The sequence below is a fragment of the Longibaculum muris genome, assembly GCF_004343035.1.
GTDB classification, from domain to species: Bacteria; Bacillota_I; Bacilli_A; order Erysipelotrichales; family Coprobacillaceae; genus Longibaculum; species Longibaculum muris.
The window spans coordinates 57,672-115,342 of the sequence record NZ_SMCQ01000002.1 but is presented as its reverse complement, the minus strand read 5'-3'; the positions used below and the strand labels follow the sequence as shown (position 1 = coordinate 115,342).

At 29.8% G+C, this 57,671-nt stretch carries 66 protein-coding genes and 2 tRNA genes (2 of these 68 cut by a window edge); 53 read left to right on the top strand and 15 right to left on the bottom strand.

What is annotated here, in order from left to right:
* Window positions 1-1,317 carry the 3' portion of a family 16 glycosylhydrolase gene (locus EDD60_RS02730; RefSeq protein WP_082787365.1) on the top strand. The gene continues 1,047 nt to the left of window position 1, outside the view, so 1,317 of the gene's 2,364 nt are visible here — the last part of the coding sequence; its start codon lies beyond the left edge, outside the window; the stop codon is at window positions 1,315-1,317.
* A 288-nt stretch (window positions 1,318-1,605) separates the two neighbouring features.
* Here the strand turns inward: EDD60_RS02730 and EDD60_RS02725 are convergent, their stop codons facing one another.
* Window positions 1,606-2,580 carry an NERD domain-containing protein gene (locus tag EDD60_RS02725; RefSeq protein ID WP_066446365.1) on the bottom strand — a complete coding sequence of 325 codons (975 nt, stop codon included), beginning with the start codon at window positions 2,578-2,580 and terminating at the stop codon, window positions 1,606-1,608.
* Between the two features lie 88 nt (window positions 2,581-2,668).
* Window positions 2,669-3,592, bottom strand: coding sequence for a hypothetical protein (locus tag EDD60_RS02720; protein ID WP_066446361.1), 924 nt, complete (start codon window positions 3,590-3,592; stop codon window positions 2,669-2,671).
* 235 nt (window positions 3,593-3,827) lie between these two features.
* On the opposite strand from EDD60_RS02720, the gene EDD60_RS02715 reads away from it, so the two are divergent.
* From EDD60_RS02715 to EDD60_RS16285, 3 genes are all read left to right on the top strand, one after another.
* On the top strand, window positions 3,828-5,258 hold the full coding sequence (locus EDD60_RS02715; RefSeq protein ID WP_132226198.1) for an amino acid permease: 1,431 nt from the start codon (window positions 3,828-3,830) through the stop codon (window positions 5,256-5,258).
* Between the two features lie 73 nt (window positions 5,259-5,331).
* On the top strand, window positions 5,332-6,651 hold the full coding sequence (locus tag EDD60_RS02710) for a M18 family aminopeptidase (protein ID WP_066446358.1): 1,320 nt from the start codon (window positions 5,332-5,334) through the stop codon (window positions 6,649-6,651).
* Entirely contained in the window at window positions 6,651-7,274 is a 624-nt protein-coding gene (locus EDD60_RS16285; protein ID WP_243646611.1) for a hypothetical protein, read from the top strand. Before EDD60_RS02710 ends, EDD60_RS16285 begins: the two co-directional genes overlap by 1 nt.
* Window positions 7,275-7,305: 31 nt before the next feature.
* Here the strand turns inward: EDD60_RS16285 and EDD60_RS02700 are convergent, their stop codons facing one another.
* Window positions 7,306-8,766 (bottom strand): L,D-transpeptidase family protein, encoded by a 1,461-nt coding sequence (locus EDD60_RS02700; protein ID WP_066446355.1) that lies wholly within the window; start codon window positions 8,764-8,766, stop codon window positions 7,306-7,308.
* Window positions 8,767-8,908: 142 nt separating this feature from the next.
* Here EDD60_RS02700 and EDD60_RS02695 point away from each other — a divergent pair, with 142 nt between their 5' ends.
* Window positions 8,909-9,229, top strand: coding sequence for a DUF5055 domain-containing protein (locus tag EDD60_RS02695; RefSeq protein ID WP_066446349.1), 321 nt, complete (start codon window positions 8,909-8,911; stop codon window positions 9,227-9,229).
* Window positions 9,230-9,306: 77 nt separating this feature from the next.
* Window positions 9,307-9,612 carry a hypothetical protein gene (locus EDD60_RS02690; protein ID WP_066446347.1) on the top strand — a complete coding sequence of 102 codons (306 nt, stop codon included), beginning with the start codon at window positions 9,307-9,309 and terminating at the stop codon, window positions 9,610-9,612.
* Window positions 9,613-9,639: 27 nt separating this feature from the next.
* On the opposite strand, the gene EDD60_RS02685 is transcribed toward EDD60_RS02690, so the two are convergent.
* From EDD60_RS02685 to EDD60_RS02675, 3 genes are all read right to left on the bottom strand, one after another.
* On the bottom strand, window positions 9,640-9,906 hold the full coding sequence (locus tag EDD60_RS02685; RefSeq protein ID WP_066446345.1) for a hypothetical protein: 267 nt from the start codon (window positions 9,904-9,906) through the stop codon (window positions 9,640-9,642).
* Between the two features lie 252 nt (window positions 9,907-10,158).
* The gene (locus EDD60_RS02680) at window positions 10,159-10,443 is read right to left on the bottom strand and encodes a hypothetical protein (RefSeq protein ID WP_066446343.1); all 285 of its coding nucleotides are present in this window, start codon (window positions 10,441-10,443) and stop codon (window positions 10,159-10,161) included.
* Window positions 10,444-10,537: 94 nt separating this feature from the next.
* Window positions 10,538-10,939 (bottom strand): hypothetical protein, encoded by a 402-nt coding sequence (locus EDD60_RS02675; protein WP_066446341.1) that lies wholly within the window; start codon window positions 10,937-10,939, stop codon window positions 10,538-10,540.
* A 372-nt stretch (window positions 10,940-11,311) separates the two neighbouring features.
* On the opposite strand from EDD60_RS02675, the gene EDD60_RS02670 reads away from it, so the two are divergent.
* The 4 genes from EDD60_RS02670 (at window position 11,312) to EDD60_RS02655 (ending at window position 14,662) form a co-directional block, all read left to right on the top strand.
* Window positions 11,312-12,211, top strand: coding sequence for a helix-turn-helix transcriptional regulator (locus EDD60_RS02670; RefSeq protein WP_066446339.1), 900 nt, complete (start codon window positions 11,312-11,314; stop codon window positions 12,209-12,211).
* A 58-nt stretch (window positions 12,212-12,269) separates the two neighbouring features.
* Complete coding sequence (locus EDD60_RS02665; RefSeq protein ID WP_066446336.1) at window positions 12,270-13,010, top strand: GNAT family N-acetyltransferase; 741 nt, start codon at window positions 12,270-12,272, stop codon at window positions 13,008-13,010.
* Window positions 13,003-13,653: a GyrI-like domain-containing protein gene (locus EDD60_RS02660; protein WP_066446334.1), complete on the top strand. Its 651-nt coding sequence runs from the start codon at window positions 13,003-13,005 to the stop codon at window positions 13,651-13,653. Before EDD60_RS02665 ends, EDD60_RS02660 begins: the two co-directional genes overlap by 8 nt.
* 64 nt (window positions 13,654-13,717) lie before the next feature.
* On the top strand, window positions 13,718-14,662 hold the full coding sequence (locus tag EDD60_RS02655) for an L-lactate dehydrogenase (RefSeq protein WP_066446330.1): 945 nt from the start codon (window positions 13,718-13,720) through the stop codon (window positions 14,660-14,662).
* Between the two features lie 23 nt (window positions 14,663-14,685).
* On the opposite strand, the gene EDD60_RS02650 is transcribed toward EDD60_RS02655, so the two are convergent.
* Entirely contained in the window at window positions 14,686-15,549 is an 864-nt protein-coding gene (locus EDD60_RS02650; protein ID WP_132226197.1) for a PfkB family carbohydrate kinase, read from the bottom strand.
* A 115-nt stretch (window positions 15,550-15,664) separates the two neighbouring features.
* Between EDD60_RS02650 and EDD60_RS02645 the strand changes: the two genes are divergently transcribed.
* The gene (locus EDD60_RS02645) at window positions 15,665-17,011 is read left to right on the top strand and encodes an MATE family efflux transporter (protein ID WP_132226196.1); all 1,347 of its coding nucleotides are present in this window, start codon (window positions 15,665-15,667) and stop codon (window positions 17,009-17,011) included.
* Here EDD60_RS02645 and EDD60_RS02640 read toward each other — a convergent pair.
* The gene (locus tag EDD60_RS02640; protein WP_066446310.1) at window positions 16,975-17,169 is read right to left on the bottom strand and encodes a hypothetical protein; all 195 of its coding nucleotides are present in this window, start codon (window positions 17,167-17,169) and stop codon (window positions 16,975-16,977) included. The genes EDD60_RS02645 and EDD60_RS02640 overlap by 37 nt on opposite strands.
* A gap of 109 nt (window positions 17,170-17,278) precedes the next feature.
* Between EDD60_RS02640 and EDD60_RS02635 the strand changes: the two genes are divergently transcribed.
* The 6 genes from EDD60_RS02635 to EDD60_RS02610 all read left to right on the top strand — a co-directional run bounded on the left by EDD60_RS02635 (window position 17,279) and on the right by EDD60_RS02610 (window position 22,013).
* Window positions 17,279-17,476: a helix-turn-helix domain-containing protein gene (locus tag EDD60_RS02635; protein WP_066446308.1), complete on the top strand. Its 198-nt coding sequence runs from the start codon at window positions 17,279-17,281 to the stop codon at window positions 17,474-17,476.
* 138 nt (window positions 17,477-17,614) lie between these two features.
* Window positions 17,615-17,938: a hypothetical protein gene (locus tag EDD60_RS02630; RefSeq protein ID WP_066446306.1), complete on the top strand. Its 324-nt coding sequence runs from the start codon at window positions 17,615-17,617 to the stop codon at window positions 17,936-17,938.
* Window positions 17,939-18,326: 388 nt separating this feature from the next.
* A complete protein-coding gene (locus EDD60_RS02625; protein ID WP_066446303.1) occupies window positions 18,327-19,316 on the top strand; it encodes a MerR family transcriptional regulator in 990 nt (329 codons plus the stop codon).
* Between the two features lie 494 nt (window positions 19,317-19,810).
* The gene (locus EDD60_RS02620; protein ID WP_066446300.1) at window positions 19,811-21,154 is read left to right on the top strand and encodes a hypothetical protein; all 1,344 of its coding nucleotides are present in this window, start codon (window positions 19,811-19,813) and stop codon (window positions 21,152-21,154) included.
* Window positions 21,151-21,654 carry a LytTR family DNA-binding domain-containing protein gene (locus tag EDD60_RS02615; RefSeq protein WP_165973119.1) on the top strand — a complete coding sequence of 168 codons (504 nt, stop codon included), beginning with the start codon at window positions 21,151-21,153 and terminating at the stop codon, window positions 21,652-21,654. The genes EDD60_RS02620 and EDD60_RS02615 overlap by 4 nt, the downstream gene beginning before the upstream one ends.
* On the top strand, window positions 21,651-22,013 hold the full coding sequence (locus EDD60_RS02610) for a hypothetical protein (protein ID WP_066446297.1): 363 nt from the start codon (window positions 21,651-21,653) through the stop codon (window positions 22,011-22,013). Before EDD60_RS02615 ends, EDD60_RS02610 begins: the two co-directional genes overlap by 4 nt.
* A 35-nt stretch (window positions 22,014-22,048) precedes the next feature.
* On the opposite strand, the gene EDD60_RS02605 is transcribed toward EDD60_RS02610, so the two are convergent.
* Together EDD60_RS02605 and EDD60_RS02600 are read right to left on the bottom strand one after the other, a co-directional pair.
* On the bottom strand, window positions 22,049-22,321 hold the full coding sequence (locus tag EDD60_RS02605) for a hypothetical protein (protein ID WP_066446294.1): 273 nt from the start codon (window positions 22,319-22,321) through the stop codon (window positions 22,049-22,051).
* A gap of 106 nt (window positions 22,322-22,427) precedes the next feature.
* Window positions 22,428-22,760 (bottom strand): antibiotic biosynthesis monooxygenase family protein, encoded by a 333-nt coding sequence (locus EDD60_RS02600; protein ID WP_066446292.1) that lies wholly within the window; start codon window positions 22,758-22,760, stop codon window positions 22,428-22,430.
* A gap of 168 nt (window positions 22,761-22,928) precedes the next feature.
* Here EDD60_RS02600 and EDD60_RS16035 point away from each other — a divergent pair, with 168 nt between their 5' ends.
* From EDD60_RS16035 to EDD60_RS16700, 3 genes are all read left to right on the top strand, one after another.
* Window positions 22,929-23,078, top strand: coding sequence for a hypothetical protein (locus EDD60_RS16035; RefSeq protein WP_165973118.1), 150 nt, complete (start codon window positions 22,929-22,931; stop codon window positions 23,076-23,078).
* A 173-nt stretch (window positions 23,079-23,251) separates the two neighbouring features.
* A complete protein-coding gene (locus tag EDD60_RS02595; protein WP_066446290.1) occupies window positions 23,252-24,112 on the top strand; it encodes a MerR family transcriptional regulator in 861 nt (286 codons plus the stop codon).
* Between the two features lie 72 nt (window positions 24,113-24,184).
* Window positions 24,185-24,352 (top strand): HTH domain-containing protein, encoded by a 168-nt coding sequence (locus tag EDD60_RS16700; protein ID WP_396627784.1) that lies wholly within the window; start codon window positions 24,185-24,187, stop codon window positions 24,350-24,352.
* Between the two features lie 51 nt (window positions 24,353-24,403).
* On the opposite strand, the gene EDD60_RS02590 is transcribed toward EDD60_RS16700, so the two are convergent.
* The 3 genes from EDD60_RS02590 to EDD60_RS02580 all read right to left on the bottom strand — a co-directional run bounded on the left by EDD60_RS02590 (window position 24,404) and on the right by EDD60_RS02580 (window position 25,501).
* Window positions 24,404-24,997, bottom strand: a complete 594-nt coding sequence (locus EDD60_RS02590) for a CPBP family intramembrane glutamic endopeptidase (protein WP_165973117.1) — start codon at window positions 24,995-24,997, stop codon at window positions 24,404-24,406.
* A gap of 347 nt (window positions 24,998-25,344) precedes the next feature.
* Window positions 25,345-25,418, bottom strand: a tRNA-Trp gene (locus EDD60_RS02585).
* Between the two features lie 7 nt (window positions 25,419-25,425).
* Window positions 25,426-25,501: transfer RNA gene (locus EDD60_RS02580), tRNA-Glu, on the bottom strand.
* Between the two features lie 99 nt (window positions 25,502-25,600).
* On the opposite strand from EDD60_RS02580, the gene EDD60_RS02575 reads away from it, so the two are divergent.
* From EDD60_RS02575 to EDD60_RS02555, 5 genes are all read left to right on the top strand, one after another.
* Window positions 25,601-25,966: a rhodanese-like domain-containing protein gene (locus EDD60_RS02575; RefSeq protein WP_066446287.1), complete on the top strand. Its 366-nt coding sequence runs from the start codon at window positions 25,601-25,603 to the stop codon at window positions 25,964-25,966.
* 89 nt (window positions 25,967-26,055) lie between these two features.
* Entirely contained in the window at window positions 26,056-26,331 is a 276-nt protein-coding gene (locus EDD60_RS02570) for an HPr family phosphocarrier protein (RefSeq protein WP_066446283.1), read from the top strand.
* A 116-nt stretch (window positions 26,332-26,447) separates the two neighbouring features.
* Complete coding sequence (locus EDD60_RS02565; RefSeq protein ID WP_066446279.1) at window positions 26,448-28,754, top strand: anaerobic ribonucleoside triphosphate reductase; 2,307 nt, start codon at window positions 26,448-26,450, stop codon at window positions 28,752-28,754.
* Window positions 28,744-29,262, top strand: coding sequence for an anaerobic ribonucleoside-triphosphate reductase activating protein (gene nrdG / locus EDD60_RS02560; RefSeq protein ID WP_066446278.1), 519 nt, complete (start codon window positions 28,744-28,746; stop codon window positions 29,260-29,262). Before EDD60_RS02565 ends, nrdG begins: the two co-directional genes overlap by 11 nt.
* A 72-nt stretch (window positions 29,263-29,334) precedes the next feature.
* Entirely contained in the window at window positions 29,335-29,976 is a 642-nt protein-coding gene (locus EDD60_RS02555) for a putative ABC transporter permease (protein WP_243646610.1), read from the top strand.
* Window positions 29,977-29,993: 17 nt separating this feature from the next.
* On the opposite strand, the gene EDD60_RS02550 is transcribed toward EDD60_RS02555, so the two are convergent.
* Window positions 29,994-30,905, bottom strand: a complete 912-nt coding sequence (locus EDD60_RS02550) for an alpha/beta fold hydrolase (protein WP_066446272.1) — start codon at window positions 30,903-30,905, stop codon at window positions 29,994-29,996.
* An 89-nt stretch (window positions 30,906-30,994) separates the two neighbouring features.
* On the opposite strand from EDD60_RS02550, the gene EDD60_RS02545 reads away from it, so the two are divergent.
* The 19 genes from EDD60_RS02545 (at window position 30,995) to ilvD (ending at window position 48,011) form a co-directional block, all read left to right on the top strand.
* Window positions 30,995-31,777, top strand: coding sequence for a Cof-type HAD-IIB family hydrolase (locus EDD60_RS02545; RefSeq protein WP_066446270.1), 783 nt, complete (start codon window positions 30,995-30,997; stop codon window positions 31,775-31,777).
* The gene (locus EDD60_RS02540; RefSeq protein WP_066446264.1) at window positions 31,768-32,613 is read left to right on the top strand and encodes an EamA family transporter; all 846 of its coding nucleotides are present in this window, start codon (window positions 31,768-31,770) and stop codon (window positions 32,611-32,613) included. Before EDD60_RS02545 ends, EDD60_RS02540 begins: the two co-directional genes overlap by 10 nt.
* 12 nt (window positions 32,614-32,625) lie before the next feature.
* Entirely contained in the window at window positions 32,626-32,865 is a 240-nt protein-coding gene (locus EDD60_RS02535; protein WP_066446263.1) for a hypothetical protein, read from the top strand.
* A gap of 10 nt (window positions 32,866-32,875) precedes the next feature.
* Window positions 32,876-33,865 (top strand): dipeptidase, encoded by a 990-nt coding sequence (locus EDD60_RS02530; RefSeq protein WP_066446259.1) that lies wholly within the window; start codon window positions 32,876-32,878, stop codon window positions 33,863-33,865.
* A gap of 76 nt (window positions 33,866-33,941) precedes the next feature.
* Entirely contained in the window at window positions 33,942-34,928 is a 987-nt protein-coding gene (locus EDD60_RS02525; protein WP_066446257.1) for a hypothetical protein, read from the top strand.
* A 217-nt stretch (window positions 34,929-35,145) separates the two neighbouring features.
* Window positions 35,146-35,541, top strand: coding sequence for a hypothetical protein (locus EDD60_RS02520; RefSeq protein ID WP_066446255.1), 396 nt, complete (start codon window positions 35,146-35,148; stop codon window positions 35,539-35,541).
* Window positions 35,542-35,553: 12 nt separating this feature from the next.
* Entirely contained in the window at window positions 35,554-36,378 is an 825-nt protein-coding gene (locus EDD60_RS02515; RefSeq protein ID WP_066446252.1) for a MurR/RpiR family transcriptional regulator, read from the top strand.
* A gap of 61 nt (window positions 36,379-36,439) precedes the next feature.
* Entirely contained in the window at window positions 36,440-37,282 is an 843-nt protein-coding gene (locus EDD60_RS02510; protein ID WP_066446251.1) for a fumarate hydratase, read from the top strand.
* Complete coding sequence (locus EDD60_RS02505) at window positions 37,279-37,845, top strand: Fe-S-containing hydro-lyase (RefSeq protein WP_066446249.1); 567 nt, start codon at window positions 37,279-37,281, stop codon at window positions 37,843-37,845. The genes EDD60_RS02510 and EDD60_RS02505 overlap by 4 nt, the downstream gene beginning before the upstream one ends.
* Window positions 37,835-38,659, top strand: a complete 825-nt coding sequence (locus tag EDD60_RS02500; protein ID WP_066446247.1) for a MurR/RpiR family transcriptional regulator — start codon at window positions 37,835-37,837, stop codon at window positions 38,657-38,659. Before EDD60_RS02505 ends, EDD60_RS02500 begins: the two co-directional genes overlap by 11 nt.
* Before the next feature lie 10 nt (window positions 38,660-38,669).
* Entirely contained in the window at window positions 38,670-39,689 is a 1,020-nt protein-coding gene (locus tag EDD60_RS02495) for a threonine aldolase family protein (RefSeq protein ID WP_066446244.1), read from the top strand.
* Window positions 39,690-39,788: 99 nt separating this feature from the next.
* Window positions 39,789-40,067, top strand: coding sequence for an HU family DNA-binding protein (locus tag EDD60_RS02490; protein ID WP_066446243.1), 279 nt, complete (start codon window positions 39,789-39,791; stop codon window positions 40,065-40,067).
* A gap of 101 nt (window positions 40,068-40,168) precedes the next feature.
* A complete protein-coding gene (locus EDD60_RS02485; protein ID WP_066446241.1) occupies window positions 40,169-40,678 on the top strand; it encodes a flavodoxin domain-containing protein in 510 nt (169 codons plus the stop codon).
* Window positions 40,679-40,712: 34 nt separating this feature from the next.
* Window positions 40,713-43,523: a PTS sugar transporter subunit IIA gene (locus EDD60_RS02480; protein ID WP_066446238.1), complete on the top strand. Its 2,811-nt coding sequence runs from the start codon at window positions 40,713-40,715 to the stop codon at window positions 43,521-43,523.
* Window positions 43,524-43,578: 55 nt separating this feature from the next.
* The gene (locus tag EDD60_RS02475) at window positions 43,579-44,211 is read left to right on the top strand and encodes a bifunctional 4-hydroxy-2-oxoglutarate aldolase/2-dehydro-3-deoxy-phosphogluconate aldolase (RefSeq protein WP_207905281.1); all 633 of its coding nucleotides are present in this window, start codon (window positions 43,579-43,581) and stop codon (window positions 44,209-44,211) included.
* A gap of 3 nt (window positions 44,212-44,214) precedes the next feature.
* Window positions 44,215-44,676, top strand: coding sequence for a PTS sugar transporter subunit IIA (locus EDD60_RS02470; RefSeq protein WP_066446233.1), 462 nt, complete (start codon window positions 44,215-44,217; stop codon window positions 44,674-44,676).
* Between the two features lie 12 nt (window positions 44,677-44,688).
* On the top strand, window positions 44,689-44,967 hold the full coding sequence (locus EDD60_RS02465; protein ID WP_066446228.1) for a PTS sugar transporter subunit IIB: 279 nt from the start codon (window positions 44,689-44,691) through the stop codon (window positions 44,965-44,967).
* Between the two features lie 18 nt (window positions 44,968-44,985).
* Window positions 44,986-46,365, top strand: coding sequence for a PTS galactitol transporter subunit IIC (locus EDD60_RS02460; RefSeq protein WP_066446225.1), 1,380 nt, complete (start codon window positions 44,986-44,988; stop codon window positions 46,363-46,365).
* Between the two features lie 11 nt (window positions 46,366-46,376).
* Window positions 46,377-48,011, top strand: coding sequence for a dihydroxy-acid dehydratase (gene ilvD, locus EDD60_RS02455; RefSeq protein WP_066446221.1), 1,635 nt, complete (start codon window positions 46,377-46,379; stop codon window positions 48,009-48,011).
* A gap of 173 nt (window positions 48,012-48,184) precedes the next feature.
* On the opposite strand, the gene EDD60_RS02450 is transcribed toward ilvD, so the two are convergent.
* The gene (locus tag EDD60_RS02450) at window positions 48,185-48,751 is read right to left on the bottom strand and encodes a PduL/EutD family phosphate acyltransferase (RefSeq protein WP_066446216.1); all 567 of its coding nucleotides are present in this window, start codon (window positions 48,749-48,751) and stop codon (window positions 48,185-48,187) included.
* Window positions 48,752-48,939: 188 nt separating this feature from the next.
* Here EDD60_RS02450 and cdaA point away from each other — a divergent pair, with 188 nt between their 5' ends.
* From cdaA to EDD60_RS02405, 9 genes are all read left to right on the top strand, one after another.
* A complete protein-coding gene (gene cdaA, locus EDD60_RS02445) occupies window positions 48,940-49,740 on the top strand; it encodes a diadenylate cyclase CdaA (protein WP_396627783.1) in 801 nt (266 codons plus the stop codon).
* The gene (locus EDD60_RS02440; protein WP_066446210.1) at window positions 49,730-51,142 is read left to right on the top strand and encodes a CdaR family protein; all 1,413 of its coding nucleotides are present in this window, start codon (window positions 49,730-49,732) and stop codon (window positions 51,140-51,142) included. The genes cdaA and EDD60_RS02440 overlap by 11 nt, the downstream gene beginning before the upstream one ends.
* A 4-nt stretch (window positions 51,143-51,146) precedes the next feature.
* Complete coding sequence (gene glmM, locus EDD60_RS02435; protein ID WP_066446208.1) at window positions 51,147-52,496, top strand: phosphoglucosamine mutase; 1,350 nt, start codon at window positions 51,147-51,149, stop codon at window positions 52,494-52,496.
* 79 nt (window positions 52,497-52,575) lie between these two features.
* Window positions 52,576-53,232, top strand: a complete 657-nt coding sequence (locus tag EDD60_RS02430) for a response regulator transcription factor (RefSeq protein WP_066446205.1) — start codon at window positions 52,576-52,578, stop codon at window positions 53,230-53,232.
* A 1-nt stretch (window position 53,233) separates the two neighbouring features.
* On the top strand, window positions 53,234-54,565 hold the full coding sequence (locus EDD60_RS02425) for a HAMP domain-containing sensor histidine kinase (protein WP_066446202.1): 1,332 nt from the start codon (window positions 53,234-53,236) through the stop codon (window positions 54,563-54,565).
* A gap of 124 nt (window positions 54,566-54,689) precedes the next feature.
* The gene (locus tag EDD60_RS02420; RefSeq protein WP_066446200.1) at window positions 54,690-55,133 is read left to right on the top strand and encodes an Rrf2 family transcriptional regulator; all 444 of its coding nucleotides are present in this window, start codon (window positions 54,690-54,692) and stop codon (window positions 55,131-55,133) included.
* 116 nt (window positions 55,134-55,249) lie between these two features.
* The gene (locus EDD60_RS02415; protein WP_066446197.1) at window positions 55,250-55,852 is read left to right on the top strand and encodes a 4Fe-4S binding protein; all 603 of its coding nucleotides are present in this window, start codon (window positions 55,250-55,252) and stop codon (window positions 55,850-55,852) included.
* A gap of 2 nt (window positions 55,853-55,854) precedes the next feature.
* Window positions 55,855-57,393 carry an ABC transporter permease/substrate-binding protein gene (locus tag EDD60_RS02410; protein WP_066446196.1) on the top strand — a complete coding sequence of 513 codons (1,539 nt, stop codon included), beginning with the start codon at window positions 55,855-55,857 and terminating at the stop codon, window positions 57,391-57,393.
* Window positions 57,394-57,403: 10 nt separating this feature from the next.
* A protein-coding gene (locus EDD60_RS02405; protein WP_066446193.1) for an ABC transporter ATP-binding protein crosses the window boundary here: on the top strand, window positions 57,404-57,671 show its 5' end (the start). Its footprint extends 539 nt past the window's final position; the window shows 268 of its 807 coding nt (coding positions 1-268); the start codon lies at window positions 57,404-57,406; its stop codon lies off the right edge, out of view.

The window sequence follows — 57,671 nt, the reverse complement described above, 5'->3', positions numbered from 1 at the left end:
GATGGTAGCTATGGTAATAGAACAGTTTACCAAACAGCACATACTGATGCTAATCGTATTACTGAAACAAAACTAGCTGGAACTGCTTATACAATTGATGAAGATTTCAACAATCAATATCATATTTTTGGTATCAATTGGTCACCTAATAAGTTAGAGTGGTATGTTGATGATCAAATTGTAGAAAGTGTTGATTATAGTCATTTACCAGTAGCTCAAAAAGCTTTAAATAAGCCACAATATATTCAAATGAATTTAGCAATGGGTGGAAATTGGCCTGGCGATGCAGCTACTGATTTAGCAGGTAGTGAATTTGATATTGATTATGTATATTATGGTCAAAATAAAGAACAAAAAGCCGCTGCTGATGCTTATTATCAAGACGCTCCAAAAATGAGTGGTTTAGAAAATATAACAATGATGGAAGGCGACATTCCTAATTTATTAAAGAATATTTCAGTTACTGAAGGTTATTATGTTGATTTTTCAATTGATGACGAATATATGTTCAAATCTACAGGTGGCAAAACTGAATGTTCATTAAGATGTTCAGGTCAAGATGATAAAGCAAAATTAGCTCAATTACCTGTTGGCCAATACAATATTCATTATACAGCAATTCCTAATGATGTAGAATTTGAATCTGATCAATGGGATCCTAATGTGCTTGTTCCTTTGGCTGAAAAAGCATATAAAATGAATCGTAGAAGTATGATTTTAACAGTAACAGACCGTACTTTCCCAAGTGATTTTTCATTAATAGGGGAAAAAGGTAAAACGTTATCAACAGTTGCTTTACCTGATGGTTGGAGCTGGGATAAACCAGAAACAATTTTAGAAGATGAAGATAGTGTTTATCCTGTTACTTTTGTCAATGGTGATTATAAAAAGACTCTCAATGTTCAAGTTAAATTCAAAGAAATTGTTGATACAACTCAATTACAAACAGCCATCAAAGATGCTCAAGAGGTATTGACACATAAAGGTGATTATACACAAGAATCTATTGCACAGTTACAAAAAGAGTTAGAAGCTGCACAATCATTATTAACAAGTAATCCTACTCAAAAACAAATTGATGATATGTATAACCAATTACAAACAACTTTGAATCAATTAGTTAAAGTAACTGTGGTGCCAACACCAGACAATAACAATAAAGAACCAACAAACCATGAACAAACAAATCAAAATCAAGCAACTCCAGATAAGACTGTTCAAACAGCTGATCAAAATGATTTTATTGTTTATGGAGTCATTATGACACTCACAGCTGCAGCATTTCTTTTTCTTAAAAAAGAAAAACAATTACATTAAAATATAAAAATAAGCTGTAATGAAATAACTTGAAATTGTTATTTCATTCAGCTTTTTGATTTTATATGATAAATAATTTAAAAACCATCGTTCTTAATGTATAGATAAAACATATTATATTGATTTAAAGCTTAAAGTTGATGAGTTAAGATTTTTAAATCATCAAAGAACTTTTTAACCTAAAATGATTTTTATATAAGCTTAATAACAGACTCATTTATTTTACAAGGGAGTTTGTAAAATAGTTAATATTTATGATTTTAGAAAAATTTATGAACAACTGAAAAATCAATTGTCCATTTTATATTTTTGAATAATAGATATAATGTCATTTCCAAACTTTTCACATTTTATATCAGCAAATCCATTAATTTTCTTAAGCTCATCAATAGTAACAGGTAATAATTTTATTAAATTTTCCATTTGTTGATTAGTAAAAATAAAATATGGTTTATAATTATTTTCTTGGCTTGTTTTTAATCTATATTTCTTTAAATCTTGACGGAGATCATCTGAAAAATCATAGTCCTTTTGGGGTGATTCATTAATGATTGTTATGGGATTTTCTATGTGATGCGCAATAAACCAGTTTGATAAATCAATTAAATCTTGTTCAGTATAGACATTGTCATTGTTTTTTGTTGTTTCTTGGATATAATGAATTAATTGGTCAGCTTTAATCACCTGTTTTTTGACGTCTTTTTTTGCATATTTATTATTTAAAATTGAACGAGGATTTGCTAAAACAACAAGTGATTGATAATTATCATAAAAATATTTTTCAAATATTTTTTTAGATAACATACCTTTTTCTTTTCCACGCATTTGTTTAATTAATTCAAGATGTCGGTTATTTTGAGTAATTGGAGAATAAATTCCTTCTTTGATTTTCTTTCCATTTAATGTATATTCTCTAGTAAAGTTATTGTTATTGTCAATTGTAATTGTACCTATAAGATTTTTACATTCAATTACAAATATTTTTTTTCTTGTCATAATAATATAATCAATTTGAGCAGATAAGCCTTCATCTTCTAAATAAACATCATGAAGAACATACATTGGAATATGACTATTCTCAAGTTCGAAATGAATGTTTTTTTCTCCTTCTATACCAAAAGATATTAGTTTCGCTTTTTTCTCTAATTGGGAATCTTTCGTGTATTTTAAAATATCATTGATTTGTTGGAGTTCTTTATTTGCTCTTAAAGATTCTTTGAAAAAAACTGGTCCTTTAAAATTATTTTTTTGAAATAAACTCATGATAATACTTGTCCCCCTTGTTCATTTATAATTATATCATTCTTCTATTAATAATAGGTAGAATTTTAATGTCATGTAAAAAAAGTTCCTAATTAGAACTTTTTTGATATGAGATTAAAAAAGCAAAAACAATTAATAAAGCAAAACCAGCTGCTATTAAAATAGGATAAACAAGTAATAAATGAGGTTGAATAATCATTGGTAAAATAGTAATTGCTCCAACAGGTGGGAAAAAGATTTGAAAATAATAAATGAAAAAGAGTAATAAAGCTGTAGCTATAACAGCAGGAATGATTACTGAAAAGTGACATTGAATATTTAAGAAATATCTCAAATAAGCACTGATAAAAGCCATAGAGATAGTTAAAAAATAAAGACGAGGGGCTTGACTTCTTAATTTTTGGTGATTACCACTTAATTCATAGAAGGCAACAATGAGTGGTGGGGCAATAAGCAAGCGGATATCTAAACGTAAGGCTAACATACCTAAAGCTCCAACAACGAATAATCTTTTACAAAAAAGAATGAGTTCATGACGATAATCAAATGTGACAGGTTGATAGTGATAATCATGGATATAATGCTTTTTTTGTAATTGTTTTTGTATAACAATAATAATGATAGACATTATTGTTGCGGATAAAGGATATATCCAAGTGTCAGTATTTAATAATAATGGTAGAATACAAGCAGAAATAAGAGGGGCAAAGGTTGTTTTAGAAAGAATAAGTCCCATTTGGCATAGTGTAAATCCAATGACAACTTTTATAAATAATGATACATGGAGATATTTGACCATCAAAACACCAATAACGGCATAGATCATAATAAGTAAAACAAGTTTCAAAGATGATGTTTTCCATACTTGTTTTGGAGCTAATAAAGATCCAATAGCTAAAGCTGTTATTTCAGGGAATATAATTTCTGGATTATTAAGGAGTTGAGATGTTCCAACCATAATGAGGACAATTGTAAATGTTAAAAAATATGGTAATAATTGTCTGTTTTTCATAAAATCACCCTTTCAGTGGTTTTTATTCTAACATGTTCATATAAAATTGCAATCATGTTTTTTTATTATCGTGATAAAAAAATAAAAATTTATAGCAAATATAGGGTATATTTGTTATAATGTGTCTGCTGTCTAAATATCAATGTTTGTACATTAAAACAATTTATATGTATTACATTGATTTTTTCACGGTTGGTATTGTGGTTATAAAATATAAAAGAAGGAGGCTTTTAGAATGTCAGATTCTAAAAAAATTGTTTGGTATAACCTGGCGTTTATGGCATTTTCAACTGTATGGGGATTTGGAAATGTTTTAAATGGTTATATTTACTTTAATGGTATTCAGGTTATCTTTAGCTGGATTCTTATGTTTGCCTTATACTTCGTTCCTTATGCTTTAATGGTCGGGGAATTAGGTTCAGCATTTAAGAATGCCGGTGGTGGTGTAAGTTCTTGGATTCATGAAACAATGGGACCAAAATTAGCATATTATGCTGGATGGACTTATTGGGCATGTCATATTACTTACATTGCTAGTAAAGGAAGCGGTGGTTTGAAAGCCTTAAGTTGGATGGTTTTCCAAAATGGAACAACTTTTTCATCTTTTGGAACAAGACCAATCCAATTTGCGACGTTAGCTATTTTCTTATTTTTCTGTTGGGTTGCAAGTCGTGGTTTAAATCCTTTAAAGAAATTAGCAACACTTGCTGGAACAAGTATGTTCGTGATGTCTATTTTATATATCATCATGATGTTTGCTGCACCAGCTATTAATCCAAATGGTGGATATTTACATATGGATTTTAGTTTGAAAAACTTAATTCCACAATTTAATATGGGATATTTTACATCTTTATCTATTTTAGTTTTTGCAGTTGGTGGATGTGAAAAGATTTCTCCTTATGTTAATAAGGTAGAAAATCCTTCAAAAGGATTCCCTAAAGGAATGATTGCTTTAGCAATCATGGTTATGGTTTGTGCAATTTTGGGTACAATAGCAATGGGTATGATGTTTGATCCTGCTGATATTGTGGCAAACTTTGATGCTTATAATGCTAATGGTTCTTATTGGGCATTCCAAAAACTTGGTCAATACTATGGAATGGGTAATGCTTTAATGATTATCTATGCTGCATGTAATGCAATTGGACAATTCTCAACACTTGTTATTAGTATTGATGCACCACTTAGAATGTTATTAGATAGTGAAGATGCACGTCAATTCATTCCTACAAAATTATTAAAGAAAAACAAATATGGTGCTTATGTTAATGGTATTTGGATGATTGTATTCTTATCAGGAGCTATCATTTTAATTCAAGCTTTAGTTCCAAGTGCTGATGCCGTTTTAACACAATTAACAAAATTAAATTCAGTAACAATGCCAATGCGTTATTTATGGGTGTTTGCTGCTTATATTGCTTTACGTAAAGCAAAAGATAAATTTAATCCAGAATATAAATTTGTTAAGAATCAAGGTATTGCATTAACTGCTGGAGCTTGGTGCTTTATTGTTACTGCAGCTTGTTGTTTACTTGGTATGTATAAAGAAGGAGATATGTTTACGACTGCTTTAAACGTTATTACTCCAATTGTTTTAGTTGGATTAGGTTTAATTATGCCAGCTATTAGAAAACGAGAAAATTCAAATTCTGTTAGTGAATAACAAAAACAACATATCCTTTTGGTAATCCAGAAGGATATGTTATAATATACGCGTATATATGGAGGTATGGTGTATGTATAAAGAAATATCAAAAGAATTGGTATCTTTTATTCAAAAAAGTCCAACTGCATTTCATGCTGTTGAACAAATGAGAAGTCTTTTAAAAGACAATGGTTATGAAGAATTATTAGAAGGAAAAAAATGGCATATTGAACCTGGTCATCGTTATTTTGTTACAAGAAATAATTCAAGTATTATTGCTTTAAATCTTGGAACACAATTAGATAACTATAGTTTTAATGTGGCTGCATCTCATAGTGATTCGCCTACTTTTAAATTAAAAGAGAATGCTGAATTAGAAGTGAGAGGTAAGTATACACAATTAAATACTGAAGGATATGGTGGAATGTTATGTGCAACTTGGTTTGATCGTCCACTATCTATTGCTGGTCGTGTTTTAGTGAAAGAAGGAGATTCTTATATTACACGTTTATTAAAGATTGATAGAGATTTAGTATTGATTCCAAATGTTGCAATTCATATGAATAGAGCTGTTAATGATGGTTTTGCTTATAATAAGCAAGTTGATTTATTACCATTGTTTGGTGGAACTGAAACAAAAGCTGGAGATTTAAAAGCTTTAATTGCTAAAGAGTTAAATGTAAATGAAGAAGATATTTGTGGTGAAGATTTATATTTATATAATCGTATGAGTCCATCTATTTGGGGAGCACATGAAGAATTTATTTCATCACCACAATTAGATGATTTACAATGTGCATTTACATCTTTACAAGGTTTCTTAAAAGGATCAAATGATCAATCTATTAATGTTTTTGCTTGTTTTGATAATGAAGAAGTTGGTTCTGGTACAAAACAAGGAGCTGCTTCAACTTTCTTATATGATGTTTTACATCGTATTAACAATGCTTTAGGGAAAGATGATGAAGATTATTATCGTGCTTTAGCTGCAAGTTTCATGTTAAGTGCTGATAATGCTCATGCTGTGCATCCAAATCATCCAGAAAAAACAGATGTCAATAATTGTGTTTATATGAATGAAGGTGTGGTTGTGAAATCACATGCTGGTCAAAAATATACAAGTGATGGTGTAAGTATTGCTGTTTTTAAAGGTATTTGTGAAAAAGCAGGGGTACCTGTTCAATTCTTTGCGAATCGTTCTGATGTTGTTGGTGGAAGTACTTTAGGAAATATTGCTATGGCACAAGTATCAATGAATAGTGTTGATATTGGATTACCACAACTTGCTATGCATTCTTCTTATGAAACTGTTGGTATTAAAGATACTTATTATATGATTCAAGTGATGGAAGAATTCTTTAATAGTCATATTGAAGAAACAAGTGCACATGAATTAAAGGTTACTCGCTAATGAAAAAAGAAAAAGCAAATGATCTTTTCTATGAGAATAGTTTGAAAGTTAAATTATTGAGTAAGGATTGTTTTGAAATTTATCAAGATGTTGAAAAGTATGTTTTTCTTCATCAAAAAGATATTGTGAAGGCTAATATTATTTTATCAGCGGTATTAGATCAATTAAATGATGAAAATCAAAAAATAAATTTAACTAAAGGAATTAAAAGTTATGTTTCTCAAGTAGAAAAATCTTTAAATATGAAGGAAAAAATACAAGTCATTAAAAAGCAAAGTATAGATAAGTTTACGATTGCTGGATTATGGGAAACAATGGCTGGTTATATTGTTTTGTTATTTTGTAAGGAACTTTTAACAAGTCATTATTTGATTAACTTTTCGATTGATTTATTAGTTGGAGTGGTTGCTTTCTATATCGCTATTCATAATGTGAGAAATCAATTTCAACTTTTAAAGAGATTTCAAATGCCAAAGAAAATCTCTATCATGATAGGGGTCACTTTCTTAGTTGGATTTATAAGTGCAATATTAGGTGCAAAGAGTCCCTTTGATGTTTCTTTTTTGATATTGGTTATTGGTTATATCACAAGTAAAAAGATGTTTGAAAGAGAGTTAAGTTAAAAAAAACAGTTCATTTTGAAATGAACTGTTTTTAATAATAACAAACAACTGGTGTACCTACTTTAACCATATCATAAAGTGAGGCAGCAATTCCAAGAGGAAGATTGACACATCCATGAGATCCTCTTGTATAATAAAGATTTCCACCAAACTTACGTTGCCAAGTTGCATCATGTAGACCAATTCCACCATTAAAGGCCATCCAGTAAGCAACTGGTGTTTCATATTCAGGTTTTCCATCGGGTTGCATTTCACCAATCAAAGTACGATTGCGTTGCATAAAGTAAATGTAATATGTTCCCCCGGGAGTACGTTTTTTAGGATCTGTTGGAACTCCTGTAATAACATCGGATTCTAAAACAACTTTTCCATTACGAATATACCACATATGTTGTTTCGTCATATCAATTTCTACGAATGTATGACCAATTCCCCCATTTTCATAACTTTGTTGAACACCAGTCACAACGGGTGTTCTTTTTCCATTCTTTTGATTTTGAATATCTTTTAGTAATCCCTCAACTTCTTTACTTTGGTTCAACTTATAACCATAATTACCACCACTTACTGTTCTTGTTCCATTAGCACCTTTAAAAGTTTTAGCTTTAGAAATAATATTGATTTTAGAAGCTAACTCTTTAACAAAAGTTGTTGCTTGTTTTTTAAATTCATCTTCATTGTAGTAGTAATTTCCACTCTCATCAATAGATAACCAAGTCATCAAAGTATTTCCATCTAAGACAACATCACCCTTTGTTGTCTGATAAGTAATGGATGCATGGCAATATTTTTGAGCTGCTTCATATAATTTTTTTAATTTTTCATCATCATCAGTTACTTTTGGTTCATCATAACCCTTAACTTTTTTTACATCTAATGTCTTTTTTTGATTTGCAAAAGCATCAATAACAGCTTGAGCTAATCTTTCTTGATTAATCTTTGTACCAAAGACTTCCTTTTGAATAGAAAATTCATGATTCTTATATTCAACCTTTGCATCTACTGGTTTTTCTTGTTTGCAATCAACATGTTTTAAAGAAGAAATAGTTTGATTTAATTGATCTTGATTAATTTTTAAGAGATTATTTAATTCAATTTGTGTTTGATGAAAATAATGTGTAAACCATAAAAAGATATTTTGATTTTTTAATGATTTTTCAATATCATTATCTCTATTAAAAGTCATTCCACTATCTTTTTGAACTAATGTTTCTTTTTGTTGATCAATAAAAGTTAATTCTAATGTTTGATTGACTAACACATCAGCAACTTTATCATTTGCTTTTTGGCTAGATAATCCTGAAACATCAATACCATTAATTGATGTTTTAGCCATGAATTTATCATGATAATAAAAACATCCAAAAGCATAAATACCAACAATCAATATACCTATAACAATAAGTGCTTTTTGATGATATTGTTTTTTTAAACGAATATGCTTTTTGGTTTTTTTGTTTTGATCTATTTTTTGAACTTGTTTTTCATTCATTATAAGGAACCTCTCAATTTCACTATGTTTCATAAGAAGTATAGGTACTTTTACTTGAAAAGTCAAGTTATCTAACCAGCTAATTAAAACTTTAAAGATAAATTACTATTGTCTTTGTCATATTATTCATCATTATAGAAGCATGTGTCTATATTTCTATAGAAATGATGTTGATTATATATTAGAGTATACAAGAAAAACATTAGAGAAAATCGGAGTTGATGGTATTGTCTTAGCTGACATGAATAAAAAACCTGTCACAATTTTACCAAAACTTTTTGAATATGCTTTCTATGCTCATCATAAACGTATTAAAAAAGCAGAAGTTGAAGAAATCTTCCACTTATTCACAAATAAAAATGAGATGTACAACAAGTTATCTGAAATGGCTACTGATACTCTCAATACTTTATTTGAGGAGGACTCCTCAAAAAACGCAATCAGCTGGAAAGCGAGTTTTTAGACACCAAAAATTCACTTTCCAACAAAACTTATACACAAATATTTAAAGAAGTCTTTCCCTTTTATTTATTTATTGGTATGAGTTATGATGAATTCTATCTCCAAGATGTAGAACTAACAAAGTTCTACAGACAAGCTTATGAAATGAAAGAAGATCAAAAAAACTCACAGTTATGGTTACAAGGAATGTATGTTTATGATGCCATTTCTACGTCACTATATAATGTATTTTACCGAAAATCAGGGCAACAAGCAACGTCATATCCATCAAAACCATACCCATTAACAGATAAACAAAAAGAGGTAGACCAACAGTTAACTATTGAGGAGGAACAAGCCAAGGCAAAGGTTTGGATGAATACTCTTGTTAATGGTTATGAATAATGTAAAACACCACATTCGTGGTGTTTTCTACTTATTCTTTATCTCTGTCAATAATTCTATAATTTGTTGATTTTGTTCTTTTATTTCTAAAAGACGTCTAATAATCATAAAATTCTGAGTGTACATAGCTAAAGTAGGCGCTGTAACACTACTAGTATTACGCATACTATGAAAACCGCTTTTTAAAAGAATACTGTCAAACATTTCTTTAATAGCATCTTTTTCAATATCATCTAGATTTTCAAGACCCAATAAATTAATTTTTTCTTCTTCACTTAAATTTTTATCAAACATCACAATTCCTCGCTTTCTTATATATTTATTTTATATGAGAAAAGAAATGAAAACAATGGAAATAATATCTATATGTATTTAAAAATATTAAACCTAAAAATCATATCTTAATTTGTCTATTATATTGTAAAATAGAGCAGATTTTTATCTTTATTTAAGCTTATCCTATAATATTATTATAATCACTATAACTATTAAAGAAATTTCAAAAAGTATTTTTATAGAATAAAGCACTATAATTATGGGAGCTACTTATTTGTTTTTTATTTCAGTAAGTAACTCAATAACTTTATTGTTCTGCTCAATGATTTGATTGTTTTGTTCTTGAAAATTAAGGAGTTGTTTTAAAAGTAGATAATTTTGTGTATAGCAAGCAGCGTTATAAATTGTGTCTATAGTATATGCAACTTTTTCATTTTTTTTATAATCTTTTAAATTTTTGTACATTCTAAAAACAGCTATTTGATCACTTTCATCTAGTTTTTCCAAACCGTATTCCCTAATCATATTTTCCATATCATTATTTTGTTCGATCATCTTTAAATTCCTCGCTTTCTTATAGAATAATTATATCCTATAAGAAAAATATATACAATAAAATAACATATAGAAAACACCACTTGTGTGGTGCTTACTTATCTTTAATTTCTTTTAGTAAATCAATAATTTGTTGGTGTTGTTCAACAGTTTTATTGTTCTGCTCAATGATTTGTTCGTTTTGACTTATTAGTTCTTTATTTTGTTTATCTATGTTTTTTAAATAATCTAATTTACTATTCGATTCTAAAATATATTTTAATAGAACTAACAAAATTCTACTATGATAGTGTAACTCAACTCTACTAGAAATTTCATTAGGCATTTTTAAAAGTGGAGGAGTAAAAAAATTATCTATCGTTGAATCAATCAAAGGTAATAAAAGGGCAATTTTTTCATCAAATGTAAGGTTTTCTAATTCAAAGATATCTAATAATTGGTTAACCTTTTCTTCATTTTGTAAATAATATTCTTCTTTAGTGATTTTCTTTTTCATGTTATTTCTCCTTAAGTTTATTTTGACTATTAATAAGTAATATTATAATACATTATTAATTATATAGTAAAATGCTTTATGGGCAATATAATAACTATTTAGTTTTGTTCAATGAATTTGTTATTGTGGTATTAAAAAGTGTTTTTTTATAATGCAATTCATATATATAAATAATATAGGAATTTTATAGATATAAATATAGGCAAAAAGGTTGCTTTATTGTCATCATTCAATGAATAAATGAAAATATTAAGGTATTATGTTTGAAATAAGTGAGTAATTGAAAAGATAAGAAAGAAATGTTTTTAAACAAGTTTTTTTGCGTTCTGATTAGAAATTGTGTATGATGAAGTTAAGAGGGTGTGAAAAAAGATGGAGTCAGGAAGATTATTTGAAATTCTTTATTATTTAATGGAAAATAAACAAACGACAGCTAAACAATTAGCAGATAAATTTGAAGTTTCAACGAGGACAATCTATCGTGATTTAGATAAATTATTAGTTGCTGGAATTCCAATTATAACAAAACAGGGTGTAGATGGAGGAGTGTCTCTTGATGAAAACTTTGTATTTGATAAATCTTTGTTAGATGAATCACAACAAGAGCAAATCTTATTAGCATTATCTAGTCTATCTTCATTACATGTTAGTGAATATCAGGAACTATTAAAACATATGCAGACAATCTTTCAAAAAGAAAGTGAAGAATGGTTAGATGTTAATTTTTCTTCGTGGCATCAAGATCAAGAAATGAATGAAAAGTTTTCACAACTAAAAGATGCTATTTTAAAACATTTAAGGATTACTTTTCATTATATCAATGCTCAAGGGCAGAAAAGTCATCGTGATGTTTTTCCAATTAAACTTTTTTATAAAAACAATGCTTGGTATTTATATGGTTATGAAGTTAAAAAAGCTGATTATCGGACTTATAAGCTAACTCGTATTCAACAATTAGTGATTAAAGATGAACAATTTGATAGATCTGCTTTCTATAAAGAACCACATTTAACATATGAAGAAAATCAAACAAAAATAGATGTAGTATTAAAGTTTCAAAAATATTTAGGAAGTTTTGTTTATGATCAATTTTCTGATCAAGATATTCAAGAAAAAGAAGATGGATATTGGATTCATACATCAATGCCATATCATCCATGGTTTTTATCTTTTCTTTTATCTTTTGGTAGTGGTGTAGAAATTATTGAACCTCATTCATTAAGAGAAGAAATGTTACATGAAATACATACATTATTAAAAATATATGGATAAACATGACAGAGGGTGTCATGTTTATTTTGGTATAATATATACAGTAAAGGAGAATCGTATGGAAACAATAACATTAACATTAGATAATATTGAAAAAGAACATATTTGTTGTGCAATGTCTGCTAAAGATAATCAAGCAACTTCAAAAAAAGAGTGGTTAAAAGAAAGAATACAAGAAGGATTGGTTTTTACAAAGTTAAATGAGAGAGGGAAGTGTTTTATTGAATATATTCCAATTGAAAAAGCTTGGATTCATTTAACAGGAAAGGATTATATGTATATCAATTGTTTATGGGTATCGGGGAAATTTCAAGGTCATGGATATGCAAAAGAATTGTTAAAGAAATGTATTTTGGATAGTCAAGCTAAAGGAAAGAAAGGATTAGTGATTTTATCTTCACCAAAGAAAAAGTCTTTTTTAATGGATTATGATTTTTTAATTAAACAAGGGTTTTATAGTGTTGATAAGTGGAATGAAGAATATGAGTTGCTGTTTTATCCTTTTGAGGATGGTCAACCAGCACCAAAGTTTATGATTGAAGACGTTAAAGAAGATGGGTTGGTTTTGTATTATACACATCAATGTCCATTTAATATTAAATATGTTCAAGAAATTAAGGAGTATTGTATAAAGCAAAATATCCCTTTGACGATACATCATCTACAAACAAGAGAACAAGCCTTACAGGCACCAACACCTATGACAACCTATAGTTTATTTTATCAAAAGAAGTTTATGACAAGAGAAGTTTTGAATGTAAGAAAATTAGAAAAGATATGGAGTGAGATACATGAATAAATTAGATTATAAAAAAGAGTATAAAGATTTGTATATGCCTAAGACAAAACCAGTATTCATTGATGTTCCCCCTATTCATTATGTCATGGTAGAGGGGAAAGGTGATCCAAATACATCTTTAGAATATAAAGAAGCTATAGGTATTTTATATGCTATTTCATATACAATTAAAATGAGTAAAATGAGTGGAAATCAACCCGATGGTTATTTTGAATATGTTGTTCCACCATTAGAAGGATTGTGGTTTGGTGATGAAGGATATTTTGATGGTCAAAGAATTGTTGATAAAAATATGTTTCATTGGTATTCAATGATTCGACTTCCTGAGTTTGTAACTGAAGAATATTTTGAACAAGTGAAAGCAGAAGTTCAAAAGAAAAAGCCTGAACTGAATGTTGGTTTGGCTCAGTATTTAACGTATCATGAAGGATTATGTGTTCAAATTATGCATAAAGGTTCTTATGATGAAGAAGTCACAAGTGTTCAGAAAATGAATGAATTTATTGAAGAACAAGGATATGTTAATGATTTAAAAGAAGATTCTTTGCGTTATCACCATGAAATTTATTTAAGTGATCCTCGCAAGACAAAAGTTGAAAATCTAAAAACTGTCATTCGTCATCCAATTAAGAAAAAATCATAATGCATATTGATTGAAAAATCTTGAAATCCTATTATACTAATAGCCAATAGGAGGTATGAAATTTATGGTAAATATGCAAAAAGTTGCAGTGATTGGTTGTGGGTTTGTAGGAGCAACTTCAGCTTTTAGTTTAATTCAAACAGGTTTATTTTCAGAAATGGTTTTAATTGATGCAAATCATCAAAAGGCTGAAGGTGAAGCTATGGATTTAAGTCATGGGAGTGCTTATTTAACACCTATGAATATTTATGCTGGGGGTTATGATGATATCGTAGATGCAGGATTAATTGTCATTACTGCCGGAGCAAATCAAAAACCAAATGAAACAAGATTAGATTTGGTTAAGAAAAATGTTGCTATTTTTAAAAGTATTATTCCAGAAATTAAGAATAGAAATTGTGAAGGAATCTTAATGATTGTTTCAAATCCTGTAGATATTTTAACATATGTAACATTAAAATTATCTGGATTCCCTGCACATCGTGTGATTGGTTCAGGAACAGTTTTAGATACAGCGCGATTAAAATATGTTTTAGGTCGTCATTTACAAGTTGATCCACGTGATGTTCATGCTTATATTATTGGTGAACATGGAGATAGTGAGTTAGCTGTTTGGTCAGGAGCTCAAGTAGCTGGTATTCATATTAATCATTTTTGTGAATTAAGAGGACATTTTAATCATCAAGAAGCAATGGAAAGACTTGCTCAACAAGTACGAGATAGTGCATATGAGATTATAGAACGTAAAGGTGCAACTTATTATGGAGTGGCTGTTGCGGTTAAAAGAATTGCTACAGCGATTGTTAAAAATGAACATGCAGTTTTACCAATTTCTAGTTTAATGCAAGGTGAATTTGGTTTAAATGATATTTGTTTAAGTATTCCAACAGTTGTTGGAAGTCAAGGTGTAGAAAAGGTTGTTGACATATATTTAAACAATGAAGAAAATGAAAAACTTCAAGAAAGTGCTAAGGCACTTAAAGAAGTTTTAAATGGCTTAGATTTATAAAAACACATCAAATTGATGTGTTTTTATAATGTAGATCCTTTTTGACTCACAACAAGACTAGCAATTTGATTAGCTTTTATTAAACAGTCTGGCCAATTCATATCCTGGCTACGACAAGCTATAATTGTACCAATATGACTATCACCAGCACCAATTGTATCAACAACTGTGGTTTTAATAGAGGGTGTATGAAATGATGTTTTTTCATCATAATAATAACAACCATCTTTTCCTAAAGTGACAATGATTGGGGCCTGAGTTATTTGATAAAGTGAGGCACATGCTATGGATAAATCATTTTGTTTTGTAAATTCAAAAATCTCTTGTTGATTAAGATGAACAATAGGATGAAGATATAAAAGTTTCATAAGACGCTTTCTTTCAATTGCATTGATTCTTGGACCAGGTGCAAAATAAATTGTCAAATGTGGATGACTAGCTAAAAACTGGATAATAACTTCATCATGATCTTCTTCTATTTCTAAACCACAAACATATACTTGCTGATAATTATTAGCATCTAATTGATCAAACCATGAAGCCTGATAAAAATATTCAGCACCATGTTCACAAATAAAAGTTCTTTCTCCACTATCATCCACCAAACAATAACAACAACCATTCTTCTGTTGACTTTCAATCATAATTGGAATCTTCTTTTCTTTAAAATGTTTTCTTACAAAATCTCCATAAATTCCTTGACCAACTGGTGAAAATAAATCATAAGGACAATGCATATTATCTAAAATATGCGCAACATTATAAGCACATCCACCAATCGATAATTCTTGATGAATAATATTTTCATCCCTACTCACTTGTGGAATACGATGCAATCTAATAATTACATCACAAACGCTTGATCCAATAACAAGTGTTTTTTTCATAAAATCAACTCCTTTACTTCATTATAGAAAATGAATGTATATCAATCAAGAGAAAGGGCTATTGATTTTTAAAAGCAAGGCGCGTATCATAAGAATATGCAAGGGGGAATGGGAGATGGAAAATACAAGTATGAGTGAGGGATCAATCGCAAAAAAGATTATCTATTTTGCGATTCCATTATTTTTAGGAAATCTTTTTCAGCAATTATATAATACTGCCGATTCATTAATTGTAGGAAATTTTTTGGGTTCTTCAGCTTTAGCAGCAGTTGCTTCTTCGGGAAATTTAATTTTCTTATTAGTTGGTTTTTTTAATGGAATCTTTGTCGGAGCTGGGGTTGTTATTGCACGATACTTTGGAGCAAAAGATGAATTACGTGTTCATCGTTCAATTCATACAACAGTTGCTTTAGGGATTATCTCTGGTCTTTTATTGAGTGTTGTTGGTGTGATTTTTGCTCCTAAAATCTTAGTATTAATGGGAACACCAAAAGATGTCTTACCAAATTCAATTATTTATTTTAGAATTTATTTTATGAGGTCATTGGCTTTTGTTTTATATAATGCTTTAACTGGTATTTTACAAGCTGTTGGTGATAGTCGTCATCCACTTTATTATTTGATTGTATCGTCTATCATTAATATTATCTTAGATATTGTTTTTATTACTGTATTCCATATGGGTGTCGGTTCAGCAGCACTTGCCACAATTATTTCACAATTTGTAAGTGCACTTTTATGTTTATATCATTTATTACATGCACCAGAAGTCTATCGTTTGCATGTTAAAGATATTCGTTTTGATTTACCTATGTTTAAACAAATTATCAATAATGGTTTACCAGCAGGGATTCAAAATTCAATTATTGCTTTAGCCAATGTTGTTGTTCAAAGTCATATCAATAGTTTTGGAAAGATGGCAGTTGCTGGATGTGGAGCTTATTCAAAAATTGAAGGATTTGGTTTTTTACCTATCACTTGCTTTGCATTAGCCCTGACAACATTTGTCAGTCAAAATTTGGGTGCACAAAAATATGAGCGTGTTAAAAAAGGTGCTCATTTTGGGATTGTTTGTTCTTTGATACTTGCTGAAGTTGTAGGCATTAGTATTTATATATTAGCTCCATTTTTAATTTCTATGTTTGATCAAACCAAAGAAGTCGTTGCTTTTGGAACAGCTCAGGCACGTAGTGTTACTTTGTTTTATTTCTTGCTAGCTTTTTCACATTGTATAGCTGGTATTTTAAGAGGAGCAGGGAAATCCGTTGTACCAATGATTGTCATGATGGTTTGCTGGTGTATTATTCGAGTCACTTATATAACTGTTGCTGTTATGATTATTCCGCAAATTCAAATGGTTTTTTGGGCATATCCACTTACATGGACATTAAGTTCCATTGTCTTTTTCATCTATTATCGACGTTCTCATTGGTTATCTTCATATAAGACTTCATCAATTTGAAAATAGAGATCTTGTAAATCTCTTTTCATAATTTCTAAAGGACCTATAAGATCAGCTTTTTCTACTGATGAACAGGCAAGTGACAAGATATCAATCATATCAATTGTTTGAGCTAATCTTTTTGATGTTTCATGTAATAATTCAACTGTTTTTTCCATAATCTAACCTCTTTTCATCTCGAATCTATTATAATATATTGCCAAATGTTCGGCAATATTAAATAAAAATACTTATCCTTATAATAAATACAAGGAGGATATAACTCATATGATTAGTTTTGAACCTTTTTTTCATACATTAATTGTTAAAGGAATTTCGCAATATGAATTAATAAATAAATATCATGTCAGTCGTGGGACATTAGATGCTTTAAGAAAAAATAAAAGTGTAACACTTAATACGATTGCTGATTTATGTTCAATTTTAGATTGTGATATCCAAGATATTGTGACAATTATTAAATAATATGATTGATTTGTCTTTTATTTCGCAATTATTTTATCATATATCTCTAATGGTTAAAATCAATTTCTCATAGGAAGTTGATTTTCTTTTCTTATGATAAATAAATGTAGTAAAATAGAAGTAGGAAGGGATGATGATATGTATTATTGTGAAAGATGCAGAGCTTTAAATGAAAATGATTGTTGTGATATTTGTGGTAAGTCTCATTTAAGAGAAGTTGAACCTGATGATGAATGTTTCTTGATTGAAAAAGAAGTGATGTGGGCAGAAATGCTGATTGAAGTTTTAGAAAATAATCAAATTCCTTATACTTATACAACATCTATGGGAGCTGGAATGGCATTGAAAGTAGGACCTTTATTTGAAAGATATCAAATCTTTGTTCCTTATGCTTATATTGAACAAGCTCGTGATTGTGTAAGAACATTATTTAAAGAAGAAAGTGAAAAAAATCTCGATTGAGATTTTTTTGTTATTGCTTAGGTTCATAAATTTATATAAAAAACTTCTTATGATATTGTTTTTGTGAGATAATATAAAAAAGGAAATTTTATATGGGGATTATTTTAGGAATAGGAAATTGTCTAATTGATTTGAATAATCAAATCATTTTTTTATAATGCATGAATTAATAACTTTTAAAAAAGCTATTATATTTTTCTTTGTTTTATGATGATATAACTGTGCTAGAAGAATAAAAATTTAAAAATATAAAATTATTTTATGAAATTGTATTGACCTTATAGTTGTTGAAGGGTGTATGGTTTGATTGAAAGGAAGAAATATATGAATAGAATTAACAATCAAATTAGCGTTTATTTTTCGGTTTATACAAGAGAGGATGATTATAATGAAAATCAAAGAAGTTGAAAAAATGTTACAAATGAATTCACAAACCATTCGCTATTATGACAAGTTAGGATTTCTTAATCCTAAAAGAGATGAAAATGGATATCGAAATTATACTATGGATGATATTAAAACACTCAAAAAAATACGTTTTTTAAGAGAATTAGATATTCCTTTAGAAATGATAGAAAGAATTTTATTGAATCAAGATGAATTTCAAAATATTTTGGAACAACACCTTCAAACATTACAGTTACAAGTTGAAAACTTAGCAGAAATACAACAAAAATGTTTAAAATTAACTCAAAAGAACATTCCTTTATTAGATGCAGTTGTTGATGGAGAATTTTATGCTGATAATGATTATGATAAGGATATCAAAACATTATTTCAAAAAATAACAGAATTTATGCAACCTTATTCAGTTATAACAATCGGGAGAAAAACAACACCTTATCAGCTTGTAAAAGAAATGTTTGGTTATTTTATCATTGTTGGTTTTATATTTCTGGCTATGTTGAGTGTTTTAGGACGTCATTTGTTTACAAATGGTATAGGATGGATTATATGGCTAGCTGGAACTTTTATCTTTTGGATTTTGTTTATGTTGATTAATTTTCATGAAAAATACTATGAATTCCAAGATGTTGATTTTTATATTTTTGATAGTCATAAAATGAAATTAAAAAGTATAAAGGCTATATTGAAGCAAACAACAGATCAATTGGCTAAGCATTATTTTTACAAAGATATTGATAATGTGAAAATAATCATTGAAAAAAAGGTGGGTGGTATTGGTTTTGGACCAATGAATTATTACAATGTTATTTATCAGTTTAATATGTTGGATGGTCAACATTTTACAGTTAATAGTTCACTTTATGAAAAGGATGATCAAGACAGAAAATCGGTATATGAAATCTTAGAATATCATCATGTTCATATTATTGATGATAGAAATTTTAAAGCAGTACTTATACAAAAAGAATGATCACTTTATGAATATTTAGAAAAGAATATGTAGAAGGATTAGTCAATAATGGCTAATTCTTTTTCATTTGTGATAAATATGTTAGAATAAAAATAGAAAATGTTTGATTTATATAATATGAATTAAAAGAGTTTTACATGTGTTTTTTCAAAAAATAAAAGTAATGCATAGTTATGTTTAACTACTAAAAATGATTTAAAAATATGATAGAGATAATGCAAACATGTTTATCATTGTGAATCAGTAGATTTATTGAATGATATTATATAATGGATGTTCATAAAAATAATTAAAAAATCAATATATAAGGTTTTTATCCATTTTATTTATCTTGATTGAAACTAAGAAAAGATAGTAGATATGAATTATAGTAAAGTTATCTTCTCAAAAATTGAAGTTTGAATCGGTAACATAATCCACATTTTGGCTATTTTAATATTGTTTTTCACTTTGAATATGATAAATATGATTTAATATTAATGGGAGGTGGTTTGATGGGAATAGGAATCATAGCTGTAGGATTGTGGCTTTTGTTAGGTGTTCAGTTTCATTATAATAATATTTCTCTTTTTCCAATTGTTGTTGCTTTGATGATTATTTGCATTGGACTTCTTATTGTTTTAAACAAAGTAAAACAAAAATATTTGATTGTTTCTTTGATTTTAATTGGAATCAATTTAGTTGTTACTTTGTTTTTTTCAAACCAAAGTGCAATAATTCTAATATTAAGTTTATATTTTTTGTTTAAAGGAATTGATGAAATTGGATATGATTATCCTAAAATAAAGAAATATCGAAAACTGTATAGAAGTTATTTGATTTGTTATTTTATAATGATTATTCTTAGTTATTGGATAGAACAACTTTTGATAATAGAAAATATTTTACTTATAGTATCGGTTATTCTATTGGTTTTTATTGAATATCATTTGATAAAGATTAATCGATTTTTAGAAGATGAATATTTAAATTTAAAGGTTGAATCTATTTGGCATAGTCAAAAGTCATTTGTTATATTATTGATTCTTTCTTGTTTGAGTGTTGCAGGACTCATTTATATAAAAGATGATTATGTCAAAACAATTCAACAAGAAGTTAATGAAGAAGAAGTACGATATTTTAAAGTCGATACTAATGATTATAAAGTTCCACCTTTTGGATTGGATTCACATAAAAACACAACTCTTTTTGTACAAGGAGAAGTCACTAGGTACTCTGCTGTTCAGGTTTTTATAAAAGATCATCTTTTAGAAAATATGGATAAAGTCAGATATAAAATTATTCAAGATGATCAAATTATTTTAGAATCATATGATAAATTCCAAAAGATAGAATATGAAGATAAAGAAAGTTGTCCATTTATTGGGTACACAGGAGGTTATATAAATAGTGATATCTATAATGATATTAATAAACTAAATGATTCTATTGTAGAAAAATCCAATCTTGTCTTTCAAATTCAACTTTATAATCACAAAGGGGATTGTTACTATGATCAAAAAAGTGATATTCAATCTGTGAAGCCAAGTGTTATGCATTATGAAGACCAAGATATTTCTATTGAAAATTTTTGTTATGATATGAATACAATTATAGGTCTGCCAAAAGTTTATATAAAAAATAACAATCTTAATATTTATGGTATTCAACTCTTGTATGGTGATAATGATTTTCTTTTAAGGGAATATGGGATGCTGGATGATAGTTTTGATTTATCTACAAGTCATAATTTTATTAAAGAACCTGTGAAAAACATAAAAACAATAAAGGTTGTTTATTATGATGAAAATTGGCAAGTTATAAAAACGACTCTATGTCCAATGGAGGTGTTATCATGAAAATTATCTGTTCAGATCAACACCTATCTACATTAAAATCATTATTAAGAGATTATCTATATTTAGATATAGTATTGGTTGAAAAGGGTTATGATTATGAAGGACTTTGTTATTATTTTTCAATGGATCATCTAGATGAATTGATACAATATCTTAATCAAAGTCATGAATATATTCTTTGTTATCAAGGGGAAAGAATGTTTAAAATATTGCCTCAACAAATTATCTATATTGAAGGATATTCTAAAGAAGCATTTATTTATACTGAAACAATGCAGTTTGTAACACATCAAAAACTTTATGAATTAGAAACTATTTTAGAGCCTTATCATTTTGCTAGAGTGAATAAGTCAATGATTGTAAATATTTATGAAATTGATAGTTTTATTCCTGATGTACAAAGAAGATATATTATTGTATTAAAGAATCAACAAAGGATTTTACTGACAAGAAGTTATGTGAAATCTTTTATGGAAAAATTAAGGAGAAAAGCATTATGAAAGAAAGAATAGGGATTCATTTTGGTGTTGCTTTTGTATATTGTGTGATAACTCGTAATTTATTAGGAAATGGCTATTTATATACAACAACTATGACATCTTTTCAAAAAAGTCTTATCTATTGTGTTTTGATTGCCTTATTTTTAACTATTTTATTAGAAATGTGGAATGTTATCTTAGAAATCATTGTTCATAAAGTTAATCCATTGAAGTTTATGATTTTGTTATGTGTTGTTTATGGAGTTGTTATGTTTCTTTTGCATTCATTATATTATCTTTTAATCTTTGGTTTCTTGTTGTTTTATATATGTCAGGATTGTTGGCGAATGCATGTAATGAATAAAGCTTTAATAAAGTAAAAAAGATTGAGTTTTTCAATCTTTTTTTGCTAAGGTTAAAAATGAAAATCATACCATTTATCACTGTTCATTCCTTTGCGAAATGAAATACTTTTATCGAAATCTAAGGTTAATAATTGTTTTAATTCAGGATATTTTGTTAAGACAACACTTTTATCTAAAAGTTCATAAGTATCAATATTTTTATTCTCAGGATTTTCACTAGTAATAACCCAATTATTATTAAGTTCTTTAAAAAAATATGCCCATCTGAGTGCTTCGCCCTGAGATAATTGTGGATCAACATAAATCATTTGATTATTATTCATAAAATTTGCTCCTTTATATTATTTACTTATGATTATATCATATATTTGTATAAGTATGATAAGAAATAAGAATGAGATTATTGATTAAGATAGATTTTTTATGACTTTATTCTTGAATAAAAGCTTTGTCTGTTTCAGGTATTCCATCTTCATCAGAAACATAGCGTTCTACTTTCATATGAAGATCATATTTTTCTCTAAGTTTTGTGATTTTCTCCATCATAGGTGAAGCATGATGAATATCAATAGATTGTTGATTTACCCAACTGTCAATAAGAAGAACTGTTTCTTCATCATCCATTGGAAAGAAGTATTCATATCTTATATTTCCATCTTCAGCACGAATATCAGCTACAGTCCCACTTGAAATCATTCCCTCAGCAAATCGCTTAGCATTTCCGTTTTCTCCACGATAATAAATATTCACTGTTATTGCCATTGTATCATCCTCCTAATTATTTTTATTTATATGATAATTATATCATTATTTTGTAGATAAAATAAATAAGAATTAAAAAGACAAATATATAATGACAATGGTGTTCTATGTGTTATTTTCATGTTTCATTTAGCTGCGTTAAAATAATCATATGATTTGTGTTGATAGGTGAGAGATGAGATTACAAAGGAAAGCATTGGTTTTGTAGATTCATATTATTTTCATGAATTTTTAAAAAGTTATAGTGATTATATGGAAAATACTTTAAATAAGAGTGTTTTAGGAACAGTTTTTAATGGGATGACTATGATAAAATAAAAGTTGAATTAATAGATGTAGCATATAATAATTATTTTAGTAAGTTATAAGAAAATACTATTGATTAGGGTAGAAGTTTTAATAAGATGAATCTTTGAAAAGATGTTATGAAATGCTTGACTGTATTCTTAGCATATAGTGTAGAGTGAATTTAGAAAGAAAGGATGGTTTATATGACGACACATGAAATTGAACATATGTTGGGGATTACAAAACAAGCATTAATTTATTATGAAAAAGAAGGTATGATAAATCCTAAACGTGATGAGAATAATTATAGAAACTATTCTTCAAGTGATGTTGATATTTTGAGATTAATCTTATTATTACGTTCTATGGAAGTTCCTATTGATGAGATTAAACTTATATTAGATGGAAAACTTTCAATTAGAAAAGCTTTGGAAACAAAAAAAGATTTCATAAATAAAGAGAAAAGCGAATTGGAATTAGTTGAACAAAATATCAACGAGTATATTCAAAGAAAAAAAGTGAATATTGTATTTGATAATGAAGTTATTAATAATCACTATGTTAATTTAAATGTATTAAAAGATAGAATTTCATTTTTAGATGTTGAAATTTATAAAGATGAAATTATTGGAATAGATGTATCATTATGTTGTACTAAAGCAGAAGCTGGTATGTATTATGGTATTTATAATCTATACTTTGTTGATTTGGACATTCACACAGGAAAAGATTCTTATTCATTTCAACTTATGAATAATCTTAAAGTGAATGATTTATTTGATTTTCTGTTAGAAAAAGATATGACTGTTAATGACCCAATGAATATTATTGATATTTATAAAACATACCAAGATCCTGTAAAACTTAGTAAATATATCAATCAACATTTTAGAGAATGGGCAGAATTATATCATTTGGATAATCCACGGGATAATTTCTACACAGTTATTCAAAAGGATTATATAAACCCGTTAAAAGAATTAAAAAATGGAGAAGTTCCAACTGTTAAAGAGCAATTTAAAGAACTCGATAAATTGTTTGTAAATAAATTTAAAAAGAAGTAAAAAAATAAGTCATCAATCTACGATATGTAACTATCTAGTTCCATCGTAGAAAGATGACTTTTTATTGTATTTATGTGTTATTTTGAGTATGAAAAAAGAGCAATAATTTACTCTAAAGAAAAAAATAAGGATAATCTAACTCCTGAAGAAAAGATAGGTTATTTTGAGCTTCAATTAGCATATCAAGAACAGGGAATGGAATTTTTTAAAGATAATAAAATAAAAAAGAAAATTCTATAATAAATAGAATTCCTTCCTTTTGTATTTTAGTAATATAATTTTATTTAATAATTACATAGAGAAAAGTCCAAAAAAATCAATAACAAAATGAATCGCAATAGGACCAGCACAATTTTGATATTTATCATAAATTATTTGTAAAAATAAATGTATCAAAACATAAAAGAGTAGCGCTTGCCATCTGTTTAAAATAAACCAAATAAAACTAATGTGATTTATAACACTGTGAAAAGTAACATGGGAAAATGAAAATAAAATTCCACTTAACAGATATGATAAAGCCTTTTTATTCTTCCAAATGTTTTGTCTTATAAATCCTCTAAAAACAATTTCTTCAACTACAGAAACGCAAATCAAGAAATATAATATACGTAACATGATAATTGTAGGAGTTACAAGCACATTTTGATAATCATTATGATCGCCACCAAATATAATAAAAAGACAAATTGAAATAAGTACTCCAACACTTAGTGATTTGGTAAAGTTCTTTTTAGTAATGCCGAGTGATGATATATCTGATTTCAAAAATTTAACCAAATAATACGTGCATGGCAAAGTTATAATAGGTAATATAAATCCAATTAAAGTATTGGAATATATATTTGAAAAAAAGCTGGGAAAATAAGAAATTATTTTCGCCATAATAAACGACGTTATATTAACTATTAAAAATAATACTATTGATGAAACGAATCCTGGATTATTTTTTATAATTAAATTCATATTGTCTTTTTAAATAAAAATATGAATTCATAAAATATGAATTCAATTTTCCTTTCTAAAATATAAATTTTACTGTTTTATACTCCAATATAACACTTAACTTTAAACTTATTGAACATGTTTATTTATATCCCATATGTAAGTTTAAGTATTTCTTGAAGTGAGAATAGTCTCCTATCACATTGCACTTCATTAAATAATATTTTTTCATATGGACAACCTCTTGCACATATTGGTAGTATTTTACATTCATAATATTTTTTATCTGGCAGGGGCGGCAGGAATCGAACCCGCGTCCACGGTTTTGGAGACCGATGCTCTACCATTGAACCACGCCCCTATAAAATTGGTGACCTGTACGGGATTCGAACCCGTGAATGCATGCGTGAAAGGCATGTGAGTTAACCGTTTCTCCAACAGGCCATTATCTGTTGCTAGGTTATAATAACATACAAAAAAAAGAAAATCAATAGAAAAATGAACGAAATAGTGATATTATAGTAAAGTATTGGAGGAAATGCTATGTTTGGATTTGGTAAAAAAATAGAAATAAAAAAAATAGAAATTAATGAAGGATATCGTCGATACGTTAAAAATCCTGATAAAATTGTTATTATTTGTGTTGATGAACAAAAAGATTTTGATGAATTACATATAGCTGATGCAGAATGTTTACCACTAAGATTAATGGATGATTTTGAAGAATATTATCCTGATCAAGATTTAAATTATTATGTTTATGCAATTAATCCAGCAATTAGTGAAAGAGCGTATAAAAAAATCTATAAAAAAGGTTATCATGTTTATGATTTAGGTAGCTTCATTGATTATCATGAATTAGAAGAAGGTTTACACGCATCTAAACGCAATCGTAGAAGAAAAAGATAGAAAATTATTTTATTTTTTCGAGCATATTTTTAAACCCCTTACATATCTTTATGATATAATATAAATAGAAAGTAAGGGAGGAATCATATATGGCTCAAAATTTAGTATTTACAGTGACAGACCCAGTCGGACTCTATGCAACTCCTACTACCGAACTTGTCAATGCTGTTAAACAATTTCATAGTGATGTCACATTGAAATATGGTACCAAAGAAGTGAATCTCAAAAGTATGATGGGGGTTTTATCTTTAGGTATTCCAACAAAAGCAGTGTTAGAAATCGTTGCAGAAGGTCCTGATGAAAAACAGGCTATCGAAGAAATTAAAGCCAAAATTAATGAATTAAAAATCTCAGAAATTGAATAGTTTAGTAAAGAATATCTTCGGATATTCTTTTCTTTTAAAAAATTTGAGTAATCATACATATAAATTGAGAAAAATAGGCAAATATGAGATACTAAAAGAACTAAAGGAGGGACAACATGATACAGTATATTAGAAAACGAGATGGTCGTATGGACCGATTTGATGTTAATAAAATCGCTGGAGCAATTTATAAAGCTTTTCAAGCAACTGATGCAAAATATGATTTAGATACAGCAATTCAAGTTGCCAATGAAGTTGAACAAAAGTTAGAAGCAAGACATACAGAATTGCCAACTGTTGAATTAGTACAAGATACAGTTGAAGAAACTTTAATTGAAAAAGGCTATGTAAGAATTGCAAAAGCATATATTTTATATCGTGCAGAACGCAGCCGTTATCGTAAACGTAAATCAAGATTAATGCAGACATTGGAAGAAATTACTTTTCAAGATGCTAAAGATAGTGATTTAAAAAGAGAGAATGCAAATGTGAACGCTGATGCACCCATGGGGACAATGTTAAAATATGGTGTCGAAGCAGCAAAACAATTTAATGAAATGTTTGTATTAAATCCAATTCATAGTGCTGCTCATATTTCTGGAGATATTCATATTCATGATATGGATTTTTTAACATTAACAACAACTTGTACACAAATCGATATTATCAAATTATTTAAAAATGGTTTTTCTACCGGACATGGGGTTTTAAGAGAACCTAATAGTATTACAACATATGCAGCTTTAACATGTATTGCAATTCAATCAAATCAAAATGATCAACATGGTGGACAATCAATTGTTAACTTTGATTATGCCATGGCAGATGGGGTGAGAAAATCATATAAAAAATGGTATGAAAAGAATTTAAGAAAGAGTATTGAACTTTTGACAGATTTATCAGTTGATGAAGTCATGGAAAAAGTAAAATCAATTGATCAAATACCAACATTAGAAGATCATACACATTTTCAATTTGTTCAAGATATTCTTGAAGCTTATCATATCAATCATGAAATTATTCAAAAAATTAAAGATTTTACTTTGAATGAAGCCTATCTTGAAACCAATCAAGAAACTTATCAAGCAATGGAATCTTTAATTCATAATTTAAATACTATGAATTCAAGAGCCGGGGCACAGGTTCCATTTAGTTCACTCAATTATGGAATGGATACATCACCAGAAGGAAGAATGGCTATGCGTAATGTACTTCTTGCAACTGAAGCGGGTCTTGGAGATGGTGAAACACCAATCTTCCCAATTCAAATCTTTAGAGTCAAAGAAGGCGTTAATTATAATAAAGAAGATCCAAACTATGATTTATTCCGTTTAGCTTGTCGAGTTTCAGCCAAACGTTTATTCCCTAACTTTTCATTTCTTGATGCACCTTTTAATCTTCAATATTACAAAGGCACACCAGAAACTGAAATTGCTTATATGGGATGTCGTACTCGCGTTATTGGAAATATTTATGATCCAACAAAAGAAATTTCACCAGGGCGTGGTAATCTAAGTTTTACTTCTATCAATCTTCCTCGTCTTGCTATAAAATCAAAAGGTGATATCGATGAATTTTTTGAAAAACTTGATCGGATGATTGAATTATGTATTCAACAATTATTAGAGCGTTTTGAAATACAATGTCGTCGACATGTCATGAATTATCCATTTTTAATGGGCCAAGGTGTATGGATTGATTCAGAAAAATTAAAACCTCAAGATGAAGTGAGAGAAGTTTTAAAACATGGAACTTTAACAGTTGGTTTTATTGGTTTAGCAGAAACTTTAAAATCATTAATTGGTTATCATCATGGAGAAAGTGAAAAAGCCCAGATCTTAGGTTTACAAATTATTGCGCATATGCGTAAACGTATTGATGAAGCTTCCCAAAAATATCAATTGAATTTCTCTTTAATCGCAACACCAGCTGAAGGATTAGCCGGACGTTTTGTCAAATTAGATCAAAAAATGTTTGGTAAAATCAAAGATATCACTGACCGTGAATATTATACCAATAGTTTCCATGTTCCTGTTTATTATCCAATCAGTGCTTTTGATAAAATTAAAATAGAAGCTCCTTATCATGCTTTAACTAATGGTGGTCATATTAGTTATATTGAAATGGATGGAGATCCAACTAAAAATTTACCAGCTTTTGAAAAAGTCATTCGTGCTATGCATGATGCTCATATAGGTTATGGGGCTATTAATCATCCTGTAGATCGTGATCCGGTTTGTGGTTATAACGGAATCATTGATGATGTTTGTCCAAAATGCGGTCGTAAAGAAAGTGAACATGAAGGATTTGAAAGAATCCGTCGTATTACTGGTTATCTGGTAGGAACACTTGATCGTTTTAATGATGCAAAACGTGCTGAAGAAGCTCAACGTGTTAAACATGGTATAAGTGATGAAGATTAGATTATATGGTTGTGTTAATGATTCGATTGTTGATGGACCGGGTTTAAGATATTGTGTTTTTACTCAAGGTTGCATTCATCATTGTCTAGGTTGTCATAATCCCAAAAGCCATGATCTTTATGGTGGTTATTTGAAAGAAGTTGATGAGATTATACAAGAAATCAGTCAAAATCCATTATTAGATGGGGTAACTATTTCAGGGGGAGAGCCTTTCTTACAACCTCTGCCTTTAATTGAATTGGTTTCAAAAGTGAAGCAGACGCATTTACATATCATGATATATAGTGGATATACTTATGAGGAAATATTGAATTTAGGTGAAAATGAACGTAAGCTTTTGTCTTTATGTGATACTCTTGTTGATGGACGTTTTGTTTTATCACTAAGAAGTTTAACTTTATTATATAAAGGTTCCTCAAATCAAAGAATTATTGATATATCTTCTTCATTGAGACAGGGAAATATGGTTATTCAACAGGTCAATGAATATGGAGAATTTGTTAATTAACAGATTCTCTTTTTTTGTTGTATTGTTGTTTTAATAATGATATAGTATGTCAAAAGTAAGGAAGGTATGGGTATGAAAATATTTGCTAAAGGATATAACATCTATAAATTGATTTGGATTTTTTTGAGTTGTTCATTTATTGGGTCAATGATTGAAATGGTTTGGTGTTATTTTACGATGGGAAAATTAATGAGTCGTAGTAGCTTATTATATGGACAATTCTCAATTGTTTGGGGATTTGGTTGTGTGTTATTGACCATTTTATTGCATAATATGGAAGGTAAACGTGATTTAGCGATTTTTACAGTTGGAACTTTTGCGGGCGGTATTTATGAATATATTTGTAGTCTTATTGCGGAAGGATTGTTTGGTGTGAGATTTTGGGATTATAGTGATATTCCTTTTAATATTGATGGTCGTGTCAATTTATTGTTTTGTTTTTTCTGGGGGTTAATTGCAGTTGTTTGGGTACAAAATATTTACCCATTTTTATCTCAAAAGATTGAACGAATTCCTATGCGCTATGGAAAAGTCTTAACTTGGATTTTATCTGTATTTATTGTTTTTGATATGGCAATCTCTGGATTATCATTAATAAGAGCATATCGTCGTTATCAACAAATTCCTGCTCAATCTGTAATTGGAGAATATTTAGACGAACATTATCCTGATGAATATCTTGCTCATCGCTATCAAAATATGTCACAAAAATAAAGTCTTGGGTAAAATGCTTACGCCCAAGACTTTATTTTTTTAATAATATGTTCATAAACCATTTCATGATTAATTTCATTTAAGATTTCATGACGCATATTCGCAAACAATTGACTATCTACTTGTTGATATCCTACTTCTTTTAGATGATTCACAGCTTGTTTAAACTGTTTTTCATTTTGAATACATGGGTCATCTTGACCAGCAATAAAATGAATCGGTAAAGTTGGATTTTGTAACATCCAATCCTCTTTAGAATAAGTCTTTTGGACAAGTTTAAACAAGGTTTCAAAACCATTAGCGGTAAAAACAAAATGACATAAAGGATTGTGATTATATTGTTCAACAACTTTTGGATCACTGCAAATCCAGCTATTAGGGGTTGCTTGATCAAACTTCTTATTAAAAGATTCAAAACCAATTCTTTGAATCAATGGTGGTCGATAATGATCACCTTTTTTACGGGCATATCTTTGTGCGAGATAAATCCCAACACCAGCCATCTTATTATGACTTGGACTACCACAAACAATTAATCCCTGAATATCTTTATCATATTTCTTTAAATAAACTCTTACAACTAAAGAACCCATACTATGTCCAAATAAATATAACGGTAAGTCAGGATATTGTTGATGAATCCAAAGCGTTAACTGATGTAAATCTTCAACAATTCCAATATCACCATCTTGATAAAAATATCCTAAATCTTCATCTTTTAAAACACTTTGTCCATGTCCCCGATGATCATGAATAAGGCAAACATATCCTAAATGATATAAATATTCCATAAAATCCAAATATCTTTCTTTATGTTCACACATTCCATGTGATATCTGTATGATTCCTTTAGGATGTGCTGGTCTTAAAACAATGACATCAAGTGGTAATTGATCAAAATCTGATTTAATTTTTAAATGCTCTCTCATCTTTTCTTCTCCTCTTTTTTATTATAGCGAAAAAGAATAGGAAAATCATCGTATTTTTAGTATAATATTGAAAAAAGGAAGTGATATAAATGAAACCGATGTTATGCTTTGATATTGATGGAACACTGCGTGATAATGTTCATCATGAAGTCTGTCCTTCAACTTTAAAAGCTTTACATATGTTAAAACAAGCAGGTTATCAAATGGTCATATCTTCAGGTAGAGGTGTTGATTCTTTAACCAAGACAGGATTAATGGAATTGATTGATTGGGATGGATTTGTTTGTAATAATGGGCAAATCATTTTAGATAAAAATAAAAAGGAATTATTTCATGCCAAAATGAAAGAATCAGCTGTTTTAGAAACGTTAAAAATAGCAAAGGAATTAAATTTTGCTGTCGTTTTAAAATCAACAACAAGAGTCATTTCTAAAGAGCCAGATGAATATGTTTTAGAGTCACAAAGATTCTTTAATAATGTCATTCCACCCGTTGGAGAGTATACTGGTCAAAGTGTTGATGCAATGATTGTTTATGGTCCTAAGGATTATGATTATGCCCCTTTTTTAGATATTGATGGGGTGAATGTTTTGCCTGGGGAATCAACATATGCAGATTTAACTGTGGCAGGTTTTTCGAAAGCTACGGGAATCCATCGATTAATGGAGATTTATGGCAATCAGGAATATATTGCTTTTGGGGATTCAATGAATGATTATGAAATGTTTTTACATGCTTCTTTGAGTGTTGCGATGGGGCAGGGAAATCCACGCTTAAAGGCTATTGCTAGCTATGTGACTGCACCTATTGATGAAGATGGGATTTATAAAGCTTGTCTACATTTAGGACTTATTAGTGAATCATGTGGCTAATTAATGCTTTTCTTTCGGCATTATTTGCCGGTGCAACAGCAGTGTTATCTAAAATGGGAGTAGAAGATATGTCATCTCATTATGTCACAGCGTTGCGTACTAGTGTTGTCCTTGTTTTTACGTGGCTGATGGTGTGGGTCAGTGGCAGTGATTTTAGTGGACTCAATGCTCAAAATTTATTGTTTATTGTTTTATCGGGAATTGCGACAGGAGCAAGTTGGCTTTGTTATTATCGGGCATTATCTTTAGCTGATGTTTCGCAAGTTGTACCAATTGATAAACTCAGTACTTTTTTAACAATGATTTTTGCGTTTATTATTTTTCATGAAGAAGTGACGCCTTTAAAAATCTTATGTATGCTTATGATGATGTTTGGAACTTATCTAATGATTTCTAAACCAAAACAAAAAGCAACCAGTAATCATTGGTATTTATATGCCTTAGGTTCTGCATTTTTTGCCTCCTTAACAGCAATCTTAGCTAAGATAGGAATTATAAATGTAGACAGTCAAACTGTGACAGCTTTAAGAACAATTGTGGTTGTTATGATGGCTTGGCTAGTTGTACGCGTAAGTCATAGTTATCAACCACTTTCGATGATTCATAAAAAACAAGCTTTTTTTATTGTTTTATCAGGTGTAGCAACTGGTCTATCATGGCTGTGTTATTTTGAAGCATTGAAAGATGGACCAGCGAGTGTGGTGGTGCCAATTGATAAATTAAGTATTGTGATTTCAATTTTATTTGCTTATTTTATTTTACATGAAAAACAAAGTCGAAAGACTTTGATTGGTTTAATATGTATTGTTGTTTCAACATTATTATTGATTATTTAGGAGGAAAAAAATATGACAAAAGAAGAAGCAATCATAAAAGCACATGCTATGTATGCTTATGAAGAAAGTGAAAAGTCAGATGAAGAAACTGGAGATTTTGATGCTTTATGGCAGAGTCTTTATGATGTTTGTCAATTAGCCACATATGGGGTTTTAGATTTTGATGAAGATGAAATCAATGAAGCAAGAGAATGGTTAAAAGAAACACGTCATATGACGAAACATTATCAAGAAACAGAAATTTATTTTTAAGGAGAAGATTATGAAAGTTGCTGATATGCATTGTGATACGATTTATGAAATTAATCGTTTACAAAGATTAAATGAAGATATTGGTTTAAGGAATAATCATTTGAATATAAGTTTAAAAAAGATGCAACAGGGTGATTATTTAATCCAGAATTTTGCTATGTTTACTCACCTAGAAAAAAACAGTGATCCCATCAAACATGTCCAACATATGATTGATACATTTTATTTAGAAATGGAAAAAAATAGTGATCTTATTCGTATAGCTTATGATTATGATGATATCGTTAAAAATCAAGAAGTAGGATTAATGAGTGCTTTATTAACCCTTGAAGAAGGGGCGGTTGTTTGCCAGGATTTAGCTTATTTAAGAAATTACTATCGTCTAGGAGTACGTATGATTACTTTGAATTGGAATTTTCCTAATGGCATTGGTTATCCTAATTTTTCATTAGATGATTCTCATCATGGTTATCATACTTGTGATAATGTTCATGGACTTACTGATTTTGGAATTGAGTATGTCAAAGAGTGTGAAAGACTTGGGATTATTATTGATGTTTCACATTTGTCTGATGCTGGTTTCTATGATGTCCTAGAAAATACCAGTAAGCCTTTTGTCGCTTCTCATTCCAATGCAAGAAGTGTTTGTCCTCATGCCCGTAATATGAGTGATGATATGATTTTAAAACTTGCAAGTCGTAAAGGGGTTATGGGAATTAATTTTGCTGGTGGATTTTTGGAAGAAAGTGAAGAAGAAAATGCTTTATCAAGAATCTCTGCAATGGTGAAACACATCCTATATATTAAAGATTTAGCGGGAATTGATTGCATAGGTTTAGGAAGTGACTTTGATGGTATTTCACAAAATCTAGAATTAAAAGATGCTTCTTATATGCCTTTGCTTTATCATGCTTTACAAGCAGCAGGATTAAATGAGGAAGAAATTGAAAAGATTTTTTATAAAAATGTTTTACGCGTTTATCAAGAAGTTTTGCAATAAGTCTGACTAGGGTCAGACTTATTTTGTATAAATTTGAAAAATAAGGAAAACATATAGATAGAAGTTGGTGAATAAAATGAAAAAGTATGTTTTATGGTTTTTACTTTGTTTATGCTTTTTATTTAAAATACAAGATATTCATGCTGATGAAACAATGAAAATTGTTCTTGATTCACAAAATCAAAGTCATATTGTTTTATCATCTTCTACTCATCATATTGAAATCATCAATCAATCAACATATGATATTCAAATAAAAGAATTGACCATTTCAACACCTATTACCTTTTCCTATCAAGATTATTCTCATCAATCATTAGATGAAATCAATACCCTTTTAAAACAACAAACCTTAGCACCAAAACAATCATTTTTGATTACTTTAGATAATTCTTTAAATCAAGAAGAAACACTTTTGATTCAATGGGATGAAATTCTTGTTGAAGGACAGGTTTTAGAGAAAAAGACTAATGAATGTGTTGATAAATTGAAGATTGATTTATGGAAGGATTGTGATTTATTAGAAACAGCTTATAGTAATGAAAAAGGTTTTTATTATTTAAAAGTCCCATCACTTTTATTAACAAATCAAAAGTTTACTATAAGCTATAATGACTTTCAAGAATCTAAACAGACCATATCCCTTCCTTATTCTCGACAAACCCTTCATCAAGACCTTTTATTAGAACCTCAAAAATATCAATTAATTTATGATGATCAAATGAATCATACAATTTGTGAACAATATACACCTAATCAAATCATTAGTCTTATCAATCAAGATACATTTCATAAAACAGGTTATCATTTAATAGGATGGAGTGATGGTTATCAAGATTATGCATTAAATGCAACAATAACAATGCCACGTCATGATGTACAACTTCATGCCTTATGGCAAAAAGATACACAACAAAAAAGACCATCTGCTAAAAAGATGGTCAAAAAAACAAAGATGAAACAAGTCAAGACTGAAGATGAAACATCAATCTTAATGTTATCTTTGTTATTGTTAATGAGTTTATCAATTTTTATTGTATTAAAAGTATTAAAGAAAAAATAGAAGAAAACAGATAAGGTGGGAGTCCTTATCTGTTTTTAATTGATATCAGTTTGGGAAAGGATATCATGAAGTAGTCTATATTTGAAGGGAAAACAAATATTTTTCTGACTACATGAAGAAGTATATAATAAATATATCGAGGAAATTTGTCATAATTGTAAAAAAATATGTGATTTATGATTTAATATGCGTTATAGTATTGATAGGTGATATAATGATGAAGAAAATAATGATAGCTTTATTATGGATGGTTGTTTTACAAGGTTGTAATACATGTCAAAAAGAAGTAACACCACCTATAAGTGTCAATATGGTTGATGATTCAATTCGGACATTTTGGGAAGGAACGTATGTTCATGATGATTTTGAATTGTTTATAAAATTTCCTGATGAATTTCCTCAAAGTTTAGAATATCAATTTTTCTTAAATGGTTTTGGATTTGGTGATTATCTTGATGTGAAGGAAATTTCTAATCAGACTTTTATTGCAAAAGATGAAAAAATTGGTTATGCTGTTGAAATAAGAAAGCAAGGTCATTCTATCTTTGTCAAAGAAATCAAAGGAGAAAGTCCTTTAGGATTTGATGTATCAGGTGAATATAAAAGAAAATAAAGGAGAGGTGTTATGAAAAATTTATTTTATAGATTAATTATTTTTTTAGATACTGCTCAGGAAAATGATACCAATTATAATATAGCCTGGTTCATGGCAAATAATTTTTATCGTATTGCTGATATGCGTATTAGTGAGCTAGCAGCTGAATGTTTTGTATCCCCAGCGACAATTTCACGTTTTTGTCGAGCATTGGGGTATGAAAATTTTGCTCATTTAAAACAAGAATGTTATACTTTTCATTCAAATGATAAAAAGTTTACAAATTTAATTAATATTCCTTTAGAAACAATGAAAACCAATCCATCACTTGCGACTCAACAATATGTTGATAAAGTGATTGAATATATCTCAGAATTACCTAAAATGTTAGATTGGAAAGAAGCAGATGCAACTTTAAAATTAATTCATGATAGTCAAAGTGTTGCCTTTTTTGGAACACAGTTTTCTCAAAGTGCCGCCCTTCACTTCCAAACTGATTTACTAATGTTAGAGAAGTTTACAATGGCTTATATGGATTCTTCGCGTCAGTTAGAATGTGCTAAAGAGTTAACAAGTGATAGTGTAGCCATTATTTTAACTGTTAATGGATATTTTACTGGGAGTGGTTTTAAGACATTACAATATATAAAAAAATCAGGTTGTAAGGTTGTTTTGATAACTTGTAATCCCGATTTAGATATAAAGATTCCGGTTGATCATACAATCTTATTAGGACCAGCTAAAAACAAAAAAACGGGGAAACATAGTTTGTTGACAGCAGTTGAATTGTTGTCACTTCGCTATTATTCATTATATTATCCTTCTATTCAAGAATTAAAGGGACATATCCTTTAATTCTTTTCTTGTTCTTGGATATAAAATTATATATAATAGACCTAACAAAGAGGGGTAGAAAATGAAAGAAATATGTCAAGAAACAATTATTAAAGAAGTAAAAAGATTGTGCATGGAAGCAAATTATGTTTTACCAATGGATGTACAAAAGGCTTTGCAAGATGCATATACAAAAGAAGATTCATTGATTGGACAACAAACTTTAGAAGTTTTAAATAAAAATGCCTCAATTGCAAGTTGTACATCATCGCCTATTTGTCAAGATACGGGAATGGCTTGTGTTTTTGTTGAAATAGGTCAAGATGTTCATGTTCAAGGCTCTTTAAATGAGGCTATTCATGAAGGTGTTCGTCAAGGGTATCAAGAAGGATATTTGCGTAAAAGTGTTGTGGATGATCCAATGTTTGATCGTATCAATACTAAAGATAATACACCGGCTATTATTCATTATGAGATTGTCGAAGGGGATCAACTTAAAATTATTGTTGCTCCAAAAGGTTTTGGTAGTGAAAATATGAGTCAGGTGAAAATGTTAAAACCAAGTGATGGTGTTCAAGGTGTTAAGGATTTTGTCTTAAAAGTTGTTAATGATGCGGGACCTAATGCTTGTCCACCAATGGTGATTGGAGTTGGAATTGGAGGTTCTTTTGATCGTGTAACTTTATTAGCTAAAAAAGCAATGTTAAGAGAAATAGGAACACATCATCCAGATCAACGTTATCAAGCTTTAGAAGAAGAATTGTTAGAAAAAATCAATCAAACAGGAATTGGACCAGCTGGTTATGGGGGAAAGACAACTGCTTTATCTTTAAATATTGAAACTTATCCAACGCATATTGCGGGAATGCCAGTAGCCGTAAGTATTTGTTGTCATGTGGCTAGACATAAGGAGGTTATTTTATGATCAAATCAATAACAACACCTTTGAATCAAGACGATGTTCTTGCTTTAAAAGCTGGTGATCAAGTGCTTTTAAGTGGCGTGATTTATACTGGACGTGATGCTGCGCATAAACGTTTAGTGGCTTTATTAGAAGCTGGAAAAGAATTGCCTTTTGATGTTTATAATCAAGTGATTTATTATGTTGGACCAACTCCAGCAAAACCTGGTGCTGTTTTTGGGAGTGGTGGACCAACAACATCAGGAAGAATGGACGCTTATGCACCAACCCTTCTTTCTTTAGGATTACGTGGAATGATAGGAAAAGGATATCGAAGTGAGGCGGTTAAAAAAGCGATGCAAGAATATACAGGTGTTTATTTTGGAGCTATTGGTGGAGCAGGAGCCTATATTGGTCAATGTATTCAAACATGTGAGGTCATTGCTTTTGATGATTTAGGACCAGAAGCTATTCGTAAGTTAACCGTTAAAGATTTACCTTTAACAGTTGTGATTGATAGCTATGGTAATGATTTATATGAACAAGGACGTGCCCAATATTTAAAGGAGCATCAACATGCCAATTAGAAATTATAATGAGGTTGATATCCTTTATACATTGATGTCCTATGTCAATGTTTCCTCATCACAAGATATGTATTATACAATTGCTCATACCATTTTAACTCATTTAGATAAGATTCCAGATATTAGCATTAATGATTTGGCGGATCTTTGTTATACATCACCAGCAACTATTTCACGTTTTTGTAAAGATTTAAATTGTAAGAATTTTGCGAATTTTAAAAATGAAATGGCGATTTCTTTAGAAATTGCCAGAGATGAAATTCATCTTGAAGATGAAGATGAAAAAGCTGTCTTAAAAAATCCTCAATATCTTGTTGATAAAATTTATAATGAAACAATTCAATCATTACAAAGAGTTCATCAAAGTATTAACATTCATGAAATTGATAAAATTTGTCAAATGATTCATCAAGCTCAAAAAGTCCATATGATTGGTTATCAATTCAATAAAATTATTTCCAATGATTTCCAAATGAAAATGTTAAAACTTCGTAAATTTATTTATGCCTTTGTAGAACGTGGTGATGAAATTCAAAGATTAGATATGATTGATAAAGACAGTCTGGTTATTATTATTACTGTTCGTGCGAGAAAACAATTAATTGATTCACTTGTTGAAAAATTACATGAACATCATCCACAGATTCTTTTATTAACGATGAATAAAGATTATCATCATGAGTTTATTGATTATACTTATTATATTGATGGAACAGAAAGTGATTATACTGAATCATCAATGCAAGGTACAATGAATTTTTTAAGTTTATTAGATTTGATTTATGTAAGATACGGATTATTGTATAGAAAGTAGGGAGAGATATATGTATAGTTTTTTAAATGATTATAGTGAAGGAGCACATCCTCAAGTTTTAGAAGCTTTGATTCAATCAAATCAGGAACAAACAGTTGGTTATGGAAATGATGATTATTGTCAAAAAGCTAAAGAAGTGATTTTAAAAAGAATAAATCAACCGTCTGCTGATGTTCATTTTCTTGTTGGAGGAACGCAAGCAAATTTAGTTGTGATTTCACATGCCTTAAGAGATTATCAAGGTGTTATTGCAAGTGATGAAGGGCATATTAATGTTCATGAAACAGCAGCTGTTGAAGGAACTGGACATAAGGTCATTACGAAACCTCATCAAGAAGGTAAGGTCACAGTTGAAATGATTAAACAAATCCTAGCACAGCATCCTGATGAACATATGGTTCAACCTAAGATGGTTTATATTTCTCAAACCACAGAACTAGGAACATATTATACAAAACAAGAATTAGAAGATATTCATGCTTTTACCAAAGAAAATGGTTTATATCTTTTCTTAGATGGTGCAAGACTTGGAAGTGCCTTAGTTTTAGATGATGCTCCTTCATTAGCTGATATTGCTAAAAATGTTGATGTTTTCTATATTGGTGGAACAAAGATGGGAGCAATGTTTGGCGAAGCCATTGTTATTTTAAATGATGAGCTTAAAGAGAATTTCCGTTATCAATTAAAACATAAAGGTGCCATGCTTGCTAAGGGGAGACTTTTAGGAATTCAATTCTATACGTTACTTAAAGACCATCTTTATGAAGATATTGGACGTCATGAAAATCAAATGGCTGATTATATAAGAGAAGCATTTAAAGCAAAAGGATATCCTTTATATTTACCTTCAAAAACTAATCAAGTCTTTGTTGATTTACCACTTGATGTTTTAGCTCAAATTGAAGAACATTATTTAGTCACTCATATTCAGCCATTAGATAATCAACAAATGCGTGTTCGTTTAGTCACTTCATGGGCAACCCCAAAAGTAGAAGTTGAAAAATTTGTTGAATTTATCAAACAATTATAAATCACATAATCATCCTTTTAACTGTACAATATTTGTAAATTGTATTATAATACTACATAGGGTGAATCCCTAAATTTACATAGAAATGGAGATATTGTAATGAACAAAACTGAATTAGTAGAAAAAGTTGCTGAAAGTGCTGGTTTGACAAAAACTCAAGCTGAAGCTGCTATCAATGCTTTTGTAGAAACTATTACTGATGGATTAAAAGCTGGAGACAAAATTACTTTAAAAGGATTTGGAACTTTTGAAGTAAGACAAAGAGAAGCAAGAGAAGGGCGTAATCCAAGAACTGGTGAAACAATGACTATTGCTGCTAGTAAAGCTCCTGCATTCAAAGCTAGTTCTGCTTTAAAGAACGTTATTAACGGAAAATAATCATGAAAAGTGCTTAATAAGCACTTTTTTTCTATCTATAGAATAAATTGCGTGCTTATTGATAGAAATTCATGTACACTATAGATAGGAGGATGATCAAAATGAATGTCATTGTATATAAAACAAAACATGGAGCAACACGTAAAATAGCTAAAGTCTTATCACAGTATCTATCAGATTGTATTTTGATGAATATCAATGATATTGATTATCCAACATTACAAAGAGCCCAAATGATTATTGTTGGGACTCCAGTTTATTATGGAAAGTTAGATGAGGATATTGTACATTTTATTAATAATCATCAAGAATTATTGATTTCTAAGCATTATTGTTTATATGTAACAGGGATTTTGCAAAGTGAATTTATGACTTTTGTTACACAGGCTTTTTCTTTTGATATCTTAAAAGATATTCAGGTGATTGCTGGGGTTGGAGGAGCCCTTTATTATCCAGACTTGTCAATCACTGAAAAAATGATTCTTCAGGTTATGAATAAAAGAACACCTGCAATTCAAAGAGAAAAAGATAAAGATATTTTTCAAAATTTCAATGATGAGGAAATTAAAATATTTGCTCAAAAAATTCAACGAATATTACAAACCGTATGATGACATACGGTTTTTGTGAGGAAGGAGGAAGATGATGCAAACGAGACAATTAATTCGACATTGTATCGAAACAGAAGATAAAAAGAATCCCTATACTGATGAAAAAATAGCTGAAATATTAGATTTATCAAGAGAAATTGTAACAAACATTAGAAAAGAATTAAAAATCCCAGATTCTAGAGAAAGAAGAAAAAGTGAACTTCATAAAGCCATTCTTCAAATCATTAAAGCTCAACCACAAATCAGTGATCGTCAACTAACAAAAAAATTAAATGATCAATACTTTGTCATTGGTAAATATGCAGTCAGTAAAATTCGTCAAGAATTAACTTTAAGTAAAACTCAAAATACTACATCAACTCCTATTTTTTCTCACATCATAGGCTATGATGGAAGTCTTAAAAACATTATTAATCGTGCCTTAGCAGCTTTGATATATCCACCTTTTGGGATGCATTGTTTATATGTTGGACAAGTGGGGACAGGAAAATCAACGCTCATTAAAGAAGTCTTAAACTATGCGCAGACTTTAGAAAGATATCAACAACATTTTTATTGCCATGAGATAAATTGTCAAGATTATAAACATAATGAAAAACAGTTATTAGTGGAACTTTTTGGATATCAACAACAAGCAGGTTTATTAGAAACAATGAATCAGGGAATTATTTGTTTAAATCAAATTGATTCTTTTCCCATTCAAGGCAAAGAAATGTTATTGAAGTATTTAAACACAGGACAATTTCAAAGACTAGATAATCCAGAAATCTTTATGAGTTCTACTATGATTATTGCAACTTTAAATACAGCTATAGAAGATTATCAAAGAAATTTTTCAATGGTGATACAGCTTCCTTCCTTTGAACAAAGACCAATGAAAGAAAAACTTGCCTATATTCAAAAATGTTTTCAAAATGAAAGTCAATGTTTAAATGATGATATTACGGTTAAAAAAGAAGCGCTTTATACTTTACTATCCTATCCTTTTCCTGATAATTTTCAGCAAGTTCAAAATGAAATTAAAGTCTCTTGTGCAAAAGCCTTATTAGATAAAAAAATCAGTGATGAAAATAGTATGATTGTGACTTTTGATAATCTATCTGACGCTTTAAAGAGTACTTATTATGCTCATAATCGTGAAACAAGAATGCTGATTCGTGGTGACATGATTTTTGCTTCTTCTGGTCATAGTGTCTTAACTCGTTCGGATATTACCGATTCATGGGATATTTATGAATTACTTGATGAAAAATTTGATGAATTAAAAGCTCAGGGATTAAGTGATCAGGAAGCTGGAAATGTTTTGGTTGAAGAAATGGAAATGAGTTTATCTAAACAGATTCATAATGTTGAAAGATCCAAGATGAGTAAAGATGAAATTTCAGCAATTGTTGGGAAAACGATTTTAGAACTTTCTTCGTACATATATGATAAAGCTAAAAAAGAATTGCCTTATTTAAGTGATTCTATGATTTTTCCACTAGCTATTCATTTAAAGATGATGAATGAAAGACAAGTTCATCAAAAAGCACGTTTTGTAAGAGAAATCAATAAAATCAAACAAAATAATCCTAAAGAATATTTAATTGCGAAAAACATGATTCAAAATATACAAAAGAAAATACTTGTACAACATCCTGAAGAAGAAACATGTTTTCTTGCTATTTACTTTCAAAAGTTTCAAAGTCGCTACTATGATAATCAAAAAAAGATTGCAGTTTTGGTTGTATCACATGGTCATGTGGCTAGTGCCATGGCTCAAACTGCAAATATGATTATGGGTGAATATCATGCCGTCGGCTTGGATTTAGAATTTTCTGATTCACCAAAAATCATGGCAGATAAGGTTATTGCGAAAGTCCATGAGATTGATCAAGGCAAAGGGTGCATTATTTTGGCTGATATGGGTTCGCTATTGCAGGTTGGTGAGCGTGTGGAAAAGGAAATTGGTGTAGCAGTAGGTGTTTTAGGGCGTTGTGATACGTTGATGGTGATTGAATGTTTAAGAAAGACATTATGGACGAATGAAACGATTGATGAGATTGTTGAAAGTTTAGACATTAAAGAAACCAGACATATCTATCAAAATCAAAATCGTATTCATGAAAGAGCTAAAGCGATTTTAACTTGTTGTGTGACTGGTGAAGGAGCAGCTATTCAATTAGAAAATTATTTAAAGGTCCGTTTTGAGTCGGTTTTTAAAGATGTCAAATGGCTTCATTTAGGTTATGTTGATGAAATATCTTTAATGGAAAGAATCGAAGACCTTAATCAAAAATATGAAATTATGGCAATAGTTGGAACTTTAGATCCACATATCAGTGATATACCATTCTATACATCACAACAAGTCTATCAAAAAGAAGGGTTTGAATCTCTAAAGACCTATTGTTATAAATATTTAGGTATCTATAATCCTTTATTAGAAGTCTTAGATCAACAATGTATTAGTATTCTTTCAGGAAATTATACCAAAGAAGAAGTTATTGATAATGCAGTGGCTATGATGGTTGAAGCCAATTGTGTTGATGAAAACTATCTTTTAAGTGTTTATAAAAGAGAAGCCTGGTTACCAACCTATTTACAGGGAGGAATTGGGATTCCTCATGGTGAAAGTCAATATGTTACAAAACCAGTCATTCACATTACAAAATTAGACAAACCTGTCTGTTGGGATGGTGAAAACTTTGTTGATTTTGTATTTACTTTGGCATTAAAAGAAGATCAAACTGAAGCTTTTGAGGAGCTATATAAGCAAATGCGAGAGCCTTCGTTTATGCAAATCTTAAAACTTTGTACAAGTCAAGAAGATATTTTAGAAAAATTTATGTTAATACAGTATTAGTCAATCAAAACCCCCTTTTGTCAAGTAAAATAATAGACGAAAGGGGGTTACTCATTTGATAAAAGAAAATCAGAGTTTTCCTAAGGTCACAGTTATTTTAAGAGGTTATCGTTATGAAAGTGTTAGAGCCGTTGTTAAACAGATGGTAGGGACAAAGTTACAGGCTGTTGAGATTACGATGAATAGTGATGATGCTGCGAGTACGATTCAAAAAATAGCTGATGAATTTGGAAAAGACATATGTGTTGGAGCAGGAACGGTTATGAATTTAGCACAAGCAAAGGAAGCTGTTGAAGCGGGGGCCCAGTTTGTTTTATCACCAGTAAAATTGTCAAAAGAAATTATTGACTATTGTCATGCACACGGTGTTATAACTGTACCAGCTGCCATGACACCAAGTGAAATTCAAGAATTATTAGAAAATGGTGCAGATATTGTGAAAGTCTTTCCAGCTGCAAGATTGACACCACAATATATTAAAGATGTTATGGCGCCATTAGGTCGTATTCCATTGATGGTTGTAGGTGGTATCAATGGGTTAAATGCTCAAGATTATTTTGATGCGGGGGCGAGATTTGCTGGAATAGGTTCAGGAATTTTTGATAAAAAAGATATTGAAGATGCAAATGAAGAAAATCTTAAGAAGTCTATTTTAGCATTTGTTCAACAAATAAGTTGGGGGGATTAAATAATGGATAGTATTCATTTTGATGAAACGCAAGTTCTCATTATAGATGAAAAATTAAATCACGATGAGGTTTTAAAGAAAATGGCTGATCAATTACAAGTCAAAGGATATGTTAAAGACAGCTATTATCCAGCAATTATAGAACGTGAAAAAAATTATCCAACCGGATTATTCACAGAAGCTATTAATGTTGCGATTCCCCATTGTGATATAGCCAATGTTAATCAAGGTTCAATTTGTGTTGGGGTGTTAAAACAACCCACACAATTTGCCAGAATGGATGAACCAGATGTGATGATTGATGTTCAATTAGTTGTCATGCTAGCATTGACATTACCACATGGACATATTGAAATGTTACAAAAAGTTGTTGCCTTGATTCAAAATCAAGATGTTGTAAAATCAATTGTTCATTCATCAAATCAAAAAGAAATTTATGAAACAATAAAAAAATATTTGCTGTAGGAGGAAAAAGGAATGAAAAAAGTATTAGTTGCATGTGGCAATGGAATTGCTACAAGTACAGTTGTCGCTTCAAAGATTAAAGAAAGATGTGAAAAAGAAGGAATTGCGATTCATGTTACCCAATGTAAAGTTCTAGAAGTTGCCAGTAAAGCTGCTGATTTTGATTTAGTTGTTACATCTGGAAAGTTTAAAGATGATAGTGTTTCAACACCTATTGTTGGAGCTATTGCTTTATTAACAGGGATTAATGAAGAAGCAACTTTTGAAAAAATATTAGGATATTTAAGATAATTTGAAAGGAGTCTACATATGAATAGTTTTTTTGATGCAATATACCAAGGCTTTCAGTTTTTCTTAAATGCTGGATCATTGGTTATGTTACCAGTTATTATTACAATTATTGGATTAGTTTTTAGAGTCAAGTTATCAAAATCATTTAAAGCTGGTTTAACAATTGCGATTGGTTTTGCTGGTATCAATTTAGTTGTTAATTTATTGAAAACAAATATTGGACCTGCTGCTCAGGCAATGGTTACTAATTTTGGGATTAATTTAAATGTTACTGATGTTGGATGGGGTGCTATTGCTTCAGTTACATGGGCTTCACCAATTATTGCCTTCATCATTTTTGAAATTTTAGCGATTAATATTATTATGTTAATTTTAAAGTTAACAGATACAATGGATGTTGATATTTGGAATTATCATCATATGGCAATTGTTGGTATCTTAGTTTACTTTGTAACTGAAAATGTTGCTTTAGGTTTGTTAGCTTCAGGTATTATGGCAATTATTACCTTTAAGTTATCAGATTGGTCAGCTCCATTTGTTGAACATTATTTTGGGATTCCAGATGTTTCTTTGCCAACTGTATCTTCAGTTTCATCATTGATTATTGCCGCTCCATTGAATTGGGTCATTGATCATATTCCAGGGGTTAATAAAATTAATTTTGATATTAAAAGTGCAAGAAAATATTTAGGGTTCTTTGGTGAACCAATCATGTTAGGTTTGATTTTAGGATGTATTTTAGGATTGTTAGCGCGTTATGATTTAGCAGCTATCTTAAATTTAGGTGTCAATATGGCTGCAGTTATGGTTTTAATTCCTAAGATGACTTCTTTATTTATGGAAGGTTTAATGCCTATTTCTGAAGCTGCTAAGAAGTTTACTTCTGAAAAATTCAAAGGTAGAAAATTATACATTGGTTTAGATTCAGCAGTTATTGTTGGTAATCAAAATGTTATTACAACTGCTTTAATCTTAACCCCAATTACAATTGCTTTAGCAGCTATCTTACCAGGAAATCGTGTTTTACCATTTGCTGATTTAGCGGTTATTACTTTTAGGGTTGCGATGATTGTTGCTGTTACAAGAGGTAATTTGTTTAGAAGTTTATTGATTGGGATTGTTCAAATGGCAGCTATCTTATATGCTGGAACTTTAACAACTCATGCTTTAACAGGTTTAGCATTATCAACTGGTTTGAAATTTGATGGTTTAATTACATCATTTGCTGGTACATCTTTAACACAAAGTTTCTTAGTCTTTGAAAGCTTTGTATCTAATCCAATTGTCTTTGTTCCACTCTTAATTATTGTTTTCATTGCTGTTTGGTTCTTTGTCGAAAAAGTTGTTGGTAAAAAGAAAATTGAAGAATATGCTGGAGAATGTGAAGAAGACATGTAGGAGGAAAGATTATGGAAAGAGCTATTGATCGTTTAGAACCATTTCAACGTGCTATTTCAAAAGCACATTTGGCAAGTGCGGGAGTATCTATTGATGCTTTAGAATCAAGACCATTGATTGCAATTGCGAATAGTTGGAATGAAGTTTGTCCAGGCCATGAACCTTTGAAAAAATTGGCTGAGGAAGTAAAAAAAGGAATTTTAGAAGCTGGTGGTGAACCTATTGAGTTTAATACTATTGCTATGTGTGATGGGATTGCTCAAGGTCATCCTGGTATGCGTTATTGTTTGCCACATCGTGATATTATAACGGATTCATGTGAAGCTATGATTGTTGGTGAAGGGGTTTTTGATGGAGTTGTTTATTTAGCAAGCTGTGATAAGATTATTCCTGGTATGTTAAATGCTGCCGCAAGAATTAATTTACCTTCCATCATTGTTACAGCGGGACCATGTTATGCTGAAATTAAGCCTAATGAGTCTAAAGAATTAAGACAAAGATTCTTACGTGGTGAAGCGACTGAACGTGAAGTTATTGAAGGAACTTTAAAATATTATACAGGTCCTGGGGTTTGTCCATTTTTAGGAACTGCCAATACAATGGGCTGTTTATGTGAAGGATTAGGAATGATGTTGCCCAATGGGGCCTTATATCCATCAAGTACCAGTATGCGTCGCTTTAGTGCAAGAGAAAGTGGTATTCGTTTAATGGAATTGGTAGAAAAGAATATTAAGCCATCTGATATTATGAGTCAAGAGGCACTCAATAATACAATTAAATTATTAAGTGCAATCGGGGGATCATTAAATGCCTTAATTCATTTACCTGCCCTTGCTCATGAATTAGGTTTAGAAGTTACTTGGGAAGAAATTGCTCATATCACTTCACAAGTCCCAGTTATATGTAATATTGTTCCTAATGGAAATTTAACTTGTGTTGATTTATATCAGGCTGGGGGAGTTCCAGCTATCCTCAAAACCATTGAATCTACTTTACAAAAAGATGTCATGACTTGTACAGGTAAGACATTAGCAGAAAATCTAAATCGCAAGATAGAGATAAATCGTGAGATTATTCGTACTATGGATGATGAACAATCTATTACGAATGGAATTCAAGTATTATATGGTAACCTAGCTCCAGAAGGGGCATTGGTCAAAACCAGTGCTGTTCCTAAAGATTTACATGTCTTTACGGGAAAAGCCAGAGTGTTTAATAGTGAAGATGAATGTTATGAAGCTTTTCATCGTCATGAAATTCAAGAAGGCACTGCTCTGATTGTACGTTATGAAGGTCCTCAAGGTGGGCCAGGTATGAAAGAATTACACCGTATTACTGAGATTATGAAAGGTATTGCACATTGTGGAATTATTACAGATGGTCGTTTTTCTGGAGCCAGTGGTGGATTAAGCATTGGTTATCTTTGTCCAGAAGCAGCTGTTGGGGGAACTATAGCGTTGGTTGAAGATGGTGATATTATTCATGTGGATTTGAATCAAAATATGATTCATTTACAAATCAGTGATGAAGAATTAGAAAAACGTCGTGCGAATTTTAAACCATTAGTTAGAGTTGCTGAAAAAGGATTATTAGGACGTTATGCAAAACTTGTTCAATCAGCCAAAACAGGTGCTGTTTTAAAATAATCATAGGGGTATGATTAAGTCGGATATCCTTAGTTTGTTGTCTACATTATATTTTAAAAAATTCATATAATTTCTCTACATCCCTTCGAAAGTAGATAAAACTAAGGATAAACAAATAAAAACCAGAAGTAGAAATGATTTTCTATCTTCTGGTTATTTTAATATAACTCTTTTTATTTAATGATTGTTCCTTGACTAGGTCCACCAGCAGCATTTGATTCATCAGTATCAATGTGCATAGCTAAAGCATAGCTATCACTAACACGACAAACAACATCTCCAAATGTTAATGAACGTCCATCAGTAGTCACTTCAACACTGACAACATCTTTATCTTTAACCCCAAATTCTTGAGCATCAGCAGGAGTCATATGAATATGACGTTTAGCAGCAATCACACCACAAGAAATTTCAACTTCTCCTTCTGGTCCTACTAATTTACATCCTTCAGTTCCTTCGATATCTCCAGATTCTCTCACTAATGCTTTAATTCCAAGTGATCTTGCATCTGTTAATGATACTTCTACTTGAGTTGCATTACGAGTTGGTCCTAAGATAGACATTTTTGTTTCTCCTTTAGGTCCTACAACAGTAACTTTTTCAGCACATGCAAATTGTCCTGGTTGAGATAAATCTTTTTTGTTTGTTAATGTATACCCTTTACCAAATAATGTTTCCAAATCTGCTTGAGATAAATGTACGTGTCTAGCAGAAGTTTCGACTAAAATTGTTTTTCCCATAATAATCCTCCTATTTCCATAAATATATTACAACTTTTTTTATATTTTGCAAAGGAATTTGCGATATTTTTGTACAAAATCTTTGTTTTGTTAAAATTTAACAAGAGTTTTTTCATTATATGAAAACTGTGGCATTTTATTTTGAAGTAAAAACTGTTATAATAGAAAAGAAATGTAGGTGATTGATAGTGATTGTTAACTGGAGTGATATTGTTAACTTTATTAGAGGTTCAATAGATTTAATTGCAGTTTGGTTTATTTTGTATTATTTGATATCAATGTTTAAAACAAATGTCAAAACAATGCAATTATTTAAAGGAGTTCTTTTTATTTTAATTGTTAAACTTTTAACGAGTTTACTTGGTTTAACAACTTTAAATTATTTGGTAGAAAGTATTATCAATTGGGGTGTTTTAGCAATTATTATTATCTTTCAACCAGAAATTAGAACCTTACTTGAAAAAATGGGTCAAACGAAGATGACCTTAAAAAAAGAAATCAGTGATGATGAAAAAGAAAGATTAATGGATGAGTTGGTTAGTGCGATTACAACTTTATCTAAAGAACAAACTGGAGCTTTGATTACATTTGAAAGAACCCAATCACTTTTAGATTATATCAATACCGGTACGCGTATAAATGCCGATATTAAAAGTGAACTTTTTTTAACCATCTTTTGGGAAGGAACACCTTTACATGATGGGGCAACGATTATTCAAGGGGATCGGGTTGTTTGTGCGGCTGCATTTTACCCACCAACAAATAAAGAATTAAGCCCTAAGTATGGGGCTCGTCATCGAGCTGCGATTGGGATTAGTGAGATAACAGATTCATTAACCGTTGTTGTTAGTGAAGAAACCGGAACCATTTCATTTGCGATGAATGGGGAACTTAAAAAAATTCCTACTAAGGAGTTAAGAGCTTCTCTTGTTAATGAATTGAATTGGTTTAAATCTGATGATGAAGGAGGGCAAAAACATGAGTCCTAGACATCAAAAAGATCATAAAGATATTCATGATTCAACAACTGAATTCTTTTTGAAAGTTGTTCAAAAGGAAAAAGAAAAAAACAGTCGTGAAAATAGTCCAACAAAAGAAAATATTAATACAACCAAGACTAAGACGATTGATACAGTAGGACGTTTTTATAATTATATTAATAAAACTTTAGATAAAATCTTATCTAGTAAAATGAGTATTATGGTTTTATCTTTCATTATGGCTGGTGTTTTATTTTGGAGTATTGCAGGAAGTAGTGGAGGAAAAGATAATTTAGCCAATCCAACTTCAGGGGCAACATTGGATAATGTTCCTGTGCAAATAGAAGGTTTAAATAAATCATTAGAAATCTCGGGAGTACCTGAACAGGTAACAGTTGGTTTAATTGGACCATCATTAGATATTTATAAAACAAATTTTTCAAAAAATTATGAAATTTATTTAGATGTTAAAGGTTTAAGTGAGGGAGAACATACGATTAATTTAAAATCACGTAATTTCCCTGATACCTTAAAAGTTATGATTGTTCCAGATTTAGTGAAGATTAAATTATCACCAAAAGAAGAACGTGTCTATGATTTAGGATATCGTTTTATTAATGAAGATAAAATGGATAGTGAATATTCAGTTAGTGTTGAAGAAATGAGTTTAGAGACAGTTATTTTACATGCAAGTCAAGAAACCTTAGATCGTGTTGCTAAAGTTGAGGCATGTATTGATGTGACAGATAAAAAAGAATCTTTTGAACAAAATGCCAATATTAAAGCATATGATAATAGTGGAAAAGAAGTGAAGGTTGAGATTTCACCTAAGAAGGTACATGTGAAATGTAATGTTTCTAGTTATAGTAAGAGTGTCCCAATTCAAGCACATTTTATCGGTGATTTGTCAACGGGATATCAAGTTTCTAATTATACTTTGTCACAAAGTGAAGTGACAATTTATGGTGTTGAAGATAAGATTAAAGATATTGCGGTTGTACAGGTTGATGTTGATGTTACAAATCTTAAGTCAAATACAACCATTAGTAATGTTTCATTGAAGAAGGAAAATGGTATCAATAAGTTTTCAACAAGTGCAATTGATGTGACGGTTGAAGTTGAAAAGGTTATTACTAAGAAATTTGATAAGATACCAATTCAAGTCCTAAACAATGAAAGAAAGTACAAGGTGTCATTTGCTGGAGAAAGCCAATATGCCTCTGTTTCAGTGACTGGAACAGAAGCTAAGATAGCTTCTTTAACAGCTGACAATATACAAGCAACTATTGATATTGATAAATTAAAACTTGGAACTAACAAGGCTGATGTCAAGGTTGCAGTGGATGATGAGAAATTAAAGATTGAATTATTATCATCATCTAAAGTGACAATTAATATTGAAAGGAATTAGAAAAATGGGTAAATATTTTGGAACAGACGGTTTTAGAGGAGAAGCGAATATTGATTTAACTGTAGAACACGCTTTTCAAGTTGGGAGATATTTAGGATGGTATTACTCTCGTAATCACAAAGCTAGAATTGTAATTGGGAAAGATACAAGAAGAAGTTCATATATGTTTGAATATGCGCTGGTTGCTGGGTTAACCGCAAGTGGTGCAGATGCATATTTATTACATGTAACAACAACACCTTCTGTATCATATGTGGTAAGAAGTGAAGAATTTGATTGTGGTATTATGATTTCAGCTTCACATAATCCTTATTATGATAATGGAATTAAGATTATTAATGGTAAGGGGCATAAGTTAGAGGCTACGATTGAAAATTTAATTGAACAATATATTGATGGATTAACTGATCCTATTCCATATGCGACAAAAGATGCGATTGGAAGAACAGTAGACTTTGCAATGGGAAGAAATCGTTATATTGGATATTTAATGAGTATTCCTACACGTGCTTTTAAAGATTTAAAAGTTGGTTTAGATTGTGCGAATGGTTCATCTAGTGCAATTGCTAAAAGTGTTTTTGATGCTTTAGGTGCGCAGACTTATGTGATTAATAATGAACCTGATGGAACAAATATTAATACAAACTGTGGTTCTACACATATTGAAGTCTTACAAAAATATGTTGTTGAAAATGGATTAGATGTTGGTTTTGCATATGATGGTGATGCTGATAGATGTATTGCTGTGGATGAATTTGGTAGAGTTGTTAATGGTGATTTAATTCTTTATGTTTGTGGTTTAGAAATGAAAGCTAAAGGAGAACTTGTTAATGATACAATTGTTACAACAATTATGAGTAACTTTGGTTTATATAAATCACTTGATAAAGCTGGAATTAAATATGAAAAGACTGCTGTTGGGGATAAATATGTTTATGAAAATATGGTTCAAAATGGTCATTGTATTGGTGGAGAACAATCTGGACATATTATTTTCTCAAAACATGCAACAACTGGTGATGGTATTTTAACATCATTAAAGATTATGGAAACAATGGTAGAAAATAAAAAGACTTTAGCTCAATTAACTGAAGCAGTTGAAATCTATCCACAATTGTTAATCAATGTTCGTGTTACTGATAAGAAAAAAGCCCAAGAAGATCCTGATGTTCAAAAGGCTGTCAAAGAAGTTGAAGAATTATTAGGTGATGAAGGAAGAATCTTAGTTCGTGAAAGTGGAACAGAACCAGTAGTAAGAGTTATGGTTGAAGCTAAGAGCGATGAAGTTTGTCATGAAAATGTGCTTAAAGTCGTTAATGTAATTAAAGAAAAAGGATATGCAGTAGAAAAATAATACAGTTTCACATATTATCACAAAATATTGCCATATTATATGGCAATATTTTGTATATAGTGATAGTGAGGTGATAAAAGTGAAGTATCGTATTAATATTATTGATGATGAAAAGAATTTAAATGATTTAGTAAGAACTTATTTAGAAAAAGAAGGATATATTGTTTATTCTTTTTATACGTATGAAGAAGCTTTATTACATAAAGATGATGATGTCCATTTATGGATTGTGGATATTATGTTGGATAAAAATAGTGGGTTTGATTTGTTAAATGAAATTAAAAATTGTAAACCTAATATGCCAATTGTTTTTATGAGTGCGAGAGATCAGGAGTTTGATCGTATTATTGGATTAGAAAAAGGCTGTGATGAATATATTACGAAACCATTTAATATTAAAGAAGTGATTTTAAGAATTCATAATGTTTTAAAACGTGTTTATAAAGATGATCCGTCTTTGATTAATATTGATGGTTATGCGATTGATGAAGAAAAACGTAAGGTTTTATCAAATAATAAAGAAATTGAATTAACGACTAAAGAATATGAATTATTATTGTATTTTATTAAGAATAAAGGTATTGCTATTTCAAGAGAACAAGTTTTATCTAAGGTTTGGGATGAAAATTATTTTGGTAGTGATCGTGTTGTTGATGATACACTTCGTCGTTTAAGAAAGAAAATGCCAGATTTAAATATTAAAACAATCTATGGATTTGGATATCGATTAGATTAATATGAAAGCAAAATTATCAAAGTTTCAATTCTTAAAAAGACTGTCTCTTGTTCAGCAATTGATTGTTGTTTTAAGTTTTGTCGGTTTATTATTGGTTGCTGTTTTAATGCCTTTGGTTGATTATAATTTAAGTTCTATTATTGATAAGCAAATGTATGAAACATTAGTGATATCACAATATTCAGTCATTAATGATTCCTATATGCCAAATAAACAAAGTAAACCAACATATCATATTATTTATGATAAAAAACAAAATATGTTTATTGATTTTAACTTATCTCAAGATGTTGTTATGACTTTATATAGTCATTTATTTGGTGATGATTTAGATAAGATTGTAAATTCTAATCAAGAGACAATTAAAGATAAAGGACAATATGGTGATGAAACTTATTATTATATGATTACAAAATATAATAATTCTTCAAAATATTTAATTTCTATTGTCAATAGTGATTATTCATCTGATTTAATTCATTCTTTAAGAAATCAAATTATTTATATTCAATATGGTTTCTTTGTCATTTTTGCATTAGTGATGATTGTTTGGGTATTAACTTTAATTACGCCTTTACAAAAAATTAAGAATTATATTGATGATATTAAAAATAGAAAGAAAAGTGAATTAAATATTGATCGTGGTGATGAAATTGGAATTGTTTCTAAAGCCTTGGTTGAAATGAAAGAAGATTTGGATAAACAAGAAAGTATTAAGGAAGAAATGATTCATAATATTTCACATGATTTAAAGACCCCAATTGCATTGATTCAAACATATGGACAAAGTGTTAAAGATGATATTTATCCTTATGGAGATAAGAATAGTTCAATGGATGTTATTTTAGAAAATGCTAATCGTTTAGAACATAAAGTGAAGTCATTTTTATATTTAAATCGTTTAGATTATCTACAAGGTGAAAATAATGAATTAGGAACATTTGAAATGAAACAACTTATTGAAAAGATTGTTTTACAAATGGATGCTTTAAAACCAGAAATTTCTTTACAAGCAGATTTAGAAGATGTTTGTTTTGTTGGAGATGAAGAACATTGGCGTGTCGCTATTGAAAATATTATTGAAAATGCAACACGTTATGCAAAAAGCCAAATTCATATTACTTTAAAAGATAAGTTTCTAGAGATATATAATGATGGTGATCATATTGATGAAGAAACTTTACCTTTCTTATTTGATCCTTATGTCAAAGGAGTCAAAGGACAATTTGGTTTAGGATTATCAATTGTAAGTAAAATTGCTTCGATGTTTAGTTATGATGTGAAAGCAGTTAATCAAGAAGTTGGTGTAAGTTTTATTTTTACTAAAGAGTAACCCTTGTAAGAGGGTTTTTCTTTAGTAAAAAATGAATCTTTTTGAAAGTGTTGTAACACTTGCTTGTACATCGGACTTATGCTATACTTGATATGAAAATAAGAGTTGGAGGGAGTGTTTTGATATGCAGATTTCAAGTCGATTTACGATGGCTATCCATATATTTGCGTGTATTGACACTTTTGAAAAAGATCACAAACTAACAAGTGAGTTTTTGGCTTCAAGTGTGAATGTCAATCCTGTTGTGATTAGAAGATTATTACAACAATTAAAAGCGGCTAAGCTGATTACAGTAACGAGAGGAAGTGGAGGGGCTGCAATTGCTAAACCACTTGATGAAATTACTTTTTTAGATATCTATCATGCGGTAGAATGTGTAAATCATGGAGAATTGTTTCATTTTCATGAAAATCCCAATGAAGCTTGTCCTGTAGGTAAAAATATTCATCATGTTTTGGATGGCAGATTGGACTGTATTCAAAAAGCCATGGAAGATGAAATGCGTCAAATGACATTAGCTGATTTTTTGAAAGATACACGAGCATATATACAAAAAGAGAATCAATGACCTATATCGTGAATATAGGTTTTTTCATTGATAATGATGTAACTGTTGACATTACAACAACTGCGTGCTACAATCGAATTGTAATAAAGAAGATTACAACGAATGGAGGACTCAAAATGAAAGCTCAAAAATATTTAGATATATTACGTGAAATCAAAGATGTTGCTTTTGCGACGGTAGATGAAAATGGGAAACCGCAAGTACGTATTATTGATGTCATGATTGTGGAAAATGAAAAATTATATTTTTGTACTGCTAGAGGTAAAGCTTTTTATCAGCAATTGATACAAAATGAAAATGTTGCAATCACAGGAATGAATCAAGCCTTTCAAATGATTAGATTAAATGGGGTCATTTATAGATTATCCCAACAAAAAGAATGGATTGATCGTATTTTTAAAGAAAATCCAAGTATGAATCATGTGTATCCTGGTGAAAGTCGATATATTCTTGAGGCTTTCTGTATTGAGCAGGGTGAAGGTGAATTTTTTGATTTAGGTAAAGAGCCAATTGTAATAGAGTCTTTTATTCTAGGAAATGAGGATTATCAACAAAAAGGTTTCATTATTAATGAAGATTGTATTCATTGTGGTAAGTGTGAACGTATTTGTCCACAACAATGTATTAAAGACTTTGTCATTTCACAAACGCATTGTTTACATTGTGGCTTATGTTATGAAGAATGTCCAGTGAAGGCAATTGTTAAAAGAGGTGGATAAACATGTTAGAAAATATGTGGTCAATTTTTATAGAACGTAAGGATTTCTTTTTAAGTTTATTATGGGAACATTTAGAAATTTCTTTACTTGCTATTGGGATTGCTGTTTTAATAGGTGGTTTAGTGGGGATTTTGATTAGTGAATTTCAAAAAACATCGAAACCAACTTTAGGATTCATTAATTTCTTATATACAATTCCTTCTATTTCAATGTTAGGATTTCTCATTCCTTTTTCGGGAATAGGAAATGCAACAGCCGTCATCGCTTTAACTGTTTATGCTTTACTACCAATGGTAAGGAATACTCATACTGGGATTACGAATGTTGATCCCGTTCTTTTAGAAGCAGCCAAAGGAATGGGAAGTACAAAATTACAGATTCTTTTAAAAATTAAATTACCTTTGGCAATGCCAATTATCATATCTGGTATTCGCAATATGGTGACAATGACAATTGCTTTAGCAGGGATTGCTTCGTTTATTGGTGCAGGTGGTTTAGGAGTAGCTATTTATCGAGGAATCACGACCAATAATACAGCTATGACGATGGTTGGAAGTTTATTGATTGCCCTATTAGCATTAGTTATGGATATGCTTCTAGGATTTATTGAAAAACGTATGAACAAGCGTAGTATTAAAGATAAAAAAGTAAATAAAGTGATGGCATTGGTTTCTATAGGATTATGTATTGTGATTGTTATTGGGACAGTGGTTTCAAGAAAAAAACAAGATACAATTCATATTGCGACGAAACCAATGACAGAACAATATGTATTAGGTGAAATGCTTAAACTCTTGATTGAACAAGATACAAATTTAAATGTTGAATTAACTCAAGGGGTTGGTGGAGGAACATCTAATATTCAACCAGCTATGGAAAGTGGAGAATTTGATCTTTATCCTGAATATACTGGAACGGGATGGAATATGGTTTTAAAAAAAGATGGAATTTATACTGAGGATTTATTTGATTCTATGCAAGATGAGTATAATCAATCTTTAGATATGAAGTGGATGGGGATGTATGGTTTTAATAATACATTTGGCTTGGTTGTTCGTCGTGAAATTGCTGAGAAATATCATCTTAAGACATATTCAGATTTAAAAACAGTCGCAAATCAATTGATTTTTGGTGCTGAATATGATTTCTTTGAACGTGAAGATGGGTATAATGCATTATGTCAAACTTATGATTTGCATTTTAAGAAAACCATGGATATGGATATTGGTTTGAAATATCAAGCTATTAATCAAGGAAAAATTGATGCTATGGTTATTTTTACAACTGATGGACAACTCAGTGTTTCAAATATTACCGTGTTAAAAGATGATAAAAACTTTTATCCATCTTATATGTGTGGAAATGTTGTACGTAATGAAGTTATCAAGAAACATCCTGAATTATCTAATATTTTTAAGAAATTATCTGGACTCATTACTGATCAAGATATGGCTCAAATGAATTATGAGGTTGAAACGGATAGTAAAGAACCAAGAGATGTTGCTAAAGACTTTTTACAAAAGAAGAATCTTTTGAAGTGAGGTGTAAATAATGGAAACAATTATTGAATTTAAAAATATTAAAAAAGCTTATGGTGATAAAGTTGTACTTGAAGATTTCAATCTTATAGTTGAAAAAGGAGAGTTTGTGACAATCATTGGCTCATCGGGTTGTGGAAAAACAACAGCTTTGAAAATGATTAATGGATTAATTGAACCAACGAGTGGGGATATTTTAGTGGAAGGTAAAAATATTCATGATAAAAATCTCACTGAATTGCGTCGTCATATTGGTTATGCAATTCAAGGGAGTGTTTTGT

Coding starts and splice junctions, on each gene's coding strand:
- EDD60_RS02725 (WP_066446365.1), bottom strand. CDS start 2,580: ATGAGTTTATTTCAAAAAAATAATTTTAAAGGACCAGTTTTTTTCAAA.
- EDD60_RS02720 (WP_066446361.1), bottom strand. CDS start 3,592: ATGAAAAACAGACAATTATTACCATATTTTTTAACATTTACAATTGTC.
- EDD60_RS02715 (WP_132226198.1), top strand. CDS start 3,828: ATGTCAGATTCTAAAAAAATTGTTTGGTATAACCTGGCGTTTATGGCA.
- EDD60_RS02710 (WP_066446358.1), top strand. CDS start 5,332: ATGTATAAAGAAATATCAAAAGAATTGGTATCTTTTATTCAAAAAAGT.
- EDD60_RS16285 (WP_243646611.1), top strand. CDS start 6,651: ATGAAAAAAGAAAAAGCAAATGATCTTTTCTATGAGAATAGTTTGAAA.
- EDD60_RS02700 (WP_066446355.1), bottom strand. CDS start 8,766: ATGAATGAAAAACAAGTTCAAAAAATAGATCAAAACAAAAAAACCAAA.
- EDD60_RS02695 (WP_066446349.1), top strand. CDS start 8,909: ATGTGTCTATATTTCTATAGAAATGATGTTGATTATATATTAGAGTAT.
- EDD60_RS02690 (WP_066446347.1), top strand. CDS start 9,307: ATGAGTTATGATGAATTCTATCTCCAAGATGTAGAACTAACAAAGTTC.
- EDD60_RS02685 (WP_066446345.1), bottom strand. CDS start 9,906: ATGTTTGATAAAAATTTAAGTGAAGAAGAAAAAATTAATTTATTGGGT.
- EDD60_RS02680 (WP_066446343.1), bottom strand. CDS start 10,443: ATGATCGAACAAAATAATGATATGGAAAATATGATTAGGGAATACGGT.
- EDD60_RS02675 (WP_066446341.1), bottom strand. CDS start 10,939: ATGAAAAAGAAAATCACTAAAGAAGAATATTATTTACAAAATGAAGAA.
- EDD60_RS02670 (WP_066446339.1), top strand. CDS start 11,312: ATGGAGTCAGGAAGATTATTTGAAATTCTTTATTATTTAATGGAAAAT.
- EDD60_RS02665 (WP_066446336.1), top strand. CDS start 12,270: ATGGAAACAATAACATTAACATTAGATAATATTGAAAAAGAACATATT.
- EDD60_RS02660 (WP_066446334.1), top strand. CDS start 13,003: ATGAATAAATTAGATTATAAAAAAGAGTATAAAGATTTGTATATGCCT.
- EDD60_RS02655 (WP_066446330.1), top strand. CDS start 13,718: ATGGTAAATATGCAAAAAGTTGCAGTGATTGGTTGTGGGTTTGTAGGA.
- EDD60_RS02650 (WP_132226197.1), bottom strand. CDS start 15,549: ATGAAAAAAACACTTGTTATTGGATCAAGCGTTTGTGATGTAATTATT.
- EDD60_RS02645 (WP_132226196.1), top strand. CDS start 15,665: ATGGAAAATACAAGTATGAGTGAGGGATCAATCGCAAAAAAGATTATC.
- EDD60_RS02640 (WP_066446310.1), bottom strand. CDS start 17,169: ATGGAAAAAACAGTTGAATTATTACATGAAACATCAAAAAGATTAGCT.
- EDD60_RS02635 (WP_066446308.1), top strand. CDS start 17,279: ATGATTAGTTTTGAACCTTTTTTTCATACATTAATTGTTAAAGGAATT.
- EDD60_RS02630 (WP_066446306.1), top strand. CDS start 17,615: ATGTATTATTGTGAAAGATGCAGAGCTTTAAATGAAAATGATTGTTGT.
- EDD60_RS02625 (WP_066446303.1), top strand. CDS start 18,327: ATGAAAATCAAAGAAGTTGAAAAAATGTTACAAATGAATTCACAAACC.
- EDD60_RS02620 (WP_066446300.1), top strand. CDS start 19,811: ATGGGAATAGGAATCATAGCTGTAGGATTGTGGCTTTTGTTAGGTGTT.
- EDD60_RS02615 (WP_165973119.1), top strand. CDS start 21,151: ATGAAAATTATCTGTTCAGATCAACACCTATCTACATTAAAATCATTA.
- EDD60_RS02610 (WP_066446297.1), top strand. CDS start 21,651: ATGAAAGAAAGAATAGGGATTCATTTTGGTGTTGCTTTTGTATATTGT.
- EDD60_RS02605 (WP_066446294.1), bottom strand. CDS start 22,321: ATGAATAATAATCAAATGATTTATGTTGATCCACAATTATCTCAGGGC.
- EDD60_RS02600 (WP_066446292.1), bottom strand. CDS start 22,760: ATGGCAATAACAGTGAATATTTATTATCGTGGAGAAAACGGAAATGCT.
- EDD60_RS02595 (WP_066446290.1), top strand. CDS start 23,252: ATGACGACACATGAAATTGAACATATGTTGGGGATTACAAAACAAGCA.
- EDD60_RS16700 (WP_396627784.1), top strand. CDS start 24,185: ATGTGTTATTTTGAGTATGAAAAAAGAGCAATAATTTACTCTAAAGAA.
- EDD60_RS02590 (WP_165973117.1), bottom strand. CDS start 24,997: ATGGCGAAAATAATTTCTTATTTTCCCAGCTTTTTTTCAAATATATAT.
- EDD60_RS02575 (WP_066446287.1), top strand. CDS start 25,601: ATGTTTGGATTTGGTAAAAAAATAGAAATAAAAAAAATAGAAATTAAT.
- EDD60_RS02570 (WP_066446283.1), top strand. CDS start 26,056: ATGGCTCAAAATTTAGTATTTACAGTGACAGACCCAGTCGGACTCTAT.
- EDD60_RS02565 (WP_066446279.1), top strand. CDS start 26,448: ATGATACAGTATATTAGAAAACGAGATGGTCGTATGGACCGATTTGAT.
- nrdG (WP_066446278.1), top strand. CDS start 28,744: ATGAAGATTAGATTATATGGTTGTGTTAATGATTCGATTGTTGATGGA.
- EDD60_RS02555 (WP_243646610.1), top strand. CDS start 29,335: ATGAAAATATTTGCTAAAGGATATAACATCTATAAATTGATTTGGATT.
- EDD60_RS02550 (WP_066446272.1), bottom strand. CDS start 30,905: ATGAGAGAGCATTTAAAAATTAAATCAGATTTTGATCAATTACCACTT.
- EDD60_RS02545 (WP_066446270.1), top strand. CDS start 30,995: ATGAAACCGATGTTATGCTTTGATATTGATGGAACACTGCGTGATAAT.
- EDD60_RS02540 (WP_066446264.1), top strand. CDS start 31,768: ATGTGGCTAATTAATGCTTTTCTTTCGGCATTATTTGCCGGTGCAACA.
- EDD60_RS02535 (WP_066446263.1), top strand. CDS start 32,626: ATGACAAAAGAAGAAGCAATCATAAAAGCACATGCTATGTATGCTTAT.
- EDD60_RS02530 (WP_066446259.1), top strand. CDS start 32,876: ATGAAAGTTGCTGATATGCATTGTGATACGATTTATGAAATTAATCGT.
- EDD60_RS02525 (WP_066446257.1), top strand. CDS start 33,942: ATGAAAAAGTATGTTTTATGGTTTTTACTTTGTTTATGCTTTTTATTT.
- EDD60_RS02520 (WP_066446255.1), top strand. CDS start 35,146: ATGAAGAAAATAATGATAGCTTTATTATGGATGGTTGTTTTACAAGGT.
- EDD60_RS02515 (WP_066446252.1), top strand. CDS start 35,554: ATGAAAAATTTATTTTATAGATTAATTATTTTTTTAGATACTGCTCAG.
- EDD60_RS02510 (WP_066446251.1), top strand. CDS start 36,440: ATGAAAGAAATATGTCAAGAAACAATTATTAAAGAAGTAAAAAGATTG.
- EDD60_RS02505 (WP_066446249.1), top strand. CDS start 37,279: ATGATCAAATCAATAACAACACCTTTGAATCAAGACGATGTTCTTGCT.
- EDD60_RS02500 (WP_066446247.1), top strand. CDS start 37,835: ATGCCAATTAGAAATTATAATGAGGTTGATATCCTTTATACATTGATG.
- EDD60_RS02495 (WP_066446244.1), top strand. CDS start 38,670: ATGTATAGTTTTTTAAATGATTATAGTGAAGGAGCACATCCTCAAGTT.
- EDD60_RS02490 (WP_066446243.1), top strand. CDS start 39,789: ATGAACAAAACTGAATTAGTAGAAAAAGTTGCTGAAAGTGCTGGTTTG.
- EDD60_RS02485 (WP_066446241.1), top strand. CDS start 40,169: ATGAATGTCATTGTATATAAAACAAAACATGGAGCAACACGTAAAATA.
- EDD60_RS02480 (WP_066446238.1), top strand. CDS start 40,713: ATGCAAACGAGACAATTAATTCGACATTGTATCGAAACAGAAGATAAA.
- EDD60_RS02470 (WP_066446233.1), top strand. CDS start 44,215: ATGGATAGTATTCATTTTGATGAAACGCAAGTTCTCATTATAGATGAA.
- EDD60_RS02465 (WP_066446228.1), top strand. CDS start 44,689: ATGAAAAAAGTATTAGTTGCATGTGGCAATGGAATTGCTACAAGTACA.
- EDD60_RS02460 (WP_066446225.1), top strand. CDS start 44,986: ATGAATAGTTTTTTTGATGCAATATACCAAGGCTTTCAGTTTTTCTTA.
- ilvD (WP_066446221.1), top strand. CDS start 46,377: ATGGAAAGAGCTATTGATCGTTTAGAACCATTTCAACGTGCTATTTCA.
- EDD60_RS02450 (WP_066446216.1), bottom strand. CDS start 48,751: ATGGGAAAAACAATTTTAGTCGAAACTTCTGCTAGACACGTACATTTA.
- EDD60_RS02440 (WP_066446210.1), top strand. CDS start 49,730: ATGAGTCCTAGACATCAAAAAGATCATAAAGATATTCATGATTCAACA.
- glmM (WP_066446208.1), top strand. CDS start 51,147: ATGGGTAAATATTTTGGAACAGACGGTTTTAGAGGAGAAGCGAATATT.
- EDD60_RS02425 (WP_066446202.1), top strand. CDS start 53,234: ATGAAAGCAAAATTATCAAAGTTTCAATTCTTAAAAAGACTGTCTCTT.
- EDD60_RS02420 (WP_066446200.1), top strand. CDS start 54,690: ATGCAGATTTCAAGTCGATTTACGATGGCTATCCATATATTTGCGTGT.
- EDD60_RS02415 (WP_066446197.1), top strand. CDS start 55,250: ATGAAAGCTCAAAAATATTTAGATATATTACGTGAAATCAAAGATGTT.
- EDD60_RS02410 (WP_066446196.1), top strand. CDS start 55,855: ATGTTAGAAAATATGTGGTCAATTTTTATAGAACGTAAGGATTTCTTT.